The 57671-nt window shown below is 64.1% G+C and carries 42 protein-coding genes and 4 pseudogenes; 32 read left to right on the top strand and 14 right to left on the bottom strand.

All coding sequences use genetic code 11. The features are described 5' to 3' along the window. Positions 1 to 48: 48 nt before the first annotated feature. The 11 genes and pseudogenes from THIX_RS00485 to THIX_RS00435 all read left to right on the top strand — a co-directional run. Positions 49 to 743: pseudogene (locus THIX_RS00485) on the top strand (formate dehydrogenase subunit gamma); the annotation flags it as partial. 9 nt (positions 744 to 752) lie between these two features. After that, positions 753 to 1070: a hypothetical protein gene (locus THIX_RS00480; protein WP_112484388.1), complete on the top strand. Its 318-nt coding sequence runs from the start codon at positions 753 to 755 to the stop codon at positions 1068 to 1070. A gap of 219 nt (positions 1071 to 1289) precedes the next feature. Next, positions 1290 to 2141, top strand: coding sequence for a formate dehydrogenase accessory sulfurtransferase FdhD (locus THIX_RS00475; protein ID WP_112484387.1), 852 nt, complete (start codon positions 1290 to 1292; stop codon positions 2139 to 2141). Further along, on the top strand, positions 2138 to 2854 hold the full coding sequence (locus THIX_RS00470) for a DUF3305 domain-containing protein (protein WP_233224322.1): 717 nt from the start codon (positions 2138 to 2140) through the stop codon (positions 2852 to 2854). The genes THIX_RS00475 and THIX_RS00470 overlap by 4 nt, the downstream gene beginning before the upstream one ends. Before the next feature lie 10 nt (positions 2855 to 2864). Continuing rightward, complete coding sequence (locus THIX_RS00465) at positions 2865 to 3569, top strand: DUF3306 domain-containing protein (protein WP_112484386.1); 705 nt, start codon at positions 2865 to 2867, stop codon at positions 3567 to 3569. Further along, positions 3566 to 5835: pseudogene (locus THIX_RS00460) on the top strand (4Fe-4S dicluster domain-containing protein). The gene THIX_RS00465 and the pseudogene THIX_RS00460 overlap by 4 nt, the downstream one beginning before the upstream one ends. 66 nt (positions 5836 to 5901) lie before the next feature. Beyond that, a pseudogene (locus tag THIX_RS00455) lies at positions 5902 to 6553 on the top strand (molecular chaperone). Positions 6554 to 6769: 216 nt separating this feature from the next. After that, complete coding sequence (locus THIX_RS00450; RefSeq protein ID WP_112484385.1) at positions 6770 to 7657, top strand: LysR family transcriptional regulator; 888 nt, start codon at positions 6770 to 6772, stop codon at positions 7655 to 7657. A 232-nt stretch (positions 7658 to 7889) separates the two neighbouring features. Further along, complete coding sequence (locus THIX_RS00445) at positions 7890 to 9527, top strand: OFA family MFS transporter (RefSeq protein ID WP_112484384.1); 1638 nt, start codon at positions 7890 to 7892, stop codon at positions 9525 to 9527. A 129-nt stretch (positions 9528 to 9656) separates the two neighbouring features. Next, entirely contained in the window at positions 9657 to 11561 is a 1905-nt protein-coding gene (locus tag THIX_RS00440) for an NADH-ubiquinone oxidoreductase-F iron-sulfur binding region domain-containing protein (protein WP_112484383.1), read from the top strand. A 3-nt stretch (positions 11562 to 11564) separates the two neighbouring features. Further along, a complete protein-coding gene (locus tag THIX_RS00435; protein WP_112484382.1) occupies positions 11565 to 14402 on the top strand; it encodes a molybdopterin-dependent oxidoreductase in 2838 nt (945 codons plus the stop codon). Positions 14403 to 14414: 12 nt separating this feature from the next. Here THIX_RS00435 and THIX_RS00430 read toward each other — a convergent pair whose 3' ends face one another. Together THIX_RS00430 and THIX_RS00425 are read right to left on the bottom strand one after the other, a co-directional pair. Further along, entirely contained in the window at positions 14415 to 15053 is a 639-nt protein-coding gene (locus tag THIX_RS00430; RefSeq protein ID WP_112484381.1) for an AAA family ATPase, read from the bottom strand. Beyond that, a complete protein-coding gene (locus THIX_RS00425) occupies positions 15053 to 15403 on the bottom strand; it encodes a prevent-host-death protein (protein WP_112484380.1) in 351 nt (116 codons plus the stop codon). The genes THIX_RS00430 and THIX_RS00425 overlap by 1 nt, the downstream gene beginning before the upstream one ends. 234 nt (positions 15404 to 15637) lie before the next feature. On the opposite strand from THIX_RS00425, the gene THIX_RS00420 reads away from it, so the two are divergent. From THIX_RS00420 to THIX_RS00395, 7 genes are all read left to right on the top strand, one after another. Then, on the top strand, positions 15638 to 16186 hold the full coding sequence (locus THIX_RS00420; RefSeq protein WP_112484379.1) for a winged helix-turn-helix domain-containing protein: 549 nt from the start codon (positions 15638 to 15640) through the stop codon (positions 16184 to 16186). Between the two features lie 225 nt (positions 16187 to 16411). Beyond that, a complete protein-coding gene (locus tag THIX_RS22825; RefSeq protein WP_158540752.1) occupies positions 16412 to 16624 on the top strand; it encodes a hypothetical protein in 213 nt (70 codons plus the stop codon). Between the two features lie 168 nt (positions 16625 to 16792). Continuing rightward, a complete protein-coding gene (locus THIX_RS00415) occupies positions 16793 to 17728 on the top strand; it encodes an extracellular solute-binding protein (protein ID WP_112488022.1) in 936 nt (311 codons plus the stop codon). A gap of 102 nt (positions 17729 to 17830) precedes the next feature. Continuing rightward, positions 17831 to 18676 carry an ABC transporter permease gene (locus THIX_RS00410; RefSeq protein WP_199195210.1) on the top strand — a complete coding sequence of 282 codons (846 nt, stop codon included), beginning with the start codon at positions 17831 to 17833 and terminating at the stop codon, positions 18674 to 18676. Between the two features lie 4 nt (positions 18677 to 18680). Then, on the top strand, positions 18681 to 19739 hold the full coding sequence (locus THIX_RS00405; RefSeq protein ID WP_233224321.1) for an ABC transporter ATP-binding protein: 1059 nt from the start codon (positions 18681 to 18683) through the stop codon (positions 19737 to 19739). Between the two features lie 48 nt (positions 19740 to 19787). Further along, on the top strand, positions 19788 to 20117 hold the full coding sequence (locus tag THIX_RS00400) for a hypothetical protein (protein ID WP_112484378.1): 330 nt from the start codon (positions 19788 to 19790) through the stop codon (positions 20115 to 20117). A 91-nt stretch (positions 20118 to 20208) separates the two neighbouring features. After that, positions 20209 to 21564, top strand: coding sequence for an IS1182-like element ISThsp16 family transposase (locus THIX_RS00395; protein WP_112484377.1), 1356 nt, complete (start codon positions 20209 to 20211; stop codon positions 21562 to 21564). Between the two features lie 252 nt (positions 21565 to 21816). On the opposite strand, the gene THIX_RS24545 is transcribed toward THIX_RS00395, so the two are convergent. From THIX_RS24545 to THIX_RS00385, 3 genes are all read right to left on the bottom strand, one after another. Then, positions 21817 to 21939 (bottom strand): hypothetical protein, encoded by a 123-nt coding sequence (locus THIX_RS24545; protein WP_256359950.1) that lies wholly within the window; start codon positions 21937 to 21939, stop codon positions 21817 to 21819. 191 nt (positions 21940 to 22130) lie between these two features. Next, positions 22131 to 22808, bottom strand: a complete 678-nt coding sequence (locus THIX_RS00390) for an SOS response-associated peptidase (RefSeq protein ID WP_112484376.1) — start codon at positions 22806 to 22808, stop codon at positions 22131 to 22133. An 87-nt stretch (positions 22809 to 22895) separates the two neighbouring features. Then, entirely contained in the window at positions 22896 to 23864 is a 969-nt protein-coding gene (locus tag THIX_RS00385; RefSeq protein ID WP_112484375.1) for an IS1595 family transposase, read from the bottom strand. A gap of 117 nt (positions 23865 to 23981) precedes the next feature. On the opposite strand from THIX_RS00385, the gene imuA reads away from it, so the two are divergent. The 7 genes from imuA to THIX_RS00350 all read left to right on the top strand — a co-directional run bounded on the left by imuA (position 23982) and on the right by THIX_RS00350 (position 32538). After that, on the top strand, positions 23982 to 24743 hold the full coding sequence (imuA, locus tag THIX_RS00380; RefSeq protein WP_112484374.1) for a translesion DNA synthesis-associated protein ImuA: 762 nt from the start codon (positions 23982 to 23984) through the stop codon (positions 24741 to 24743). Continuing rightward, positions 24700 to 26022 carry a DNA polymerase Y family protein gene (locus THIX_RS00375; RefSeq protein WP_112484373.1) on the top strand — a complete coding sequence of 441 codons (1323 nt, stop codon included), beginning with the start codon at positions 24700 to 24702 and terminating at the stop codon, positions 26020 to 26022. The genes imuA and THIX_RS00375 overlap by 44 nt, the downstream gene beginning before the upstream one ends. Positions 26023 to 26029: 7 nt before the next feature. After that, positions 26030 to 29128, top strand: a complete 3099-nt coding sequence (locus THIX_RS00370; protein ID WP_112484372.1) for an error-prone DNA polymerase — start codon at positions 26030 to 26032, stop codon at positions 29126 to 29128. An 886-nt stretch (positions 29129 to 30014) separates the two neighbouring features. Further along, a complete protein-coding gene (locus THIX_RS00365; RefSeq protein ID WP_146748420.1) occupies positions 30015 to 30611 on the top strand; it encodes a hypothetical protein in 597 nt (198 codons plus the stop codon). A 3-nt stretch (positions 30612 to 30614) separates the two neighbouring features. Next, complete coding sequence (locus tag THIX_RS00360) at positions 30615 to 31211, top strand: hypothetical protein (protein WP_112484370.1); 597 nt, start codon at positions 30615 to 30617, stop codon at positions 31209 to 31211. Positions 31212 to 31427: 216 nt separating this feature from the next. Then, positions 31428 to 31853, top strand: a complete 426-nt coding sequence (locus THIX_RS00355; RefSeq protein ID WP_112484369.1) for a hypothetical protein — start codon at positions 31428 to 31430, stop codon at positions 31851 to 31853. A 136-nt stretch (positions 31854 to 31989) separates the two neighbouring features. Further along, positions 31990 to 32538, top strand: a complete 549-nt coding sequence (locus tag THIX_RS00350; protein WP_112484368.1) for a hypothetical protein — start codon at positions 31990 to 31992, stop codon at positions 32536 to 32538. A 1065-nt stretch (positions 32539 to 33603) separates the two neighbouring features. On the opposite strand, the gene THIX_RS00345 is transcribed toward THIX_RS00350, so the two are convergent. Both THIX_RS00345 and THIX_RS00340 read right to left on the bottom strand, forming a co-directional pair. Next, positions 33604 to 34872, bottom strand: a complete 1269-nt coding sequence (locus tag THIX_RS00345) for a phage/plasmid primase, P4 family (RefSeq protein WP_112484367.1) — start codon at positions 34870 to 34872, stop codon at positions 33604 to 33606. Further along, positions 34869 to 35093 carry an AlpA family transcriptional regulator gene (locus THIX_RS00340; RefSeq protein WP_233224320.1) on the bottom strand — a complete coding sequence of 75 codons (225 nt, stop codon included), beginning with the start codon at positions 35091 to 35093 and terminating at the stop codon, positions 34869 to 34871. Before THIX_RS00340 ends, THIX_RS00345 begins: the two co-directional genes overlap by 4 nt. Before the next feature lie 234 nt (positions 35094 to 35327). Here THIX_RS00340 and THIX_RS00335 point away from each other — a divergent pair, with 234 nt between their 5' ends. Next, positions 35328 to 35963 carry a DNA-binding protein gene (locus tag THIX_RS00335; protein WP_112484366.1) on the top strand — a complete coding sequence of 212 codons (636 nt, stop codon included), beginning with the start codon at positions 35328 to 35330 and terminating at the stop codon, positions 35961 to 35963. 254 nt (positions 35964 to 36217) lie between these two features. On the opposite strand, the gene THIX_RS00330 is transcribed toward THIX_RS00335, so the two are convergent. From THIX_RS00330 to THIX_RS00320, 3 genes are all read right to left on the bottom strand, one after another. After that, on the bottom strand, positions 36218 to 36565 hold the full coding sequence (locus tag THIX_RS00330; RefSeq protein ID WP_112484365.1) for a single-stranded DNA-binding protein: 348 nt from the start codon (positions 36563 to 36565) through the stop codon (positions 36218 to 36220). 322 nt (positions 36566 to 36887) lie between these two features. Further along, a complete protein-coding gene (locus tag THIX_RS00325) occupies positions 36888 to 38213 on the bottom strand; it encodes a type II toxin-antitoxin system HipA family toxin (RefSeq protein ID WP_112484364.1) in 1326 nt (441 codons plus the stop codon). Next, positions 38213 to 38593 (bottom strand): helix-turn-helix transcriptional regulator, encoded by a 381-nt coding sequence (locus tag THIX_RS00320; RefSeq protein WP_013123489.1) that lies wholly within the window; start codon positions 38591 to 38593, stop codon positions 38213 to 38215. The genes THIX_RS00325 and THIX_RS00320 overlap by 1 nt, the downstream gene beginning before the upstream one ends. Positions 38594 to 39589: 996 nt before the next feature. Here THIX_RS00320 and THIX_RS00315 point away from each other — a divergent pair. The 3 genes and pseudogenes from THIX_RS00315 to THIX_RS23885 all read left to right on the top strand — a co-directional run bounded on the left by THIX_RS00315 (position 39590) and on the right by THIX_RS23885 (position 43992). Then, positions 39590 to 40915 carry an IS110-like element ISCARN20 family transposase gene (locus tag THIX_RS00315; protein ID WP_086558138.1) on the top strand — a complete coding sequence of 442 codons (1326 nt, stop codon included), beginning with the start codon at positions 39590 to 39592 and terminating at the stop codon, positions 40913 to 40915. Positions 40916 to 40957: 42 nt separating this feature from the next. Beyond that, positions 40958 to 43101, top strand: a pseudogene (locus tag THIX_RS23890) (PAS domain-containing protein); the annotation flags it as partial. Positions 43102 to 43185: 84 nt separating this feature from the next. Further along, positions 43186 to 43992, top strand: a complete 807-nt coding sequence (locus tag THIX_RS23885) for an EAL domain-containing protein (protein ID WP_371412984.1) — start codon at positions 43186 to 43188, stop codon at positions 43990 to 43992. A 257-nt stretch (positions 43993 to 44249) separates the two neighbouring features. On the opposite strand, the gene THIX_RS00305 is transcribed toward THIX_RS23885, so the two are convergent. The 3 genes from THIX_RS00305 to THIX_RS00290 all read right to left on the bottom strand — a co-directional run bounded on the left by THIX_RS00305 (position 44250) and on the right by THIX_RS00290 (position 51195). Then, positions 44250 to 45539 carry a DNA-binding protein gene (locus THIX_RS00305; protein WP_112488018.1) on the bottom strand — a complete coding sequence of 430 codons (1290 nt, stop codon included), beginning with the start codon at positions 45537 to 45539 and terminating at the stop codon, positions 44250 to 44252. Positions 45540 to 46499: 960 nt separating this feature from the next. Next, positions 46500 to 50561, bottom strand: a complete 4062-nt coding sequence (locus THIX_RS00300; RefSeq protein ID WP_112484363.1) for a helix-turn-helix domain-containing protein — start codon at positions 50559 to 50561, stop codon at positions 46500 to 46502. 427 nt (positions 50562 to 50988) lie between these two features. Beyond that, entirely contained in the window at positions 50989 to 51195 is a 207-nt protein-coding gene (locus tag THIX_RS00290) for a hypothetical protein (protein ID WP_112488017.1), read from the bottom strand. A 350-nt stretch (positions 51196 to 51545) separates the two neighbouring features. Here THIX_RS00290 and THIX_RS00285 point away from each other — a divergent pair, with 350 nt between their 5' ends. From THIX_RS00285 to THIX_RS00275, 3 genes are read left to right on the top strand one after another with little or no spacing between them, the layout of a single operon-like run. Next, positions 51546 to 54161 carry a hypothetical protein gene (locus tag THIX_RS00285; RefSeq protein ID WP_146748419.1) on the top strand — a complete coding sequence of 872 codons (2616 nt, stop codon included), beginning with the start codon at positions 51546 to 51548 and terminating at the stop codon, positions 54159 to 54161. 45 nt (positions 54162 to 54206) lie between these two features. Continuing rightward, positions 54207 to 55430 carry an ISAzo13-like element ISCARN37 family transposase gene (locus THIX_RS00280; RefSeq protein WP_112484360.1) on the top strand — a complete coding sequence of 408 codons (1224 nt, stop codon included), beginning with the start codon at positions 54207 to 54209 and terminating at the stop codon, positions 55428 to 55430. 60 nt (positions 55431 to 55490) lie between these two features. Next, entirely contained in the window at positions 55491 to 56489 is a 999-nt protein-coding gene (locus THIX_RS00275) for a hypothetical protein (RefSeq protein WP_146748418.1), read from the top strand. 337 nt (positions 56490 to 56826) lie between these two features. Here THIX_RS00275 and THIX_RS00265 read toward each other — a convergent pair. After that, the coding region (locus THIX_RS00265; RefSeq protein ID WP_112484357.1) for an ImmA/IrrE family metallo-endopeptidase at positions 56827 to 57671 on the bottom strand (845 nt) is incomplete at its 5' end.

Raw genomic sequence — 57671 nt, 5'->3', positions numbered from 1 at the left:
TTGGAATAGGGCTGTTCGCGACAAGTTTTTCTGTTTGGAAGGCCCTCATCGGGCGCGTACATTGAGCGCTTCATCCCGTTCGAGCGCTTCATGCATTGGGCGCTTGCCTACAGCTTCATCACCCTGGCGGTGTCGGGCATCGTCATGATGTTCGGCAAGTTCTTCCTGCTCCCCGTGCTCGGCCTCAGCCTGTTCGGTTGGCTCAGCTACGCGCTCAAGACCCTGCACAACTTTGTCGGTCCCCTGTTCGGGATCGCCCTGGTCATCGTGCTGCTCATGTTCATTCGCGACAACCTGCCAAACCGGCAGGACCTGCCTGGCTGGCCAAGGGCGGCGGCATGTTCGGCGGCGCCGAGGTGCCGGCGGCGCGCTTCAACGCTGGCGAAAAAATCTGGTTCTGGCTCGGTGTCCTGGCCCTCGGCTTGATCGCGGTCGGCTCGGGGCTGGTGCTGGACAGGCTCGTGCCCGACTTTCCTTACACCCGTGGCGCGATGCAGGTGGCTGAAATCATCCACGCCAGCGCCACCATTTTGCTGATAGCCATGGCCTTTGGCCACATCTACATCGGCACCATCGGCACCGAAGGCGCGATCGATGGCATGCGCACCGGCTATGTCGACGAAGCCTGGGCCAAGCAACACCATGCGCTGTGGCTGGACGACATCAAGGCCGGCAAGATTCCCGCCCAGCGCAGCGGTGTCAAGGCGCAGGCGCCGATCGCCGTGGCCAAGCCGAAAGTTTGAGGAGCCCACATGAAACCCGCACATCTCGTCCTCGTTTGTTGTGCCCTGAGCCTCGGAGCCGCTGCCTGGGCCAAGCTGCCCCCACCCAGCCCCGAAGCCAAGGCCAAGGCGGAAGAGGCCGCGGCGAAGGGAAAATGGGGCGACAAGGTCGCCGCCTACCAGCTTTGCCAGGCTCAGAACAAGGTCGCTGCCGACTATTACGCGCATGCCAAGCAGCAGGGCGAGCCGACCCAACCGCCGGTGGCGACGCCAGCCTGCGTCGACCCCGGCCCTTTCGCCTATGCCCCTCCTGAAGCGGCGCCGGCGCCATCTGCCGACAAGAAGTAGCCGGCGCGCAGTCGCCAGCGGCGCTTGCCCGCGTCAACATTGGTCCGGCCCCGTGCGACCATGCTCGCACGGGGGTAGGCTGAGGGCTGATGCAAACGCGGCCAGTCCTGTATGCAGAAGCCCTTCCTGGCCCGATCCCTGTCCGGCCCATCCGCAACACCCATGCACACACACTCCGCCCAACCTACTTCCGCCCCGGCTTTGCCGGCGCGGGCTCGGGTGCCGCGCGCGCCCCTGCTCAGCGATGCCCGCGTCGATTTGACGCGCGCGGTCGACGTGCGCAACGAATATGGCGAGCCGCAGCAGGTGCATATTCCTGCCGAGCGCCCGCTCACGCTCTACCTCGACAAGCACGAACTGGTCACCCTCATGACCGTGGGCGCGGCGCCGGAGCTGCTGGCGCTGGGCTATTTGCGCAACCAGCGCCTGGTGCGCGCGATCGACGACATCGCCGCGGTGCAGGTGGACTGGGAGGTCGAAGCCTGTTCCATCACCAGCCGCGGCGGCATTGCCGACCTGGCACTGCGCAGTTCGGCCAAACGCGTCGTCACCACCGGCTGCGGCCAGGGCACGGTGTACGCCGATCTGATGCACGAGGTCGGCACCACCGAGATCGACACGCGCACCCGCATCCGCCAGAGCGAACTCTACGCCCTGCTCGACGCCATGCGCCGGCACGACAGCATCTACAAGACCGCCGGTTCGGTGCATGGCTGCGCCTTGTTCGCCGGCGACGAGCTGCTGATGTTCACCGAGGACGTGGGCCGCCACAACGCGGTGGACGCCATCTCCGGCTGGATGTGGCTGCACGGCGTGGAAGGCACCGGCAAGGTGTTCTACACCACCGGACGGCTCACGTCGGAGATGGTCATCAAATGCGCGCTGATGGGCGTGGCCATCCTGGTGTCGCGCTCGGGCGTGACGCAGATGGGCTACGACATTGCGCAGCAACGCGGCATCGCCCTGTTCGCGCGCTGCACCAATCGCCATTTCCTGCAATACACCGGGTTCGAGCGCTTCATCGCCGAGCCACTCTTGCGACCCGTCGTCAGCACGGCGGTGGGAGCATGAGCGCGCGTCCCATGGCCCCGCCCGCCGCCAAGCCCGTCGCTGATGCAGGCGCCATTCCGAGCGCCACGGCGATGCCAGCGGCCGCGCCCAAGGTGCCGCAGTTGCAGCTAGGCGTGTTGCTCCAGCGCCAGCGCCAGCACAACCGCTGGCAGCGCTGGCGCTGGAGCCTGCTGGATGTGCTGCCGGCTGAGGCAAGTCACAGCCCGGGTGATGCGCTTGGGGCCCAGGCGCCATCGCCCAGCCCACTCTGCCGGGCGTGGAGTGAGGCCGCATCGCAATGGCTCTACCCCGGCCACAGCGTGCAACTGCACCGCGACGAGGCCGAGGGTTACCACCTCAACCTCACCTCGCCCAGCCCATCGTGGTTCGTCTGGTGGAGCGCCCCGGCCGAGCCTGATTGCGACGATCCACGCCAGTTGTCCGCCGGCCTGCCGGTGGTGCAGGCGGTCACGCTCTCCTACAACGAGGCCGCACGCTGGATGGACGCTGGCGAGACGGTTGAAATCGCAGCGTTGCCGGGCGAAGTGGCCAACTGGCTGGCCGACTTCAATACCGTGCACTACAAGCCCGAGCCGCGCAAGCGCCGCCGCCCGCAAAGTTTCCTCACCCCGCAGGAGCGCGACGCCACGCGCGTCCATGCCGCATCCGCGACCGACCCTGGCGCGGCGCCGGCCCAATCCGCGCAGGACGAGCCCCCGGCGTCTTGTCCGTGAGCGCAGGGCCATGACCACGCCTGCCCCGAAAGACGACGCGCCGGCCAGCGGCTTTCTCGCGCGCTGGTCGCGTCGCAAGCTGCAATCGAAGGACGCCGTGCCGCAGCAAGGCGGGCAAGCCGCCGCCGCTTCGGCTTCGGCATCCGCTGCCACTGCGGCGCCCGGCGCGCTCGACCCTGCTGCAGCAAGGGCAGCGGAGCCGGTACCGCCGCCCCAACCCCAGCCTGGCGAACCCGCACCAATCCAACCCGCCGCGCCCGCGCCCACGCTGGACGAGTTGCGGGCGCTCGATCACAGCGCCGACCTGCGGCGCTTCGTCGCCGCCGGGGTGGACGAAGGCGTGCGCCGCGCGGCCTTGCGCAAAATGTTCCAAGCCCCCCAGTTCAATGTGATGGATGGGCTCAACACCTATACCGACGACTACAACGTCGCCAGCCCGATCCCGGCGGCCATGCTCGAGCGCCTGCGCCAGCGTGCCGCCGCCGGCCTGTTCGCCCAGCCTGATGCGCCGATGGCCGACGCCGTGGAGGCCGGCGGGCCGACGCAACCCACCGCGTCGGCGGCCGGCGATGCGGCCGAGCCTGCCGCATCCCAACCTGGCACCGTTGCCCTGGCCTCCCAAGCTCCGCAGCACAGCCCTCCGGCAGCTGCGATGACGCCGGCTGATCCGACGCCCATCCATCCGGCGCAACCCGATGCGCCCCCCGAGACATGAAAACCCTGGTCTGCGATTGCAACCACAGCATGCCGCTGGACTTTGCCGAGCTGTCCGCCGCGCTTGGCGAGAAGCTGACGCCGCACAGCCAGCTCTGCCGACGCGAGATGGCCCAGTTCCAGCGTGCCGCGCAGGACGATGCGCCGCTGCTGGTGGCCTGCACCCAGGAGTCGCGCCTGTTCGCCGAAGTCGCCGGCCAGACCGAAGGCGTGCCGCCGTCCGATGTGCGTCCGATCCGCTTCGTCAACATTCGCGAGACCGCCGGCTGGAGCCGGCAAGCCGCCGCTGCCGGTCCCAAAATGGCCGCGCTGCTGGCTGCCGCCGCATTGCCCGAGCCCGAGCCGGTGCCCACCGCCACGTACACCAGCCAGGGCCGCTGCCTGGTGCTGGGCGATGCCGCCTCGCTGCAGCTCGCCCGCGGCCTGCTGGCCGACAGCCTCACCCTCACCCTCACCCTCACCCTGCTCGACACCGGTGCCGCTGCGGGCAAGACTGCAGCGGCAGCCTTGCCCTTGCAGCGCGACCAGCTGGCGCATGCCGGCCGCGTCATCGCCGTGCGCGGCTGGCTCGGGGCTTTCGAGGTGGGCTGGGAGAGCGCCAACCCCATCGACCTCGACCTCTGCACCCGCTGCAATGCCTGCCTGCGGGCCTGCCCGGAAGACGCCATCGGGCTGGACTACCAGATCGACCTGTCGCGCTGCACCTCGCACCGCGACTGCGTGCGCGCCTGCGGCGGCATCGGCGCGATCGACTTCGACCGCGCGCCGCAGCGCCATGTCGAAACCTTCGACCTCGTCCTCGACCTGCAACCCGTCCCCGCCGTTCGCCTGCACCAGCCGCCGCAGGGCTACTACGCTCCGGGCGCCGACCCGCTGGCGCTGGTGCGCGCCGTGGCCGAACTGCGCGAGCGCCAGGGCAAGTTCGAAAAGCCGCGCTTCTTCCAGTACGACGCCAAGCTCTGCGCCCACAGCCGCAACAGCCTGCTCGGCTGCAACGCCTGTGTCGAGGTGTGCTCGGCCCAGGCCATCAGCAGCCGCGCGCGCCTGCGTGCCGAGCAGCCACAACCGCCGGCCCAATCCGTTCAGCCGGCGCAAGGCCTGGAGCCACCCCGCGCCCACGGCCAGCGCAGCCCTGGCGCCAAACCCTTCCTGAACCAGATCGAGGTCGAGCCGCATCTGTGCGTCGGCTGCGGCGCCTGCACCACGGTTTGCCCATCCGGCGCGCTCACCTATGCCTGGCCGCGCGCCACCGATCTGGGCGCCCGCCTGCGCGCCCTGCTGGGCACGGCGCAGCGCGCCGGGCTGAAGCGCCCGGCGCGCTGCTGCACAGCCAGGAGCAGGACGCGCAGCTGCTGGGCGAACTCGGCCGCCTGGCGGCAAGCCGGTGCGAGCTGCAAGGCTTGCCCGCACATGTCATGCCGGTGGCGTTGTGGCATATCGCCTCGGTCGGGCTTGAACTGTGGCTGGCGGCGGCAGCCTGGGGCGCGGCTGAAATCCTGGTGCTGTCCACCGGCGGCGAGGCGCCGGCCTACCTCGATGCCCTGCGCGCCCAACTCGCCCTGGGCCAAACCCTGCTGCATGGCATGGGCTACACCGGCACCCGGCTGGCGCTGGTGCAAACGGCCGATGCGACCGAACTCGACGCCCTGCTGGCCACACCGCGCCCGGCCGGCGCCGCGCCCACGGCTGCGGCCGGCTTTGCCGCGCTGGCGCAAAAGCGCGCCACGCTCGACCTCGCGCTCGACCACCTGCTGCGCCATGCGCCGCTGCAAACCGTGGCGCGGGGCGAGGCGGCCATCGCCCTGCCGCATGGCGCGGGCGCTGCGCTCGGCGCCATTCACGTCGACCCCGCGCGCTGCACCCTGTGTCTGAGCTGCGTTGGCGCCTGCCCCGCCGGCGCGCTGCTCGACAACCCGCAAACTCCGCAACTGCGCTTCGTCGAGAAAAACTGCGTGCAGTGCGGCCTGTGCGTCAAGACCTGCCCGGAGGACGCCATCCGCCTCGAACCGCGGCTGCAATGGGGGCCGCAGCGCAGCGAGCCGCGCACCCTGCGCCAGGCCCAGCCCTGGCGCTGCGTGCGCTGCGGCAAACCATTCGGCACGGTGCAGGCCATCGAGCAGATGCTGGTCAAGCTCGCCGGTCATCCGGCCTTTGCCGGCGCTGCCGCCGAGCGCTTGAAAATGTGTGGCGATTGCCGCGTCATCGACATGCACGGCGGCGCCGGCACCGCGCCGTCCTCGGTCCCCACATCCCACAACCCGCGCTGAATGGCGCAGGCCTCCCTGCTCACCGCACTGCCAACCTTTCCGCTGATTGCTTCGCTGCCCGCCGCCATGTCATCCCCTTCCACCGCCAGCCCGCAACCCCTGGCCGCCGCCCCGAGCGCCGAGGATGCCGACCGTGCCGATGTCTGGGGCTTGCTCGCGCTGCTCTACATCGCCCCGGCCGATGCCGAGCTGCTGCGGCATCTGGCCGAACAGCCCGCCGCTGCGGCTGCAGCGGCCGACGCGCGGCCCAGCCCGCTGCAGGCCGCCCGGGTGAGGCTGGCCGAGGCGGCGCGCCACACCAGCGCCGGCGCCGCGCGCGCGGCCTTCGAAACCCTGTTCGGCGGCATCGGCCAGCCGGCGGTGTATGTCTACGGTTCTTTCTTACTACCTGGCCGGCGCGTTGCACGAAAAGCCGCTCGCGCGCCTGCGCGGCGACTTGCAGGAACTCGGCCTGGCACGGCGCCAGGAGGTGGGCGAGAGCGAGGACCACTTCGCCATCCTGGCTGAAATCATGCGTTTTCTCATCGCCGGCGACGACCCCGAGCGGTGCCTGCTGACGTGCCAGCGCGCGCTGTTCCAGGCGCATGTCCAACCCTGGGGCACCCGCATGTGCGAGGCTATCGCCGCGCATCCGGCGGCTGGTTTCTACGGCGCCGTGGCTGATTTCACCCGCGAATTTCTTGCCGTCGAACAACTCGGTTTCGACTGGCTGGACTGAGGTTTCGCCGCGTTGCTGCCGTCGCGCTGCGCACGCCGGGAGCGTCAAGCGCGCAATCCACGGTGAGGGATGCCCGATGACCGTGAGGGCAGGGCGTCGTCAACCTGCGGCGTCGGCTGATCCTCAGGACTGCTGAACGCGGCCGTGCCCGCTGCGCTAGCCTTGCCCTGCATGTCGATTTCCGAGCCAGCCCCAGATCACCTCAGACCGCCGCAGATGCTTTCACGCAAATACCGCTACCTCATCGCCCTGGCGCAGGAGCGCCACTTCGGCCGGGCCGCCGCCAGCTGCCATGTTTCGCCATCCACCTTGTCGGCCGCCATTCGCGACCTCGAAGCCGAACTGGGCGTGGCCGTGGTCGAGCGCGGCCAGGCCTTTTCGGGCTTCACCAGCGAAGGCCTGGCGGTGCTCGACTATGCCCGACGCATGGCGGCCGTGGAGGCGGATTTCCGCTTGCACCTGACCCAGTTGGGCGCGGGCTTGAGCGGCCGGCTGCGGCTCGGGGTGATTCCCACCGCGCTCACCGTGGTGGCGGCGCTGTCGGCCGAGCTGGCGCGGCAGCATCCGCAACTCACCCTCGAAATTCTCTCGCTCAACACCGACGCCATCCTGCGCCGGGTGCAATCGTTCGAAGTCGACGGCGGCATCGTCTACACCGAGTCCAGCCACGCGGCGGAGCTGGAATTCGTGCCCATCTGGCATGAGCAGCATGTGCTCATCGCCGGCGCCCGCACCCCCGCATGGGGTCTCAAGACCATCACCTGGGCCGAGGCGGGGCAACTGCCGCTATGCCTGCTGACGCCGGACATGCAGAACCGCAAGACCATCAACCGCGTGTTCGATGGCCTGGGCCTGTGCCCGCAGCCGGGGGTGGAAACCAACTCCATCGTCAGCATGCTGGCGCATGTGGCCAGCGGCAGCTGGTGCAGCATCCTGCCGCGCAGCGTGCTCGACAACATCGGCACACCGCAGGGGGTGGATGTGGTGCTTCTGGAACAACCCCTGGTGTCGTGGCAGACCGGACTGGTGACGCTGGCGCGCAAGCCCAGGCCGGTGGCGGTGGAGGCGCTGATCGCCGCAGCGCTGCAGTTGGGCGCGGACTGAGGCCTTGGCAAGGCGCCGCCGCAGAACCGGACTTGGATCTCCACCGGGTATTCATGCCGATTGAGGCCATGGGCGCATGCTGGAAAACCGAACGCCTCTTCAGGAAATATCGATGGGCAAATTCCGCCTCGGCAAGTAACTTGCGGTCACAGGCTTGCGCTATAAACCTATTCCGCTACCCAAGTCGTAGCGGTAACGTTGTTCATGCCAACAACCCACAAGAGGAGACACCATGTCTGAATCGATGACGACAACCCTGCCGGCAGCAGGTCTGCTTGACCGCGAGCGTACCGTTGCGGGCACGCAGTTCAACCGCTGGCTGGTGCCGCCAGCAGCACTCGCCATCCACCTTTGCATCGGTATGGCCTACGGCTTTTCGGTGTTCTGGCTGCCCATGAGCAAGCTGCTCACCGGCACCGACGCCGCCCTGTGCAGCAGCATGGGTTTCTGGGGCCAGCTCACCACCACCAGTTGCAACTGGACCGTGCCATCGGTCACGCACATCTTCGAAGTCTTCATCGCCTTTCTCGGCATTTCAGCGGCCGTCTGGGGCGCGTGGCTGGAACACGCCGGCCCGCGCAAGGCCGGATTCATCGCCGCACTGTGCTGGGGCGGCGGCCTCGTGTTGGGCGGCATTGGCGTCTCCACCCACCAACTCTGGCTGGTGATCCTGGGCAGCGGGGTGCTGGGCGGCATCGGCCTGGGCCTGGGCTACATCACGCCTGTCTCGACACTCATCAAGTGGTTCCCCGACCGTCGCGGCCTGGCCACCGGTTTCGCCATCATGGGCTTTGGTGGGGGCGCCATGATCGGCGCGCCGCTGGCGGTGGCGCTGATGAAACATTTCAGTGCCACCAGTCCGCAAGGCGTGGCCCCCACGCTCATCCTCATGGGCATTCTCTATTTCGTGGTGATGTCGGCCGGGGCCTTCGGCTTTCGCGTGCCGCCCACGGGCTGGAAGCCGCTGGGCTGGACGCCCAAGGCGCAAGGCGGCAACGCCATGATCACCGACCATGAGGTGCATCTCAACAAGGCCTGGAAGACGCCGCAGTTCTGGCTGGTGTGGGGTGTGCTGTGCCTGAACGTCACGGCCGGTATCGGCGTGCTGTCCATGGCCAGCCCCATGCTGCAAGACGTGTTCGGTGGCCGCCTCATCGGGCTCGGCAGCGCCGCGGCGCTCGACGCCGCGCAGAAAGCCAGTGTGGTGGCGGCCGCTGCCGGCCTGCTCGGGCTCATCAGCCTGTTCAACAGTGGCGGGCGCCTGTTCTGGGCCGCGCTGTCGGACTACATCGGCCGCAAGACCACCTACGCCGTCTTTTTCGCCCTCGGCATCGTGCTGTACGCCAGCCTGCCCAGCCTGGGCCACAGCGGCGCGGCCGGCCTGTTCATCCTCGTGGTCTGCATCATCATGACCATGTACGGCGGCGGCTTCGCCACCGTGCCGGCGTATCTGGCCGACCTGTTCGGCACGCAGATGGTGGGCGCCATCCACGGCCGCCTGCTCACCGCCTGGTCGGTGGCCGGCGTGGCGGGCCCCTTCCTCATCGCCGCCATTCGCCAGACCCAGATCAACGCCGGCGTGGCGCACAACCTGGTCTACGACCGCACCCTGTACATCCTCACTGGCCTGCTGCTGCTGGGCTTCATCCTCAACATGCTGGTGCGCCCGGTCAACCCCAAGTACTACATGACCCCCGACGAGCTGGCTCGCGAGCGTGCCCTCAAGCATGAAGACCGCATCGGCGGCGACGCGGAACACGCCGCGCGCGGCAGCTTGGGGCTGGTCGGCGTGCTGGCCTGGGCCGCCGTGGGCATTCCCTTCCTCATCGGCGTGACCATCGCCCTGCAAAAAGCAGCAGTTCTGTTCTGAGCTAAGGTTTGCGGACAGCGGCTGGATTCAGTCGCTGTCCAGTCGGTAGAACATCCGAGGCCGGCTGCATGCCGGCCTCGTCGCTTCACGAGCACCCCATACACGTCACAACAATCGAGTCCCGCCGTCATGTCCACCACCGCGCCTACAAGGGTTCCCACCGCCGTCGAGCCGCAGCAAAGCGCCGCTCGCCCCCAGCCGCTGCGCTTCATGCGCAACACTCCGCGCGGCGGCCTGGTCAGTCCGCAGGCGCGGCAAGCCGTGCAAGCCGCTTGCGCCGATCTGGCCGCCCGGCCCGACCTGCTGATGGAGCACCTGCACCGCATCAACGACGCCGAAGGCGGCCTGCGCCCCTCGCGCCTCGCCGCGCTGGCCGAATGGCTGCGCCTGAGCACCAGCGAGGTGTTTGAAGTCGCCAGCTTCTACCACCACTTCCGCCTGCTGCGCGAAGACGAACCCGCGCCCACGGCCACCGTGCGCGTGTGCACCAATCTGAGCTGTGCCCTGGCCGGGGCCGATGCGCTGCTCACCGACCTGCAGCAACGCTGCGGCGATGGCGTCGCGGTGGAGGGCGCGTCCTGCATGGGCTTGTGCACCCGGGCCCCCGGCGTGCTGGTCGGGCGCCAGGCACTGGGCCATGCCACGGCTGAAGCGGTGCTCGCAGCCCTGCCGCAAGCCATTCCCCTCCCGGCCTTCCCCGCCGGCGGGGAAGGTGAGATCACTCCCTCCCAACCTGTGGGGAGGATTGGGGTGGGGAACGTAGCGCCGCCAGCGCCGAAGGATGCCGAAGACCTCGCCGCCTATCGCGCAGGTGGCGGCTACGCCCTGCTGGCCGATTGCCGTGCCGGGCGTATCACCCCTGAAGTGGCGATGCAGCGCATCGAGGACGCCGAGTTGCGCGGCCTGGGCGGTGCCGGGTTTCCCAGCGTGCGCAAATGGCGCACCGTGGCGCAGCAGCCGGGCCCGCGCCTGGTGGTGATCAACGCCGACGAAGGCGAGGTGGGCACCTGCAAGGACGGCCACCTGCTGCGCACCACGCCGCACCGCATGTTGGAGGGCATTCTGATCGCCGCCTGGGCCGTGGCCGCAGGCCGGGTGTGGATTTACCTGCGCGACGAATACGCCGCCGAGGGCGCGCTGTTGCATCGCGAACTGCAAGCCCTGCACGCCGCCGGGCTGCTGCGCTATGGCGGGGTGGATATTGGTGGCGCGGCGGATGATGAACCGGGCAGCGACGCCGAGGTGCGCAAGCGCCTGCCCCAAGTGGCGCTGCGCCGTGGTGCCGGGGCCTATATCTGCGGCGAGGAATCGGCGCTGATCGAATCGCTCGAAGGCAAACGCGGCATGCCCCGGCTCAAGCCGCCGATCGTCGCCATCAGCGGCCTGTTCGGCAGGCCCACGCTGGAGCACAACGTCGAAACCCTCTGGTGGGTGCGCGATATTCTGAATGACCCGCTCGCCTGGGCGAACCAAGGCCGGCGTGGCCGCAAGGGCCTGCGCCGCTTCACCGTCTCGGGCCGCGTCGCCAAGCCCGGCGTGGTTCTGGCACCGGCGGGCATCACCTCGCGCGAACTCATCGACGAATACTGCGGCGGCATGGCCACCGGCTGGACCCTGTACGGCGTGCTGCCCGGCGGCGCGTCGGGCGGCATACTCAACGAGAGCCAAGCCGACCTGCCGCTGGACTTCGGCACCCTGGACGCGCAAGGCTGCTTCATCGGCTCGATGGCCGTCATCGTCCTCGGCAGGAATCCGCATCACACCGACACCGCCACACACGCCGCGCGCAACCTCATGCAGTTCTTCGCCCACGAGAGCTGTGGCCAATGCACTCCTTGCCGCGAAGGCACGCACCAGATGCTCGCGGCGATGGCTCCCTCGCAATGGGACGGCGCGCACATCGGCGCTTTAAGCCAGCTCATGCGCGACGCGTCCATCTGCGGCCTCGGCCAGGCCGCCCCCAACCCCACCGACAGCGTGCTGCGCCACTTCCCTCAGGAAGTCGGAAGCGGCCGTGCGACAGCGGAGATCTGAATCATGGACATGACCCCACCCACCGTCGCCTTCAGTCTGGACGGCAAACCCCTCACCGCGCACGCGGGAGAAACCATCTGGGCCGCGGCGCAGCGCCACGGCGTGGAGATTCCGCATCTCTGCCATCAAGACCCTCTGCGACCGGTCGGCAACTGCCGCGCCTGCATGGTGGAAGTGGCTGGCGAGCGCGTGCTGGCGGCGTCGTGCTGCCGCACGGTTGCGCCCGACATGCAGGTGCAGGCGCAGAGCCTCCGCGCCCTGGCGGCGCAACGCGGCGTGCTCGAGTTGCTGGTTGCGCGCAAGCCGCAGCGGGTCGATCGCGTCAACGACGAACTCGACCGCTGGGCGCAGCGCCTGGGTGCCGACCGCAGCCGCTACGCGGCCGCATTCCGAGACGTACAGGCCGAAGCCGCCCATTGGCCGCAAGCTCCAGCGGTGGACAACTCCCATCCCGCCATCACCTTCAATGCCGACGCCTGCATCCAGTGCACCCGCTGCCTGCGCGCCTGCCGCGAGGAGCAGGGCAACGACGTCATCGGCCTGGCCGGGCGCGGGGCTGGGGCGCGCATCGTGTTCGACCAAGACGCACCCATGGGCGAGAGCACCTGCGTGGCCTGCGGCGAATGCGTGCAAGCCTGCCCCACCGGCGCGCTGGCCCCGGGCAACGGCTCCTGGGCCAAGCTCTCCAGCCGCGAGGTCGATTCGGTCTGCCCCTATTGCGGCGTCGGCTGTGCGCTCACCTATCACATCCAGCCGGATGCGCAAGGCCATGAACACATTGCCCGCGTCGAAGGCCGTGACGGCATCGCCAACCAAAGCCGGCTGTGCGTCAAGGGCCGTTTCGGCTTCGACTATGTCGCCAACCCGGCGCGCCTCACCAAGCCGCTGATTCGCCGCGACGATGCGCCGAAGAACCCCGAGCAGGTCCGGCTTGCCGACTGGCGCACGGTGTTCCGCGAAGCCACCTGGGACGAAGCGCTGGAGCGCGCCGCCAGCGGCCTCTTGCGCATCCGCGGGCAGCATGGCGGCGAAGCCCTGGCCGGTTTCGGCAGCGCCAAGGGCACCAACGAAGAGGCCTACCTGTTCCAGAAGCTGGTGCGCGTGGGCTTCGGTACGCATAACGTGGACCACTGCACCCGGCTGTGCCATGCCTCCAGCGTGGCCGCCTTGCTCGAAGGCCTGGGCTCGGGCGCGGTGAGCAACCCGGTGATGGATGTGCTGCAGGCCGACGTGGTGCTGATCATCGGCGCCAATCCCACGGTGAACCATCCGGTGGGGGCCACCTGGATGAAGAACGCCCTCAAGCGCGGCACCCGTCTCATCCTCGCCGACCCGCGCCGCACCGAGCTGGCGCGCAAGGCCTGGATGACCCTGCAGTTCAAACCCGGCGCCGACCTCGCCCTGCTCAACGCCATGCTGCATGTGGTGTTTGCCGAGAACTTGCTGGACCGGGCCAGTGTTGCCGCCCGCTGCCACCCGGACGAGGTCGAAACCATCCGCCAGCATGTCGCCGCGCTCAGCCCGGAGGCGATGGAGCCGATCTGCGGCGTCCCCGCTGCCGACATCCGCGCCTCCACCCGCGCTTTCGCCACCAGCAAGGGTTCGATGATCTTCTGGGGCATGGGCATCTCCCAGCATGTGCACGGCACCGACAATGTGCGTGCCCTCATCGCCCTGTGCCAGCTCACCGGCCAGATCGGCCGCCCCGGCACCGGACTGCACCCCTTGCGCGGTCAGAACAATGTGCAGGGCGCCAGCGACGCCGGCCTCATTCCGATGATGTTCCCCGACTACGTGCGCACGCAGGACGCCGGGGTGCTGGAGCATGTGGAGCGCTACTGGGCGCTGCCGCAAGGGCACTTGAGCCGCACGCCCGGCCTCACGGTGGTGGAGATCGTCCACGCCGCGCTCGCCGGCACCATCCGCGGCATGTACATCGAAGGCGAAAACCCGGCGATGAGCGACCCCGACGTGCACCACGCGCGACAAGCGCTCGCGGGGCTGGAGCATCTGGTGGTGCAAGACATTTTCCTCACCGAAACCGCAGCCCTGGCCGACGTGGTGCTGCCCGCTTCCGCCTGGCCGGAGAAGGCCGGCACCGTCACCAACACCGACCGTCTGGTGCAGCTCGGCCGCAAGGCGCTGGCCAGCCCCGGCGAAGCGCGGGCGGATTTGTGGATCATCCAGGAGATGAGCCGCCGCCTGGGCGTGGTGCCCATTGCCGAGGTGGACATGCACGGCGGCGAAGCCGGCGTGGGCGCGGTGTTCGAGGAAATGCGCGGCATGATGGCGTCGATCGCCGGCATCAGCTGGGCCAGGCTGCAGCGCGAAGGCTCCGTCACCTATCCCTGCACGGCGGAAGACGAGCCGGGGCAGCGCGTGGTGTTCATCGACCGCTTTCCCACCGCCGACGGCCGCGCCAAGCTGCGCCCCGCGCCGCTGGGCTTTGCCGACGAGCAGCCCGACAACGCCTATCCCTATGTGCTCATCACCGGGCGCGAGCTGGAGCATTGGCACACCGGCGCCATGACCCGCCACGCCAGCGTGCTCGACGCCCTGGAGCCCCTGCCCACGGTGAGCATCCACCCCACGCTGCTGGCCAAGCTGGGCCTGCGTGCGGGGCAGGCGCTGCAGGTGGAGTCGCGCCGCGGGGTCATCACCCTGGCCACGCGCGCCGACGAGGCCATGCCGGAAGACGCGGTGTTCATCCCCTTCGCCTACGCCGAGGCCGCAGCCAACCTGCTGACCAACGCCGCCCTCGACCCCTGGGGGAAGATTGCCGAGGTGAAATATTGCGCGGTGAAGCTGGGGAAGCCGCAGGCCGCGATGGCCCAGGCTTGAATCCGGGTTGCATCAAGCTTGCGTTTGCAGCGCCGCTTCCAGCAGCGGCTTGGCCCAGTCCGGCGTTCGCCGCAGGGCTTCGACGTCCTGCGCTGTAGGCCAGCGCAGGCGGCCTGCCTGCATGTCGAGCAGCAAAAGCGGGTCGGGAACGGTGCCGTCAGGGGCCGCCTCGGCGCTGTTGTCGTACACGCGCAATTGCGCCAAATGCGGCATGAGCTGCAGCAGGTTTTCCCGCGAACGCAGGAAGCGGGCGCGGATCATGGCTTCGGGTATGGCATGCCCGCCTGCCGCAACGCGCGCCTGCACGCGGGCGATGTGCAGTTCGGGCGAGGTCAGTCCGCAGTACCACATCAGCACATCGTGGGTGCGCGCGGCGCGTTGAATCGTCGCGGTCATGGTGTTGCCGCCCAGGGTGGTTTCAAACGCGTGGTTGCGCGCCTCGGCAAGGGCTGCCTCGATGCGGCGCATGCCTTCCTGCCAGGCCATGCCGTTAGCCGTCAACTGGTCGCAGCCGGTTTGTTCCACCCAATCGCGTGCAAAGGCGTCGGGGTTGAACCAGTTCAACCCCGCGCGCTGCAGCAAGTGGCCGCCCACTGAACTCTTGCCCGCGCCGTTCACGCCGGCAAGAACGTACAGGGCCGGGCGCGTCATCAACCACCGCGCGGGGCGACCTTGAGCTTGCCGCCCAAGGTCGCCGGGCCACCCAGCACGGCACGCAGGCGCTCAGCCGCATCGTCTGCCTGCAAGGCCGACAGGCGCGCATCGAAGCGCTGCCGCAGCGCGTCCAGCTTGGCTTCGGTTTTGGCCGCGCCCTGCTGCGCGCTGCGCTGCAAGGCGGTGTAAGCCTCGGTGGACAGGATGACGGCCTCGGGTGTGTCGTGGTTGGTCACCACCACGGCCCCCTCGCGCTGCAGGGTGCGCATCATGCCGCGCCAGCCGAGTTTTTTCACGTCAGACGCTGGCGCGTGCGGCAACTGCATCAACTCGCTCAAGGCGTGCATGGAGAATCTCCCAGGCTTTGGATGCAGGCAATTTTACCCTTTTGGTCCAAATTAGCCTTTTTCCATCATCAACGCAACGTCATCATCTCCGCCGCCGGGTCGCCCCAAGACCGGGGTCGCATCTCGGGGACGCATGAGGCTTGCGTGCAGCAAGGCGTATCGTTATGATTTTTTGGGAATATCGAACGGCCATCATGGCCCCATGCGCTTGCGCCATCCACCCGAGCTGCCACCATGCCTTCATCCGACCCATCCACCCCCATCCCCAAGGTTCGCCTGGAAATCAAGCAGGGCACGGCCATCGGGCCGGGCAAGGCGAAGTTGCTGGAGGCGCTGGCGCGCACCGGTTCCATCTCGGCGGCGGCGCGCGACATGGACATGAGCTACCGCCGTGCCTGGCTGCTGGCCAGCAGCTTGAACCGCGCGTTCAAGGAGCCGCTGGTGGAGGCGAGCAAGGGCGGCAGCGGTGGCGGCGGGGCGCTGCTCACGCCCCTGGGGTACGAGGTGCTGCGGCGTTACCGGCGCCTGGAGCAAAAGGCCATGCGCGCCATCGAGGCCGATATGCGGGTGTTCAACACCCTGTTGCGCGAAGGCGGCGAGGCGCCGACCGATGTGTTTGCCGACGACTCGGCCGGCGCACTCGACACCGGGCATCAGGGCGCGGCCTCGTCGCCAGCCGGCAACCCTGTTGAAGCCCGGGCCGGTACGATGGTCGACGCGCCCGTCACAACCACAGCGCGTCCCCGCGGCCGCCCGCGCAAGGCGGGTGGCACGGCGGGGTGAATCCGGCGGCGCCGTCTGGGCATAGTGCTGATGGAGTGCAGCCCGCATCAGCGGAACCGGCCAACCCATCCATGCCCCTTCCAACCCGCCGGGTTCCCCATGATCGCCGCCGCCCCGCGCCGTTCGCTCAAACATATCTTCCTGCTCTGCCTGACTCCGCTGGCCGCCGCCTGTTCGCCGGTGCGATGATCAACCGCCTCACCCCGACCGATACCTACGTCTTCCGTGGCGGCATTGCCTACGGCCCGGCACCACGTGAGCGGCTGGACGGCTACCAGCCCATCACCGGCGCCCGCAACCCGCTTCCGGCTGCCCGGTGGTGTGTTCTTCCACGGCGGCTCGTGGAACAGCAGCAACCGCGCGATGTACAAATTCGTCGGCGAGGCGCTGGCGGCGCGCGGCATCGTCGCCGTCATTGCCGAACCGGCGGCACGTTGAATCGGCCCTGTTACATTCTGCGCAACTTGCTTGCCGATTCCGCTTTCGATATATTCCGTCGCATACGTTGAATCGTAAGCTCTGGCCTCCAGCCGCTTCAGCTGCTTCGGGCGAGAGCTTGCCTTTCCTTGCCTTCCCCTCCCCTCACTGAAACCGATGGAGCCGACGATGCGCCGACACACCCTGATGTCCCTTTGCCTTGCTGCCGCCCTGGCTGCTGCAATGCCGATGACCATGCCCGCCGCGCGAGCGGCCGAGCCGGTACTGGCCGTGGCTTACGCCGGTTCCATGGGCGCGTTGATGGACAAGGGCCTGGGCCCGGCCATCGCCAAACAGGCGCAGGTGCAGTACCAGGGCCAGGGCGCGGGTGCTTTCGGCCTGGCGCACCTCATCGCGGCCAAACAGATCAACCCCGATGTATTCGTTTCCATCACGCCAGGCCCCATCGAAATCCTGCAAAAAGCCGGATTGATCGGCACGGCAGTGCCGGTGGCCAGCACCCAGATGGTGATTGCCTACAGCGACAAGAGCCGCTTCGCCAAAGACTTCGAGGCAGCTGCCGCGGGCAAAATGCCCTGGTACGCGGTGCTGGAAAAACCCGGTGTGAAGTTCGGCCGCACTGATCCGACAACCGACCCGCAAGGCCGCAACATCGTGTTCACCATGCTGCTGGCCGAGAGGTATTACAAGCAGCCGGGGCTGGCCGACAAAATCCTGGGCGGGGTGCAGAACCAGCAGCAGATCTTCACCGAACCCTCGCTGCTGTCGCGCCTGGAAGCGGGCCAGCTCGACGCCACCTCGGGTTATCTCAGCGCCGTGATCTCGCACAAACTTCCCTACATCAAGCTGCCGGAACAGATCAACCTCAGCGACCCGACGCAGATCGCTGACTGGTACAGCAAGGTGCATTTCAGCATCAAGCTGCCCAACGGCAAGACCGACGAGCTCTCCACCCAGCCGCTGGTGTTCTACGCCGCCGTGCTGAACAACGCGCCCAACCCCAAGGCGGGCGAGGCCTTCGTCAAGTTCATGACCAGCGCCGCAGGCCAGAAGATGTTCAAGGACTACGGCTACAGCGCGCCCAAGGGTGACGACTTGAAGTAAAGCGGCATGACAAGCTGCGGGTGCCCGCTGCGAGAACCCGCTTGCTGCGGGCGACAATGACGGCCTTGCGCTGCTGTTGTCGCCCGCCGCTTCGTTTGAACCATGCCGATCACCCCGCTGGATTCCGCCGCCACTGCCCATTTGCCGCCACACCTGCCGCTGCATCAGCCGTCGCAGGTGCAGGCGCAGCGTGCCTGGGTGGTGGCGGTGTTCGGCCTGGCCGGGCTGGCCTTCCTCAGCCTGCCGTTCGTCGGCCTGTTCATCAGCACGCCGTGGAGCGCCTTGCACTTGCAACAGGGCGATCTCGCCTCGCTGGGGGTGTCGGTGGTCTACACCCTGATCGCGCTGGCCATCGTCGTGGCGTTCGGCACGCCGGTGGCCTGGTGGCTGGCGCGGCACGAGTTTCGCGGCAAGTGGGTGATGGAACTGCTGGTGTTGCTGCCCCTGCTCACCCCGCCGCTGGCGATGGGCCTGCTGCTGTCGATGAGCTATGGGCCGTACAGCTGGATCGGCCAGCCGCTGGGCCATCTGGGCTTGAGCCTGACCAACACGCCACAGGCCTTCCTGCTGGCGCAGGTGTATGGCAGCGCACCGTATTTCATCGTCGCCGCGCGTTCGGCGTTCGAGGGCGTGCCGCGCGAGCTGGAGCAAATCTCGCTCACTCTCGGACAATCGCCTTGGCGCACGTTCTGGCGCATCACCGTGCCGCTGGCAGGTCTTGGCCTGGGGGCGGGCGTGGCGCTGGCCTGGGTGCGCGCCTTGGGCGAATTCGGCATCGTGCTCCTCGTCGCCTACTATCCGCAAGGCATTCCGGTGAAGCTGTGGGTGAACCTGCAAGACACCGGGCTGTCGGCCGTCTATCCGCTGCTGTGGTTGTTCTTTCTCATCGGCCTGCCGCTGCCGCTGCTGATGGGCGCGCTGTCGCGCCGGCCGTATGCGCGAGGGTGAGCCCATGCGTGCCGGCCAGGGGGCGATGCAGATACGCGCTTCGATTCGCCAGCCCATCGTGCTCGATGCCGACTTCACGGTGCGCGGCTTCACCGTCCTGCTGGGCGCCAGCGGCGAAGGCAAGAGCACCGTGCTCAAGGCCATCGCCGGGCTGGTACCGGCGCGCACCACGCCTTTCGACGGCTTGCCGCCGCAGCAACGCGCGGTGGGCTATCTGCCCCAAGGCCATGCCTTGTTCCCGCATTTGCGCGCCTGGGAAAATGTGGCCTATGCCCTGGGCGGCAGCCTTCCCGCGCAACACCATGCGGCGTGCGAGCTGCTGGCCGCCGTGGGCCTGACGGCGCAGGCCGATCTGCGCCCGGCCCAGCTCTCCGGCGGACAGCAGCAGCGCGTGGCGCTGGCGCGGGCCTTGGCGCGCAAGCCGCAAATCCTGCTGCTGGACGAGCCCACCTCGGCGCTCGACGCCAGCACCCGCGACGACGTCATGGCCGAGTTGGTGTCGCGCATGCACCACTTGTCCATCCCCGCGCTGGCCGCCACGCACGACGCCCATCTCGCCGCCATGGCCGACTGGATGGTGCTGCTCGCCGGTCGCCGCGTGGTGCAGCAAGGCACGCCGCGCGAGGTCTTCGCCCGGCCGCAAAGCATCCAGGCTGCGGCGCTGCTCGGCTACCGCAACCGCTTCAGCGCCACCGTGCTCCAGCACGAGCCGCAAGCCGCCTGCACCCTGCTGCGCTGGGACGAAGCAGCGCTCATCCTGCGGGTGCCGCAACGCACGCAACTTGCGCCCGGCAGCAAGGTGGACTGGGTGGTGTCGGCCGACGATGTGCGGCTGCCGCCCATCAAACAGCAGGAGCTGCGCCCCAGCGAGAACCCGGTGCTCGGCCGCGTCGAACACCTCATGGTGCGCGGCGCCGACACCACCGCCGCCTTGCGCTGCGGCGACGCCCTGCTGTGGCTGCACGCGCCCTACCGCCTCGCCGACCATCACGCCCTGAGCCTCGGGCAGGAACTCACGGTGGACATCCGCGCCGCCCATTTGCAAGCCTGGCCCCGCGACTGAGGCTGCCCCGTCCGCGAAAATTCCCCGGTCCAGAACCGGGAGCGCGGCATGGGCAAGAACCGACTCGAAGCCTTCAGCGACGGCGTCATCGCCATCATGGTGCTGGATCTGAAGGCGCCGCACGGCGTGGTGCTGCTGATGGCCGCGCTGGCCTACTGGCTGCTGCAGCGGGCCATCATCGCCGCCGGCTCCACCCACACTGGGCAACGCCATCGGGCGCGACTGGAAGGGCAAGCTCCCGCCGCTGCTGGACGTGCTCGGCATCGCCCTCTCGCCATGGTCGCCCGCGCTGCGCAGGCGGTGTATGTGGCCGTGGCGTTGATGTGGCTGGTGCCCGACTGGCGCATCGAAAAGGCGCTCGCAGGCGCGGTGGATTGAGCTGGCGCTAGGAGACTGTCGGACTTTGCGGTCTTCCGGATGAAGACGCTATCCGAGACAATTGCTGCTGCACAACCGAGAGCCCGAGCCGATGAGCCGCTTCGTCCCTGTTGACCGAGACACCGCATATCTGTTGCCACCGTCGGTGGACGAATGGCTGCCCACTGATCACTTGGCGCGCTTCGTGGTCGAAGTCATCGAGCAGCTTGATCTGGGCGATCTGGCCCGACAGTACGCAGGCCGGGGCTCGGCGGCGCACCATCCGGCGGTGCTGCTGGGCCTGCTGATCTACGGCTACGCCAACGGCGTGCACTCCAGCCGCAAGATCGAGCGGGCGACCTACGACTCGGTGGCGTTCCGCTTTGTTGCGGCCAATACCCACCCCGATCACGACACGCTGGCGACGTTCCGCCGCCGCTTCTTGAAGGAGGTGGAGGCACTGTTCGTGCAGGTGCTGGTTCTGGCGCGCGAGATGAAGCTGCTCAAGCTCGGACACATCGCGCTGGATGGCACCAAGATCGACGCCAACGCCAGCAAGCACAAGGCCTTGTCGTGGGCTCATGCCAACAAGATCGAGGCGCAGCTGCGCCAGGAAGTACAAACGCTGCTGGCGCTGGCAGAGAACAGCGACCGCGCGACGGTACCCGACGGCATGGATGTGCCGGCGGAGATCGCCCTGCGTGCAGATCGCTTGAGCGCAATCGCGCAGGCCAAGGCCAAGATCGAGCAGCGCGCCAGCGAACGCCATCAGGTCGAGCAGCAGGAGTACGAGGCCAAGACCGCCAAGCGCCAAGCCCAGCGCGAGGCGGGCAAGAAGCCGCGCGGCAAGGACCCTGAGCCGCCAGAGGCCGGCCCCCGGAGCAGCGATCAGGTCAACCTCACGGATGAAGAGTCGCGCATCATGCCCGTGTCGGGTGGGGGCTTCGAGCAAAGCTACAACGCACAAGCCGGCGTGGACATCGCGACGATGATGGTGATCACCCAGCATGTGAGCCAGGCATCCAACGACAAGCGCGAAGTTGTGCCTACGCTGCAGCAGATCCAAGCGTTACCCGCGGTGCTGGGCGAGGTGCACACGCTCATCACGGACAACGGCTTCTTCAGCCAAGCCAACGTGATCGCGTGCAACGACGCGGGTATCGAGCCGCTGCTGGCGCTCAAGCGGGAGTCGCATCACACGCCGGTGATGGGGCGCTTTGCACCCGATGTGCCCGAGCCCCAGACGACGGATCCGCTCGTGCAGATGGCACACCGCCTGGGCACGCAAGCAGGCCGAGCCCTGTACGGCCTGCGCAAGCAGACAGTGGAGCCGGTGTTCGGCATCATCAAGCAAGTGATGGGTTGGCGCCAGATGAGCATGCGCGGGCTGGCCAAGGCACAAGGCGAATGGAGCTTGGTGACCATGGCTTGGAACATCAAGCGCATGCACGTCCTGCGAGCCGCGTGAGGGCAATAGTGCGCCCCGACCACGCCAAAACCGAGTCCCCAGGCCGCCCCATGTGCCCTCACAGTGTCTCGCCAACCATCGAGAGCGTTCGATCAGCGCGCCGCTGTCAAAAAAAACGCGTCGCACTGATCAATCGGATTCGCTCGGGTTCAAGTCCGACAGCCTCCTAGCCATCCATCAGATATCGGTTCTCTCCTGGCCTCAAGAACAGTTTTTGTGTACCCAACACTCTTTCCCAATGCCTTAGCGAAGTCAGCGGCGGTAAAGGCGTTCGGAAATTTTTGGCTGCGCCTCTAAGCGCCATCTCCGTTTCAGCCAGTTCTGTTGCGTCGGCTGATGCGGCGTATTCTTGCCATGCTTCAAGGCATTGTTCATTGAGTTGTCCAGTTGCGGACATTTTTACCTCGTAGTGATTGAAAGATTGTGGATAAGGTGCCTAGGCGAGTTTATCGAGGCTGCGCTGCTCCGGAAAGATTCAAAGCTCAACCACATTCACATCGCGTCCAAAGACCTCACGAAACGTTCTTCACGGGCGCGAATGGTTTAAACCCCTGATGCCCCATGCTTCACCTCAGTTTTTCCACCACCTCCGGCCGGTCATTGCGCACATTGCCCACCGCCTTGGCCACCGGATAGGCCTCCAGCTCCCCATCCCCCAGCGGCCTGAGCATCCCGCGCAAGTCCTCAGCCTTGCGACCAGGGTCCAGCCACGGCGCAACCTGCTCGGCGCCCAGCATCACCGGCATCCTGTCGTGCAAAGTACGCATCCAGACATTGGCCTCGGTGGTCAGAATGGTGAAGGTCTGCACGCTGTCACCGTCGGGTGATGTCCAGTGCTCCCACAGCCCGGCCATCGCCAGCAGCGCATCGTCCTTGCGGTGGATGTAGAACGGTTGCTTGCCCGAGGGCTGCTGCTGCCATTCGAAGAACCCATCGGCCGGCACGATGCAGCGCCGTGTCTTGAACGCGGCACGGAAAGCCGGCTTCTCCGCCACCGTCTCGCTGCGCGCATTGATGAGCCGGTTGCCAATGGTCGGGTCTTTGGTCCAGCTCGGTACCAATCCCCAGCGCAGCAGGTCCAGATGACGCTGACCCTCGCGCATCCGCACCACCGGAGCGACCTGGCTGGGTGCAATGTTGTACCGAGGACGCCATTCCTCACTGTGCGCAGCATCCGGCCCCGCGATGCCGAACTGCTCGCGCAGGCGCTGCGGGGTGCTCTTGAGGACGTATCGGCCGCACATGGTGGCTCCCAGCGTGGTGGTCTAAAGCCCGAGCGTCGCCCATTCCCTGCTAAATTAAAAGACTGTTCTTTTATCGCTCTGTTCGCGTTATGTATTGATTAGCTGCCGGCCGAGCCCAGAAATCACAAAGTGCTCGGGCTTCAAGTCCCCTCGATACCACTCCGAGACGCGCATCCAGGCGAGGTAGTTGGGCAGGTATTTGGTAGCCACGCCGCGCAGGCCACGGGAGAGCCAGGACTGAAGCCGCTCGTGGTAGCTGTTGACGGTCTGGACGTGATAGACCCCCTCGACGACCCTCCCGCCGTAGCTCACGGCAATCGACTTCGAGGTCACCCCCAGCGCCTTGGCGGCGCCACGCATGGCGCCGCTGCCATCCGTGCACAGCAACGTGTCGGGCCCGACTGCTCCGCGAAGGGCCTCGGTGGCCTGCAGGATGTTCATCGACGTGAGCACCTGGTCGACGACGTGAGGCTGGCCGCGCAGGCGGCCGACCAGCACAGGGATGAGGTCGCGAGGCAGGCCCTTGGCCTTGACCGCCGTTCCGCCCCTGTGCCGCGCCGCCCGGGTCAGGTGCCGGCTGCCCTTCTGGGACTCCCGAACGTAGGTCTCGTCGGCCTCCAGCAGTCCGGCCACATGCCTGGGCTGATGGCTCACGACCTCCTGCAGAAAGCGGTGCCGCATCCGGAAGGCGGTGCTCACGGCAACCCCCATCTGCGCGGCCGCGGCCCGGATGGACAGGCCTTGGGCAAGGCACTCGCCATGCTGGAAAAAGCGTTCTTTACCCCGCAGCCGCGACAGCGGCGTGTTCGTGGCGGCGTTGAAGGTCCGCGAACAGGCGGCGCACAGGTATCGCTGAAGGCCTCTGCTGTGGCCGTTCTTGGTGAACTTGAAACTGCTGCAATGCGGACACCCAAGTCCCTCGCCGGCCGCCTCCAGGGCGCGCAGCGCCTGGGTCCGCTGGTGCTGCGCCTCAACCGCCTTACGCAGCTCGTCGAGCTGCCGGACGGTGAGGCGGGTGAGCCCGGCAAGTAGGCTCTTGAACTGGTCGCTACGCATTTCGCTTCCCCTCTCAAACTGGGGGAATCTTAGCCGAACCAATACGCAACGAGAACAGAGCCTCTTTTATCCAGTTGTTATGTAGGCTTGCCCTCCCGACTCGAAGGACTGCCTGCCATGCTGACGTCTGCGAATCCCTCGCCCTACCTTGACCTCCCGCCTTCCGTTGCCGCTGCTGTCTGGCGGGGCAACGACATCGCCGCTCCTGCGGGGTCGGTCGTGGCGAGTGGCTGGTCCGCGCTGGACGCCGAGCTTCCTGGCGGTGGCTGGCCCTGTGGCAGTCTCACGGAGGTGCTGAGCCCGCAGCCCTCCCTGCTGGAATGGCGCCTGCTCGGCGCGGCGCTCGGCCGGGTGGCCGCCAGCGGCGGCAGTGTGGTGCTGGTTGGACCCCCCAAGCCACCCTACATGCCAGGCCTGCAAACCCTCGGCCTCAGTGAACGGCAGCTCATCTGGGTGCAGGCCGACACCCCAGCGCAGCGGTTGTGGGTCACCGAGCAGTTGGTGCAGGCCGACATCACCGGGGCTGTGCTCGCCTGGCTGCCCCAGGTCAGGGCTGCGCAGCTGCGCCGACTGCAAAGCCGCCTGCAGGGTGGCCGTGCTCTGTGTATTGCCCTGCGCCCCGAAGGGGTGCGGGGTGAAGCCTCTCCAGCAACGCTGCGCGTTCTCGCCCGGCCCGGACCGGATTGGTCCCTGCGTGTCCAGGTGCTCAAGCGCCGGGGTCCTGCGCATGACACCACGCTGGTGCTGCCTGCCGTGCCGGTCTCGCTCGCTCCCATTCTGACCCGGCGCTCCCGTGTGCCGAGCCGTTTCGTTCCCCAACCGACCGGAGCCCGCCATGCTGTGGTGCGCGCTGCGACTGCCGAGTCCATCCGGCTCTGAGCTGACTGAGCCCACTGCCTCCGCCCTCCGCGGCCTGGCCACCTGGGCGCTCCAGTTCGCGCCCCGCGTGGCCTTGCTCGACGAAGCCGTGCTGATGGAGGTTCAGGCCAGCCTGCGGCTGTTCGGCGGAGCTATCGCACTGGCAGAGCGGGTACGGACGGATGCCACGGTCTTGGGCGCGGCATCCCTCGCCTGGGCGCCAACAGCGCTGGGGGCTCTTGCTTTGGCTAGAGCCGACATCGGCGGTGTCGATGCGGCTCCTTTGGACGAACGCCTTGACCCGTTGCCTGTTGCGGCGCTGACCGCCGCCGTGCCGCATGAAACAACCCTGGCGCAACTGGGCTGCCGCACCCTGGGCGAACTGCGCGCCCTGCCCCGCGGCGGCATCACCCGGCGCTTTGGCGCCGAACTCATCGACGCCCTGGACCGGGCCTACGGCCTGCGCGCCGAGCAGTTCGCCTGGGTCACCGTTCCCGAAACCTTCTCCGCCAAGGTGGAACTGATGGCGCGGGTGGAGACCGCCATGGCGCTGGTCTTTGCCGCCAAGCGGTTGCTCCTGCAGTTGCATGGCTGGCTGGTGGCGCGCAATGCCGGCGTGACCACCTTCACCCTGCGCTGGGTCCACGACACCATGCGACCGAAGGAGGTGGGGGTCAGTGATGCCCTCGTCATCCGCACGGCTGAGCCGATGCGCGACGTGGACCATCTATCCCACCTGCTCGCCGAGCAATGGGCACGGGTGCAACTCGCGGCACCGGTCGAGTGTCTGGAACTGGTCGTGGACGACGTGCGCGACTACGCCCCGCCCAACGCCTCCTTGCTGCCCGATGCCAGCGCCGACCGGGAGTCCCTGACCCTGGCGCTGGAGCGCATTGCGGCGCGCCTGGGACCAGAGCGGGTGTTGCGACCGGCCCTGGTCGAGGACGCCCGCCCCGAATGGGCGCAGCAATGGCGGCCGGCCTCCACGCCCCAGCGTCCCAAAGCCACGCGGCCGGACGGCATGCCGCAGCCCACCTTCCTGCTGCCCGAGCCCTTGCGCCTGGCCGTGCGCAGCAACCGCCCGCTCTATCAGGGCGAGTTGCAGCTCTTGCTCGGTCCCCACCGGGTCGAAGGCGGCTGGTGGCATCGGGTGGAGGTGGCGCACAGGGCGGTCGAGAGCCGCCAGGTTGCGCGCGACTACTGGGTGGCACTCAGTGCGCATGCGGGCGCGCTCTGGGTGTTCCAGACCCGGTTGGCCGGCGATGAAGCCGCCTGGTTCCTGCACGGCCTGTTCGCGTGAGGGAGGCATGGACACCCTGCCTGATTATGTCGAGCTGCACTGCTGCTCGAACTTCTCCTTCCTCACCGGGGCCAGCCATCCCGAGGAGCTGGTCGAGCGTGCGAAGCACCTGAACTACGCCGGGCTGGCGGTGACTGACGCGTGCTCGCTGGCGGGTATCGTGCGCGCCCATGTGGCGGCCAAGGCCGTGGGCCTGCCGCTGCTGGTGGGTGCGCAGTTCCTGGTGGAAGGTGCAATGCCCTTCGTTTTGGTGGTCTTGGCTTGCAACCTCAACGGCTACGGCAATCTCTGCGCGTTCATCACCCGGTTGCGACGGGCCGCGCCCAAGGGGACTTACCGGCTCGATGCGCAAAGCGTGACCGGCGACGCGCTTGCCGATTGCGTGGTGCTGGCGGTGCCGTCGCGGATGGCCACTGACAAGGATTTGCTGGACCTGGGCGCCTGGCTGCTGACTCGCTTCACGGGCCGGGTTTGGTTGGCGGTCGAGCTGCATCGGCGCATTGACGATGAACGCTGGCTGGAGCGTCTGCAGGAGCTGTCCGACGCCACGGCCATCCCGCTGGTCGCCAGCGGCGACGTGCACATGCATCGGCGCTCGCGCAAGCCCCTGCTGGACACTCTGACGGCCATCCGGGTGGGTCGTCCGATTGCCGCATGTGGCCACGCCCTGCAGCCCAATGCCGAGCGGCACCTGCGCAGCCGGCTGCGCCTGGCGCTCACCTACCCTGCGGAGCTTCTGGCCGAGACCCTAAGGGTCGCCGGGCGTTGCCGCTTCTCGCTCGATGAGCTGCGCTACTGCTATCCCAAGGAGGTCGTGCCGACCGGAGAGACCGCGGACAGCTACCTGCGCCGCCGGGTCTATGAAGGCGCAGGACGGCGCTGGCCTGACGGCATGCACGCCAAGGTGCAGGATTTGCTGGAACATGAGCTCGCCCTGATTGCCGAGTTGGGCTACGCCCACTATTTCCTGACGGTAGACGACATCGTGGCCTTCGCCCGCTCGCGCCACATCCTCTGCCAGGGCCGTGGGTCGGCGGCCAACAGCGCGGTCTGCTATGCCCTGGGGGTCACGGAGGTCGACCCCGCGCAGCAGCAGGTGCTGTTCGAGCGGTTCATCAGCAAGGAGCGCAATGAGCCGCCGGACATCGATGTGGACTTCGAGCACGAGCGGCGCGAGGAGGTCATTCAGTATCTCTATGCCAAGTACGGCCGCGACCGTGCGGCGCTGACCGCTGCGGTCATCACCTACCGCCCCAAGAGCGCCCTGCGCGACGTGGGCAAGGCGCTGGGCTTTGACTTGGAGACCGTCGACCGCCTGGCACAGAACGTCCAGTGGTGGGATGGACGAGAAATCGCTCGCGTGCGACTGGAGGAAGTGGGTCTGGAGCCGGACGCCTTGGGCGTGCAGCAATGGATGGCCTTGGTGCGACAGCTGCTGGGATTCCCGCGGCACTTGTCGCAGCACACGGGCGGCTTTGTCCTGACCGAGGGGCCGCTTTCGCGTCTCGTGCCCATCGAGAACGCGTCCATGCCGGAACGCACGGTCATCGAATGGGACAAGGATGACCTCGATGCAGCCGGGCTGCTCAAGGTGGACATCCTGGCGCTCGGCATGCTGACCGCCATCCGCAAGGCGCTGGACTCCATTGGGCAGACACGGGGGCAGGCGTTCGCGATGCAGGACATCCCGCGCGAAGACCCACAGACCTACGACATGCTGTGCAAGGCGGATTCCATCGGCGTGTTCCAAGTCGAGTCCCGCGCGCAGCAGGGCATGCTGCCCAGACTGCAGCCGCGCTGCTTCTATGACCTGGTCATCGAGACCGCCATCGTGCGCCCCGGACCGATTCAGGGCGGCATGGTGCACCCCTACCTCAATCGGCGTCAGGGCAAGGAGGTGGTGAGCTATCCCAGCAAGGACCTGGAGAACGTCCTGCAACGCACCCTGGGTGTGCCGGTGTTCCAGGAGCAGGTGATGCAGATTGCCATGGTCGCCGCAGGCTTCTCGGCCGGAGAGGCGGACGGGCTGCGACGGGCCATGGCCGCCTGGCGCCGTACGGGGTCGCTGGAGAAGTACCGCGACCGGCTCATTCGCGGCATGGCGGAACGGGGCTATAGCGCGGATTTCGCGCAACGCATCTATGAGCAGGTGCAGGGGTTCTCGGAGTATGGCTTCCCGGAGAGTCATGCGGCCTCCTTCGCCCTGCTGGTCTATGCCAGTGCCTGGATAAAGCGGCACCATCCGGCCGAGTTCCTCGCAGCCCTGCTCAACAGTCAGCCGATGGGGTTTTACACACCCTCGCAGCTGGTGCAAGATGCCAAGCGCCATGGAGTGACGGTCCGGCCCATCGATGTGATGCACAGTGCCTGGGACTGCACCTTGGAGGAGTCCGTGCCCGACCCCGCCGTGCGCCTCGGGTTGCGTCTGGTCAAGGGGCTGGGCACGGGACCCGGCTTGCGCATTGCCGAGGCACGGAGGAGCCGCCCGCCGCTCGATGCCGAGGACCTCGCCAAGCGGGCGCAACTGGACACCACGGCGATGCGGCAGCTTGCCGCTGCGGACGCCCTGCGGTCGCTGTCCGGGCATCGGCGCCAGCAGGTGTGGGAGGCGACGGCGGTGGAGCGCATGCCGGCGTTCCTGGATGACGCGGTGCCCAAGGAGGACTGGCTGGAGCTTCCCGCGCCACCGGAGGGCGAGGACATCATGTTTGACTACGCCACAACAGGCCTGACCTTGCGGCGGCACCCGCTGGCGCTGCTGCGGCCGCTGCTGACCAAGCGAAGGTTGCAGACGGCGGCGGAGCTCGCCCAAGCACCAGACGGTCGACTCGTGCGGACCTGCGGCATCGTCACCCTGCGGCAGCAACCGGAAACAGCCAAGGGCACGACCTTCGTGTCGCTGGAGGATGAGACCGGTGTCGTGCAGGTGATTTGCTGGAAGGCACTCAGGCAGCGGCAACGCACGGTGCTGTTGCGGTCGAGACTGTTGGCGGTGGCCGGCACGTGGCAGCGCGAGGGCAATACCGCCAGTCTCATCGCGGGTCACCTGGAGGACTTGACGCCTCTGCTGGGCAGGCTGGTCACGCGAGGGCGGGAGTTTCGGTGAAGCGTGAGCGCTCCTTGTCCCGGTGCGGCTGTGCCTGCTGGCCAACGACACATGCGCCCCAGGTGGCATCGTCGTTGGCATGGCGGTGAATGACACGGCTTGCTCGGCAGCCAATTGGCATGCACCCCATTCAGACTTGCGAACCATGTCGCGGAGCAGGCAATTCTGGATGGCTGAAAGGGTTCGGTGAAGAAAAGTGCAACAGCCCCGAACGCGCCCCTGGCTCCGCTCCCTGGCGCCCGCAGGACGCGAGAATTAACTGGCAGTTAATGATTATCTACATGCGTTTATTTGCCATAACAAAACCCCATCATGTCGCGCACGATAGTGAATTGTTGTTGACTCAGCACTCTGAATGACGTAGAATGTCTTCCTCGTTGGATGAGGTCAAAAAACAACCTACCGCTTGCAGCCGGACTGGCCAAGGTAAAGAGTTGCATTTGTAGTCCAACGCAGGTTCATCGAAGGTCTAGAGAGAGTTTCTAATTCTCGAGGGGTCCTTAGCCGGAGAGGCTAAAAACGCGCATCCGTAACGCAAGCCACGCTGCGCTCCTGGTACATAAAGCAATAGACGGAAACCGTCAAAGGAGTCATTTGATGCATACAGTTCCATCCTAGCCAAGACGCCCGGCCTCGAAGCGGGCGGCCTCGGGCATCGCCCATTCCATTTGCCACTTTGCGCAGACTAAATATCTGCTTCTGGCGGAGCTTTGCCGACGATTATCGCGGCGAATATAAGAAGCCCTCCAGTCGCACCTATTAGTTTCGCGAGGAGCATATCTAAAATTGATTTAGGCCGCCAGGGTCAATACCTTGACGGTCTCGGAGAAGTATTGTCATGACAATGAGTTCAAAACGCAGGAAGAGTCGCCTTAAGGCGAATGGCGTGAATAATAGAGAAGCTTCCTACAAAATGCGCGTCGAATGCCTAATGGATGCGGCGCTCATCCACGCCTTTTTTGCTCCGTGGAGGCGTAATTGGTCCCTGCAATCTGAGCAGGTCCGTGTGAATGACCTTGTGGTCAGTCTGCCAGGGTTCGTGGTGGAATTTCAGCTTTCTCCGGATGCGCCAACCGCGCCCACGTTGCGGTGGTTGTTGGAGAAACTGCCAAATGGGCATGTGGCCAGCGAAACCCTTGCGCCGTTGCACGCGTCCACCGGGGAGCGCTTTAAAGCCAAGCGTTTCGATACCACGACGGAGCCCCCAGAAGACAACCATGCGCAGGCGGTCATTGAGGCTGCCGACAACTATCTGCGTGTCCTGCAACTGGAGCACGAACGTATGGCGTTCGTCTGCGACACTCTTCAGAAGACGCCGGCTCATGACTCAAGCGCGGACGGCCATGGCTGGTTCAGCATGATGAAGGACGAGGAAAGTGGCTTGGTCACGGTGAGCCACGTCGAAGCGCTTGGGGGAAACTCCGAGCGGCTCATTTGCGGTATGTCGCAAGTTCACGCCCGTCAGTTGACGATGGGGGTCTGAGCCATGAGCGAGAGCAAGAAACGCCGCGCCCAGTCGCTGCAACCGCGCATCACGTGCACCAGATTGTTAGGGCCGAATTGGATTGCGCAAACCGACGACCCTGACTACGCGTGGGAGGTTCCGCGTCGGAGTGTCGAAATCAACGTCAACGACGCGGTGGCCCAAAAGCTCACCCAGGTCGGAGGCCTCGAAGACTATTCCCCAGCGTTCTATTGCGACCCCATGGGGCGCATGTATGCGGTCCTCGGGCTCGTTGCGGCGCGGCGGTTGATTGTCGTCGCGGTTCCGGCGCAGGACGAGCACGGCAAACGGTGGCTCGAGGAGAGCGCCCAGTATGGAGATTTCGCCATCAGCGTGCGGTATCCCAGTAATGGCGCGAGTACCACCGTGTACTTTGACAACAAGAAGAGCCGAGAAAACGATGCCCGGTACAACGAGCTCTTCGTGGAGGCTATCACCCGAGCGGTCGATGAGCGGACGCGGCCCGCAGGGGCGCTCGAGCACATGGCTGGGGTGCTGACCGACGCGCTCGCCCGCCCTCATCTCAGCAGGGGCCTGAAGGGGGTGCACTTCTTCTCACCGGACTGCTTCGTGCAGTGACCTCACATCATCCCTGGCGCTGCGGCGCCAGGGACCCTTTTGGAGTGGGTCTGGCTGCACGGACAGGCGAGCCACAAACCTGTTGACGACAGCTTTGACGACTTTGCACTGCAACTGGCTGACGAGGTCGACGAATAAATAACAGCACTAGACATCTGGCTCTCACACATAGAGCCATTTTTCTCAATTTTTATCCACCAATATCGAGAACTAGATATGAATGAATGGCTGGGTATTGTCAATCAGGGGCAGTCCATTGCCTCCACGAATTATTGGGGCAGCGAAATGGAACGCGCTGGCTACGTATATCTTTCATGGAACGCTGGCGCGGCCCGTCTCTTGCTTCCTGATTCGATGAAGCAAGATATTCGCGAAATGGAGGCGGCTGGTCTTGTCATTATTTCGCGCGGCCCATGGGTTGAACGCGGCGGCCAGGATGCCTTGGAGTTGCTGTTCGAAGATGAAACGGACACGCCCTACTGCATGAACATCTTGGCAAAACAAACCGATAGAAATCTGTCCGCAAGGGATAAGGGCGGCGAGTTCCCCGTGACGGTCTGGACGAGAGACGGCGAAATGCTGCGACGACAGGGTCGCCATCGCAGCGTACGCGCGATTCCATGCCTGGCACCCTGGAAATAAGAGAAGAGCATGTCCGGACTTCAGGCCAGTTGCGTGAACCATATCTCCGCAGCATACCGCCCATAAACATCATCGTTACACGCTAGGCCATCTCTGCGGAGTGGCCTTAGTAACACCACACAAATTGGAGTTTTCTATGAAATATCAACCCAGCTTGTCCAACTGGACAGCCACTCACGCATTATCTCTGCAAGAAGCGGAACGCTATGCATGCGAGCTCACCACCCGGTATGCGCAACACAATGTTTGGGAACATGTGCTCAGCGGCAACGAGCCGTGGCAGGAACACCCCGGCGACGTATTCGATGTGAAACTCTGCGCCGGCCGCGCCGAGCTCGCGGGACGATTCTCGTCCTTCGAGTTCGGGAAGATGTTGGAAGCCTTGGAAAATGTCTTCGACGTGCCGGCCGTCTCTCCTGAACTAATTCTGGAGCTTCACGAGGAACTGGCTAAGGCTCTTCGTGACCATAAATTCCGCAGCGCCCGGTCATTGATGCCCTCCCTCTTCCAGGACGTAGACGATGGCGTGTTAGTGTCTAAGGTTGCCGCTCTTTCAGTCGTGCAGAGGGCCGCGCTAATCCATACCCTTGTGCGCGTCGCATTCGACGAAAACCCCTTCAGGTCATGCCTCGAAGACTTCTGCCACCACGCCGGTCTTGTGTTGTCGGACAGCATCCGGACCTGAGGGTTTCAGCTTCGCTGCGGCGGTCGTTCTTCGGGTCCGACCGCCGCCATTTTTCCGGGGAGCGGCATCCTGCAACGGATGGGTTGCAAGCTTTCGACCTGGCAACCACGGCACCGACTGACGGCCCACTTTCTGCGCAATTCCTCAAACCGCAACCAACGCATGCTCATGCACGCCTAGCAATTTCGCCTCATCGGCCCGTTTGTCACGCAAATCGCCCAAAAATGCGGACGCGTCGGGATAGAGTTCGATGGAATGAATGCCACTTCACGTGAGTCGGAACAGTCCGTTCCGTCCCGGAGCAGGTTCGACTTCGGCCACAATGCCGTTGACCGAGACCATGGTCAACTTCGTTTTTCCTGGTTGAGTCAGTTAAGCGACCTCTGAACGGATTGCGCGACGATTGCATGGTCGAGTCGTAGCGAAAGAGTTGCTCGTCTGCTCAAAGAACCACCTGGATTTCCAAGGGCGTTTCGAGGCATGCGTACACCCGCGTATGTGCGCTCGAACAGGTGCTCCGGGCCAGGGCCTGGCGCCCGCATTGCTCAAGGGCTCCGGGGACGTGACCGGCATGGTTCGATTGGTCCATGGCCTGCGGGCGAAACTGACAGTCCCCTCCACGGCCGACTCGTAGACATTGGACAGCGGGTTTATGCCTTGGTGCCTGAGGCGCGGGCCAGCCTAAGGCGGTTGTGCGGGGGAGCACGGCAAACGGCTCGCAGCTGCGCGGCTCCAGGACTACCGTGGCGCAGCCAGTTGCGACAGACTTGGGCCGTGCCGCGTGATGCCGGGTCGCTGCCCGACCTGGCTCATCGCGTAAGTGGCTGTCAGGGTTGAAGAAGGTCCGTGGTGTGCCACGTGTGCCAAGTGAGATGAATAACTTTCGCGAAAGAGAAAGAAAAAGAATAGAAGGCCTCGGTTGAAACACCTCAAGTCTTTGGCTGACTCACCCAGCACACCCGGCACACCCGCACGAGCCAACGGTGACGATGCGTACCCCCGCGCCTCAGGCCATGCAGCAAGAGAGAGGGGACCCATCACGGGCGCCCTCTCTCCTCCTCCTATTCAGGCGATAGGCGCAGCGAGGACCACGTTGCAGACGCGACGCTGCTCGCCGTCCAGCCGTATCCGCGCCTCATCCAGTTGCGGGTAGTGCTCGTGCATGCGTTTCCAGAACTGCACCACACTCACCTCGCGCATCGCGTTGACGGCGCACCAGCGACGGTAGTCCTCGAACACCCGGTCTTTGACGGTGTCGCAAACCACCTGAAGCGCAATGCCACGGTCGTTGAGCCAGGCCACGACGGAATTCGTATCCGCCTTCGCCTCCTGCAGCATCGCCTGCATCGCGGGCGGCATGACGGGGTCGAATCCCCCGCGCCCCAGCAACCGGACCAGCCCGTCCAGGGCCCAGCGAAGTACCCCGGCCAGTTCATCGCGAACCACGTTTTGCGCCAGCAGTGGGTCGCGCTCGCGCTCGGGTATCGTTACCGAGAAAGGCACGACGTCCCACCGCCGCCAGAATCCGCTGCTGTGGTCGGTGATGGCCGGCAGATGGTTTCCGAGCACAAGCCATTTGCCGCGCACATGAATGCTCAGCGGCTCCCTGTATTTGCGGTCCACCGGGATGCGCTCGCCGGCAATCATCGATTTGAGCCGCTGCTCATCGATGGGCTTGCGTGGCACTTCATCGACATAGACGAGGCTCGCGCCGACCAGGACGGACAGATGGAAACCAGCAAGTTGGTCGAGTGCGATTGCGGCGATGCGCCCGTGGAGGGCTTGAACAATGTTCGCCAACACGCCCTTTCCATTGGCGCCCTCCCCGAGCCAGAACTGTGCACGCTGGTAACGGGCGTCCGCGAGAAGCGTGTACCCGATGTATTCCTGAACCCTAGACCGCACAGCATCGTCGGGTAGGACGCGCTGGAGGAACTGTTCAAACCGCGCCGGCGCCTCTCCCAGGGGCTCATAAGCGCAATCAAGACAGTGCGTCAAGCCAAGACCCGGGTCCGCGTCTTTGAGCACCAGCGCTGTGCCCTCGAGGTGGACATACCCTGACTTGGTCGGCACGACAACCTCCTGGGTGAGTTTGGGTAGGCGCGGCGAGAAAAGACATGCGGCCCGAACGGCCCTGCGGGCGTTTTCTGCGCTCGCCCAGGCCGGGTCCTGTGCGACGAGCCAGGCATAGGCATCGCGTTCAGCATCCTCTTCGTCGATGGGAGCCCAGTGTGAGCCGGTCCACCGGTAGAGCAAGCTGGAGTCCGAGGCGACCCCGCCCATGGTGACTGCGTGGGTGGCGTAGAGATGTGGCTGGAACGCACGGCGAGTCATCGTGGGGCGTCCTTGGGCGCGGTCGGTCGTACGTATTGCTCGAGCCAGGCTTCAACATCCACCGCCCGCCAGCGCAGCAGCCGGGTGCCGGGCAGCTGCAACCGGGGCGGCACCGCCAGCGGGTTTCGACGCAGGTCTTTTTTGATGGTTTCTGGACTTCTGCCGAGCACCTCAGCCAGTTCGGTCAGGTCCAACAACTTCTGCACTTCCATTTCGTTCATCTCCGGCCGGTGATTCGATGACACGAGAGCCAACCGACCGAGCCCTTCCATGCCGGCCAAGACCACGAATCGGCCTTAGCTGGCATGTGTAGCCCCCCACGTTTATGCAAATGCCCCTCTCCCCGTGGATGTCGACCTTCAGCTTCGACCGTGGAGCGCGGCTTCCTATACGAAGGAGGAATACGGACCGCCCGATGGGCGTACATGAACAACCAGGACACGGGAGAAAAAAAGATGGCAACCAAAACGAGCAAGACACCGGCAGCGTGCATGACCACGCCGGAAGAACCGAGCAACGCGATTCCGAGATTCGTGGACGCTTGGTCCGGGAGCTTCGACAAGACGCAAGCCCAACGCCCAGGCGGCTTGCTCATGGCAGCGCTGGTGCAATGCGCAAGCGAGCGTGGACAGTCGATGCACGACATGGCAGAGGCCATCGGCTACAGCTACCCGTATCTCAATCTGCTGATGGCAGGCACGCGGCGTGTCGACCAAATCAGCGACGACTTCGCGCAAGCGTGCGCGCTCTATCTGCGGGTTCCGCGGATGACGGTGCTGCAACTCGCGGGACGCATTCGGCCGGAGGACCTGTTCGAGCCCGACCTGTTTCATGCGAGAACGTTAGGGCCTGCGATGCGATTCGTCGCTGAGGACGTCACTTGGGGACCATTGCTCGCAGCCGAACTGCGCGCGAGTAGGGTTGAGACGCAGTACTGCATCGTCAAGCTCTACGAGGCTGCGACCGGCAAGTGCTTACTGCCCGAGGAACTTCAGGCCAGGACCTTGGCGCGTGAGGTGCACGCCATGAAGCTGCAATTGGTCAAGCGTCGTGCCGCGCTCAAGCGAACCCAGGACAGCACCGCGAATTGATAAAGCCCCCGGATGTTCTCCGGGGGCTGTTTTTTGGAATCAATAAGAGCATGACGCGGAGGCCGACGTGGCCTCAGACGTTCTTTAACGTCTATGACCTGGAACGATGCCTGCTGTCATGGCGCCTCGCGGTTCGACGCAGGTCTGCGACGCAGGCCACGAGTATTGCCGCCAGTGCGAGAAGACTGAGCACATCAAGCATCAATATCTCCTTTCATCAGCGACCACCAGAGTGGTCGCAAGCGGGGGTTGGACTAGACAGCCTGCGCGGGTTCTTCGGGCACCTCCACGCGCTGTTCAGCTGCGAGTGCACTGGCTGGTCGGGCGAGCTTGCTCGCTTCGAAGGCCAGGACGAGCAACGTGCCTGTTGGTTTGCCTTCACGTGACAGGTAGAAATCCGTCTTGAGCTTGCCCGTCACTTTGACGAACGACCCTTTGTCCAGCTTCGGGTTGACGTCTTTCATCATGCGCACCGTGTACCACGTCGGTTCGGTATCGACTCCGCGCTGGCTCTCACAGAGGCGAAATTCGTAGTACCCACGACCGGTACTCTTCGATACCTTGCGCTCGGGTTGCATCGCCACGTTTCCAAAAACTTGCATGTTGTGTCCTATTCGAATGCGATGGCAGATGCCATCCCTTCGTGTAGCGACCGTCTACCAGGGTACTGGGCTTGGTAAGGCGGCCCCATATAAAGTCTCTCCGCCCCTACCCCTAGGCGCTGGCTTAAAGTGTTGATGCCTACTACGGAGACGCCTGATTTGCCCTCTGAGACTTCGCGTTTCAGGGGGCAGTTTTCTGCCGGAGATTTTTTCGGCAGGATTCGAGACGGCCAGGCCCACTGACCGCTCTTTCTGCTGGCGGGCGGAATGAGGCTGCGCACGCGACCGGGGTGGACGTCAATAGCCGGTCCGATTGGCCGATTTATTGTTCCAGAAAGGTTGCCACCGTATCCCAGTTGTCGTTCTCAAAAGCAGGCGTGACCTTTTCGATTTCATCGTCACTCATCCCCACGGCCGGGGACCGGGCGATTCGTTTCCAGTCGGTCAGGGCAGCCGCCATCCGGGTCAGTATTGCATGGGCGTCGTCATCGGACACGCCAAAGTATGCCGCTGCCTCCAGCGCCTCCTGAATATCTCCGGTTTCACCGGACGCTTCGGTCACGGCGGTTTTCAGGATGGGTTCCTTGTCGGGAAACGGGTTCACGTCAAACAGCGGGGCGAGCCGCCACTGCCCCCCGCCGCTGTGCAGGAAGCCGTGGTTGTGCATGTGGTCATCCACGTTGGTGATGAGCATGTTGAAGCAGATGCGCGCCCAAAGCTCCTGCTTGTCTTCGAGGGGTCTCGGGGAGAACCGGTCAATGGCCTCCGCAATTTGCGTGTATGCGCCATCTTCCCTGGAATCCAGCTGCAGCAGCGAGGCCGCAGATAGGTAAGGGATGCGGCCACCAGCCCGAGGTCGGTCAAACCGCACGATAAGCGCGACAGCCTGGGTGCCAGCCATGACGACTTCGGCCTCGGACGCATTCAGGCCCGCCTCTTTCGCGAGCAACAGAGCCAGCACCTCACCGCGCGCCATGTCACGCGTATCGTTCACGCTCGGAAACTTGGCGATGGCTAGGGTGCCGTCGGGCTTCAGGACCGTTGCTTTGGGTCGCATGCCGCCGAGCGAGGTGCCGCGCCCTTTCAGATACGCGAGGTCCGTCGCCGTTTCCTTGCCGGATTCGACCGCTTTCGACGCCTGAATCAAGGTCTGCAGCGGGACCTCGTGAGTTCCTTCAGGCAAGTTGTCGTCATGCGGCACATCGAGGAAGGGGCTGTTGGCATTGTCCCTGAAGCGCAGTGCGCCAATGCGGCTGGAATCCAGCACCCCCAGCAAATAGTCCAGGTCTGACAGCTGTGCAGAACCAGCGTCTCGACCGGCGTCTTTTTCAGCCTTGCGCCGTTTGGCGTGGGCGCGGTTGATAACACGCCGTCCCCAGCCATCCGGCTCAGTATCGGCAATGGCACCTGCAAAGGTAGAAGTCTCCTTGCTTCCCGTACGGTATTGAAAGTCGGCGCTCAGGGGAAGGTCCGGAGACAGTGCGAAGCAATCTGGATTACTGAGCCAAGCAGGGGAGTACCGGAATGCCGAGACCTCCTTTTGCCCCTGTCTGGAAAATTGCAGTTCGCCCACTTCCAGTCCCGTGTCGCCCAGATAGACGAGCAGCGTCCGCGTTGTGCTGGTTTTTGCTTTTTTTGTCGTTGCCATTACAGGGCTCCACTGTCCGGGTTGGTTTTGCGTACCCGGATGCGTTTGGCTACCGCCTTGTTCATGAGCGCTAGGCCGAGCGCATCATTGGTGGTGTTCAGGGCCTTGTTGAGTTCGGGTAGAAGGTTCAGGATGTTCAGGACCCGAACCACAGCGCCCCACGACACCCCGGGGTCGCCCTTTTCCAGCCGGTAGAGAGTCTTTTTTGAGATGCCCGCCCGCTCCGCCATGGACGACGTAGAAAGCCCTCGGCGTCGGCGGGCCAGCGCAAGGTCCTCTCCGGCAGCAACCAGCGCACGCTCGACCGGCAAGGGCATCGGACTTTCGGGGATGCGGCCGGAAATCGTGGGTGTCGCCGCCGTTTTCATTTTATCGGTCATGTCTGAACCCTTAAAAAGTTAAAAGGCCATATTTGACCATTATACTGCATCCCTCAGATGAACGTCAGCGCTTTGTTAAAAACGGTCAGATAAGGGTTGTTATTTATATACGAGGTCATAACTGACTCTTTATTGCCGCGCCCTCTAGCTCAAAGCTCCCAGATGCTCGGACCAGTTGTCCTCTTCGGCTTGCTCCCGCTTAACCGCAGGCAGGGCTCTTGACCTAGGTAATGCCTGCTCTTCCTGGTCGAAAGAGCGACCTGCACCGTGTTGACTCCGCCGAAGATTTCTTCGGCAAAAAAAAGGGCTCTATCACCAAACTGTGTTGGTCCCCTCGGAGGGTGAGGACTGTGGCCGCTCGGCCAAAACTTCTTGCGTAGTGGCCTCTTAGGGCCACTTGTTCCAACGGCACCAACACAAGACTGTGACAGAGCCAAAAAAAGACCACAGCAGCTTGCGCTACCGTGGTCTTGAATGAAAGCTTCAACACTTTAAGCCAACGCCTAGCCCCTACCCTTGTTCGCCTAAAGTCGGGCCTTTGGGACGCATCATCCAACGGAATATGCAACCACGAACATGGCCTGCTCCAGAAACGACACAAACGGCATCTAGATGCCAACGCCCACAGCGTTCTGGAAGCGTCCAACCTCACCATCGGGCACCCACCCGTACCATACGTCTCCCGTCGCCTAATAATGGCGATGTTTTCGGGTTACCGGGTTACTCATGAGCATCCCAAGCCCCTGGGGGCGCCCGGCGTTCGCGAAGAAACGATCTTTGGGCTACAAGGTGAACGGCAGTGCCGAGATGACCGACAAGTCATTGGTGCGAGCCTGCGGCGTTGTAGGACGCCGTGAGGTGAGCCCGCTCGTGAGCATGGTCCGGGAATCGTCGGCGACAGTGGTGAGCACAGCGATGTGCATCCCGTTTGAGAGATCGAGTCGAATTCGACGACTCCCATGGCGCTGCCGTTCGTTGACAATCTTGGAGCAAACGATGGCGATGCGCAAGCGAGATGATGATCTGGTCTTCCCCAACGCGGCGGGTATCGACGTAGGAGGGTCGAGCCACTGGGTGGCGGTACCCCGGCAAGCCTGCGACGAACCGGTGCGCGAGTTCGGTGCGATGACCGACGATCTGCACGCCATGGCCGACTGGCTGCTCGCGTGTGGGGTCGACACCGTGGCGCTGGAGTCCACCGGGGTGTACTGGATCCCGGTGTTCGAGGTGCTGGAGCAACGCGGCTTGACGGTGTTTTTGGTCGATGCGCGGCAGATGAAGTATGTGCCTGGGCGCAAGAGCGATGTGCAGGACTGCCAGTGGTTGCAGAAGTTGATGAGCCTGGGGTTCTTGCGCGCGGCGTTCCGCCCGACCGATGAGGTCTGTGTGGTGCGTGCCGTGGCCCGTCAGCGCGACGTGCTCTTGGCCGAGCAGGCCAGTTGGGTGCAGCGCATGCAAAAGGCGCTGGTGCAGATGAACATCCAGCTCACCGAGGTTCTGACCGATGTCATGGGACTGACGGGACAAGCCATCATCCGCGCCATCGTCGCTGGCGAGCGCGACCCCAAGACGCTGGCCCGGTATCGCAACGCTCGTGTCAAGGCCAGTGAGACGGAGATTGCCAAGGCCTTGACGGGCAATTGGCGCGATGAGCACCTGTTCGTGCTGCGCCAGGCGCTGGCGATGTATGACGACATTGCCCGGCACCTGGGCGAATGCGACGCCAAGCTGCAAGGACTGCTGAGCCAGCTTGGCGCGGCCAAGGTCGATCTGGGCAAGACGCCTCGTGCAGGCAGCAAGCTGCGCGCGCAGTTCGACGCACGCCAGATTCTGGCCAACTGGGCCGGCGTCGATCTCACGCGCATCAACGGCCTGGGTCTGGCTGCGGTGATGAAGATCCTCTCGGAGGTCGGCCCCAACCTGAGTCGCTTTGCCAACGTCAAGCACTTCTGTTCTTGGTTGGGGCTGTGTCCGGGCACGAAGATCAGCGGCGGCAAGGTGCTGTCAGCCAAGACCCGGCGATCCGCCAATCGGGTCAGGCAGGCGCTGAAGATGGCCGCGATGAGCCTGTCGCACAGCGACTCGGCCCTCGGCGCGTTCTACCGCCGCTTGTCGGGCCGCATGGACAAGCCGCGTGCCAATACCGCCACCGCGCACAAGCTGGCGCGCATGGTGTATTTCATGCTGACGCGTGGCGAGGCGTTCGTCGATCAAGGCCAGCAGCGCTATGAAGATCAGCAGCGCGAGCGCTCAATCGTCGCCCTCAAGCGCCGCGCCGCTGCCCTTGGCTTCCAGATCCATCCAAACCCGGTGCCAGCATGAAACCGGCCTTCAACCCATTTTGTTTCTTGAGAGGGGTAGGTTATGGTTGCTGCATTGACGCCGCTGGAGGAGGTCGCGCGGCTCCGTGCGCTTGCTGGACTTGACGTCCTCGACTCGGGACCCGAGCCCGAGTTTGATGCGCTGGTCAAAGCTGCCGCCCTTGTCTGCGGTGTTCCCATATCGCTGGTGAGCCTGGTAGACGAGAATCGGCAGTGGTTCAAAGCCAACATCGGACTGCCGGGAGTGACCGAGACGCCACGTGACGTAGCCTTCTGCGCCCATGCCATTCACGCGGACGACCTATTCGAGGTTCCCGATGCCGCCGCGGACGAGCGGTTTGCCGATAACCCGCTGGTCACAGGACAGCCCGATATTCGCTTCTACGCTGGCGCCCCCATTCGGCTCAGCGACGGGATGCGTGTGGGGACGCTCTGCGTCATCGACCGCCAGCCACGTGTCTTAACCCACGCCCAGCGAGAAATCCTGCTGCACCTGTCTGTGGCAGCGGCTCGGGCCCTCGAGACGCGCGCGGCGCTGCGCAAGTTTGAACAAGCGACGCTGCTGAGGATGGAGCGCGAATATGACATGCGCATCATCGTTGACGCTGTGCCAGCCATGCTTGCTTACTGGAATCGTGACTTGCGCTGCCGGTTCGCGAATCGCGCCTACGAACTCTGGTTCGGTGTGCACCCCGATGCCCTCGTCGGACAGCATATTCAGGACTTGCTCGGACCGGAGCTGTTCGCGTTGAACAAGCCGTATTTGGACGCGGCGCTGAACGGGGATGCGCAAACATTCGAACGAGTCGTGCCCGGACCGGGGGGAGTCAAACGCCACAGCCTCACCAACTACACGCCGCACATTGTGAACGGCAAAGTGCTTGGAATTCTGGTCCACGTGAGCGATGTCTCGCCGCTGAAGACGGCGGAGAAAGCGCTTCGCAACGAAATTGTCCAGCGCGAGCGAGCGCATGAGCTCTTGCGTCTCCGCACCGCCTCATTGAGCGAAGCTCAACGCCTGGGACGTATTGGCAATTGGTCCTGGAGCGTCGCGGAGGACGTAACGACATGGTCCGACGAACTGTATCGCATCTTTCGGCTGGAGCCCGGCTCTTCGGCACCAAGCGGGGCCGAACACGCGCGGATATACGGTGCCGAGAGTTTCTCGCGCCTACAAGCTTCCGTAGAAGCCGCTCTGAGCTCGGGGCAACCGTACGCGCTGGAGTTGGAATGCGTTAGGGCAGACGGCTCTACGGGCTGGCTTGAGATGCGTGGCGAGGCCGAGCGAGACGCAGCCGGTGCGGTCGTCGGCCTGCGTGGCACGGTTCAGGACATCACCGAACGCCGTGCGTTGAGCGATGAACTGGCGAAACAGCACGAACTCCTTCGGGTCACCCTTCAGTCCATCGGCGACGCTGTCATCACGACGAACGAGTCCGCAAACGTGACATGGCTGAATCCGGCCGCCGAACGGATGACAGGTTGGCTCAACGACGAGGCGCGTGGACGGCCCATCTCGCAGGTCTTCCACATCGTTCACGAAACGACTCGCAAAATCAGTCCCAGCCCTGTTGACGCTTGTATCAGCGAAGGTGTGATGGCGGGTCTAGCCGACCGCACGGTCCTCATTTCGCGAACTGGCTCAGAGTTCGGCGTCGAAGACTCAGCTGCTCCCATCCGGAACGAACGTGGCGAGCTTCTCGGGGTCGTCTTGGTCTTTCACGATGTCACCGAACAGCGCCGCTTGAGCGGTGAGATGAGCTATCGCGCAACGCACGACGCACTCACGGGTTTGACCAATCGGGCCGAGTTCGAGTCGAGACTTGCACGGACCTTGAACAAGGCGCATGAAGAGAAGAGTGAACATGCGCTCATGTTCATCGACCTAGACCAGTTCAAGTTGGTCAATGACGCGTGTGGACACTCCGCCGGCGACCAGCTTTTGCAACATGTGGCCAAGTTACTGCGGGATACAGTACGCGCAAGAGACACGCTCGCAAGGCTCGGGGGGATGAGTTCGCTGTCATTCTTGAGCACTGCACGGGCGAACAGGCGCAGCGAGTCGCCCAGCAAATTTGCGACCGCATGGACGAATTCAGGTTTTTTCATGATGAGCGCCGGTTCAGGATTGGCACAAGCATCGGCCTCGTTCCGCTCGACAATCGCTGGTCGACTCCGGAGGCAGTTCTGCAGGCAGCCGATACGTCGTGCTACGCGGCGAAAGAGGCGGGCCGTAATCGCGTGCACACCTGGTTTGATGCAGATGCATCAATGCACGCCCGTAATGGAGAAACCCAATGGGCGTCGCGCCTGGAACACGCCATCGACGAGGACAGGTTCGTACTGCATGCGCAACGGATTATCCCTTTGGGCTCGGAGGGGGGAGGATTACATGCGGAGGTTCTCCTGAGAATGGTCGATGACGACGGCAGCTTGATTGCGCCCGGCACATTTCTGCCGGCCGCAGAGCTCTTCCATCTCACCTCTCGAATCGACCGATGGGTTCTACATCGCGTTGTTGGCATGCTCGCGGCCATCCAGGATTTGTCGACCATTGACGTGCTGTGCGTCAACCTGTCGGGGCAATCCATCGGGGACCGCGCGTTTCATCGCAACACAGTGGAAATCCTGTCCGCCGCCGGTTCCGATGTTTGCGCACGGCTCTGTTTTGAGATAACGGAGACCGCTGCCGTCACAAACATGGCGGACGCGGCGCTGTTCGTCGAAGAGGTGCGAACACTCGGTGTCCGCGTTGCCCTTGACGACTTTGGCGCAGGCGCTTCGTCATTCGGATATCTGAAGTCTCTCGCCGTTGACCTGTTGAAAATTGACGGGCAGTTCGTCCGCGATGTCATCGAAGACCCTCTCGACGATGCCGCCGTGCGCTGCTTCGTCGAAGTAGCACGGGTGGTTGGTGTCAAGACCGTGGCAGAGTTCATCGACAAGGCAGGTGTATTGGCGCGGATGAAGGAAATCGGCGTCGACTATGGCCAAGGATTCCTTCTCCACAAGCCCGAGGCAATCGAGGCCTTGCTTAACAGTCCGGCAGTAACGCAACGGTCCGAAGATAGTTTCTAGAAAACTCCATCCTCCCGCCGAGCCGCGGGGCAGCCGGATACGCGCTTGAAGGGGAAGCGTCTGGCGAACCCGCATAAATGCGGGGTTTTAAAGGTGCCCAAAGGTCTCCCATCAGCCACCTCGCTTAATGTGACCATCGATACGCCAAGTATTGGGAGTCAGAGTGCATCGGCTACGCCTATCAGGCGACGCGACCGAGGACCTGTCGATGACAGGTGGCGCGCTTATTGGTTCGCCAGGCTTCCACAGGTTGGCTTTCAATCGGACATCACAACCGCCTCTTCTGGCACTAACGGCGACACAGGCACCTCCCAACGCCCCGTTGAAGGCGGTCGCCTGTACGGCAGGTAGTTGTCGCCAAACCAGCCGTCCATGCTCCACCGATTGCTGGCATCAATCCGCACTTTCGGCAACCACGTCGGCAACATCTGCACGATGACGTGGCCGACCTCTTCATCGACCAAAGCCGTGCGGCCATCCTTCCGCTTCACCGGGTTTGCAGCAATGACCTCAAAAACGCCGTCGCTCTGGCGCCGAATGTGCCGACGGCCCTCGATAAGAACCTGCTCATTGCTCGCAGCCGCCAACTGCTCCACCACGCGGACCGCGTCACGCTCGATGCGCTGTGTCTTGCACATGACCACCACCCTGCGCAGGACATTGCTGTCAGCGAGCTTGCCCCCGATGGCACCCACCAACGCTGCAAGGTCGGCCTGCCGCTCAGAGCCACGCTTGCTGCGGTCAACCTCGAACCAAACCACGCCCTTACCCTCGGCCTCGTATGCGACGGCGTCAGGTCTGAGGTGCTTGCGAACAGAAGCCCCGCGGCGATGGACTGACACAGTGAGGTAGCCCTGGACGGTCTTGCTGCTCCCATTGCGCGTGCCGGTTTTGGCGTTGGCATTGAGGTCCTGCAGTAGCTCTGCCTCGGTTACAGCACGGAGGCCTCGCGCCCAGCTGCAAACTACGAGAAATTGGGCCCAGAGGCGGTGTTCTGGATTGGTCATGTCGCTGACCCTGCGCACTGAAGACGCGGCGTCGTGGCCGTGCTCGCCGAGCCAATCCACGCCTGGCTGCGTCAGGCCATAGACCGTCTGGAATCGGTCGGTCCTGTAACGACGCAGAAGGCCCCGCTTGACCATGCCGCGCACAGCACGCTGGGCTGCCGTGAGGGAAGCTTTGAATGGACGCTCCGGGAAACAGAGCGCGGCAACGTCGATAGTGCGGATGACGCGAAATCGGTCTGCTAGCAGCAGGGACTTCTCGTAAATAGCGTCGCGTAAATGGAAGCTCGATGCCCTGGCTGTGAGCCCGCGGGATGGGGCGAGCGGGCGTTGGTCGTCGTAACCGTGTAACGCTGTAACCGGCGTGTCGCCGACTTTGGCCTCGTTGGTTACGCCGTTACGCGTTACAGCCGTTACGCCGTTACGCGTGCTCGCTGTGATGTCGGCGCTGGCACCACGTGACGCTGGTGGTGGTGTGTCTGTGGGCACTGGCTCGGTGTCGCGTGGCGCCAGTGTGCGTACCTTCGGTTGTGTTGTTGACATGGCTGAGGCTCCGTCGATGAGGTTTTCGGGGCCGCTGTCCAGTGATTGGTCTCGTCCCGTCAGCGGCGGCATCAAACGTGTAGCCAGCGCCGCGCAATCGCATCCCAATAGCCAGCCCACCACGCCGCCGTCGTGCAGATGTTGGTTGGTCGAGGGTTCACGCACGGCCGCCTGCGGGCAGGGGCAATGGGTGCCATCCCCGCAGACTGCCTCGCGCGCTAGGGCGCGCGTCGCTCTCGTTTTCGTCGCGACGTCCCACAAAGCGACTGTGCTCCCGGCCCGGCTTCGCCGGTGCGAACCGCCGCCGTCCCAACTGTCCATCGAGGCCACTGTTCTTTCGACGTCGGCTCCAACTGTCCTACCAGCAGCAGTGCCTCCGCAGCTGGCCCGGTCTTTCAAGCAGCCGTGCCGTCGGAGGTGCTTTCTCGGGGGCGGAGTCTTTGAACGTGGGAAGTCGCGCCCACGCCCCAACCAAGTGAGCCATCCATGGTTCGGTCATTGAAAGCCCGGGGCCCAAGCTGCTTGCCGCCACGCGTCTGGCGGCACTCGCTCAGTCTCCTCGAGGCCTGCTGCGCGGGGACGGCGGCGGTTCGCACCGCCTTGCCGGCCCGGTCGCGAGCAACTCTGCCTTCGTTGGCATGCCATCGAGAGCACTGTGACCCTTGCACGCAGCAGATGTCCTCACAGCGCACGCTGCTGGACGCAGCGCCGTCCTCCCGCGGGGGCAACAAGGCGATGGCCTTTGGTGCCATCGGGCCGGGTGTGCGGAATGGCGTGCTGGTCGATGGTGAGGGTGCCATCGGTCACCAGGTTCCGTCATCACTCTGGTCGCTGATGTCGTGCACGCGTGTTACTCGCATCGTTGTCACCGGGGGCATCCCAGCGATGGGCTGGAGCAGCGCTAAGTCGACCCGCTTCATGTCGGGAGTCTCGGCTCGGAAGGATGGGCGCATCTCACTGCTACTCATCCTCGTCGCCCATCGCTTCCTTCATGTGGCGCTGTTGGGCAATGCTGTCGCGTGCCCTCTTTAGCAATTCATCGTAAAGCTCATATGCCGGCGCGGTGCGGCCCAGCGTATCGAGCCTGGCTTTGCAGTGTTCTTCAAGTCGGACGTCCTCGGCAAACGGCTCTCCGGGAATGCCACTTCGGACACCGGATTGCGTTGCAGATGCAAGTGAATATCGAATCGAAGCAAGAGCCTTATCTCCAATGAGGTCCGCCATTTCAAGGATATCGTCGACAAAGCCCGGGCTCTCATAGATGATGGTTTGTTGGGCATTTTCCAAAACCGCTGCAACCAAGCGTGCGTGCTCCTCCGTGCCACCGGACATCCAGTTGAGCAGTTCGTTGAGGAGCGACTGGTCATACGAGCCCCAGAGGGTCGACACTGTGTTGCCGAATGACCAGGTGGCCGACGGCTCGGTGCACTCAACAAGCGCCCAGTCGAGCAGGTCCTTCAGAAGGCGTGTCCCAAGCGACGTGATTTGCAGCCCGAGCCCTGTACTCTGATGCCCGCCGGTGAAGAAAATATGATTCCAGCGCCTGCCTTTGCCGCTCGTTCCTAGGCGAGCCTTCATGAGTTCCACCACTGCAACGGGGTCGCGTTCGGTGGATTTCTTCAGAAACTCCACAACCCAGTAATCGTCGATGCGTTCCAGGCGTTCAAGATTGCGGAGTAGGTCCCGGCGCCTAGTGTCGACATCTGACGGGGAAAGGTCCTTGGTGGACGCGAGCCACATGAGGACCTCATGTGTCGCAGGCGCGCAGACGTCAAACTGCATGGAGCACGCGAGCTCAAGCGCTAACCCCGCGTTCTGATGAGAGACCTGCCGCACAAGACGCGCCCCCATAACAAGCAGGTCTGGGACGTCGGATTTGCAAATGCGGCGGAAGAGTGCTACCTCGTCCGCGTTGTATGGTCGAGAAGGCGTAAAGCGGACGTACGCCTCTGCAACTCGCGCAAGTGCTGGGTCAGAGCCGTGTGAGCCCGCCAAGAATCTTTGAAGCAGACCTACTTCGTTCGAGGCAATGACGATGCTGAGGGCTTGTCCAACGTGTGGACGCAGGCGCTCGTTGAGACGTTTCTCAATGTCTTGCATCACGAGTTCCCGTGCCAGACCGGGGGCTGCTGCAAGCAGGTGGTTCATGAACATGAAGGGTGAGCCATAGCCGTCCCCCGCGATGGTGCCGATGTCCTCCAAACATGAGCCCAACTCGTCCAGCAATGCGGCCGGTTCCAGGAACGCGGAGAGCAGGTCAGAGGTCACTTGCTCTCGGTACTCTTCGACGCCCTCTCGCTCGTGTGACGCATTGAATTCCCACGTTTCGCTGCCCCAGCCATCGATGAGGACACGGATTGTCCTGGTTCTGAGGTCACGCTCGAGGTGCCACAGAATTGCGCGAGCTTCGTTGCGCGTTTCCGAACTCGAGAAGAACGCATGCCAGGAGACAGATTTGGCAAGTTCGACCAAGACAACGGGGTGTACCGTCACCCCTTTCAGTAGTGTCCTCACTTTGCTCAGCAGGTGAAGGTGCTCATCGCTCCAGGCGCCATCCGATTCATCGCCGTGCATCGGCGAGCGCAGTGCATGCGATAGCGTCCGCGCCGCGAGGAGCGCTCTCTTATGCGGCTCCGCCGTGATAAAGCGTAGAAGCGCGCTGGCAATTTGCTGCCGGACCTCCTTCGCCTGTTGCAGCGGAAGCCGGTAGCGCGTGATGGTGTACGCGTTGTGTGAGTAGCTCGTTGACTGCATTTCTGTTGCGAGAGCCCCCTCGAGGATAGAGAAGGGCGAATAGGTCCCTGAGAGCGAGGCGGGTCGCTCAAGTAGTCCGAGTGCGAAGTTGACGACACCTTCAACGTACGCGATGGGTTTGTTCACGCCAAACTCGGCCAGTTCCGTCAGGAGACGGATGCCATGCCCTGGGTTCTGATTTAGCGGGCGCTGGTCGTTGCGTCCGGCGCGCCACAGGAGGAGGCATGCCTCTTCGAGATGGTCGTAAGTGAATGCGGCGTTGCGCGCGATGTAGCAAACCTTGTCGCAGTCCCCATGGCCTTCTTTGATGAGCTTCGTAGCGAACGCAAGCGCGAAGCGTGGCTGGTAGTAGGCGACTGCCTCTACCGCTTCGACGTGTGGGTTGTCGTACTTGTCACCCCATTTCAGGAGAGGCTGGAGGCTGTCAAGGAGCTTGCTCTCATCAGTCTTTCCATCCCTGCGTCGCCAGTCAAGGCGCCCGAGGTTGACGAACATGTTCTTCAGTTGAGCGACAGTCGCTTGTTCAAAGAACTGGACTGCCCGCTCGTTGATAGAACCCTCGGGGCTGATGTAGTTGGACTTGAGGATGTCGTCCGCGAGAAGGTCTGGCGCGAGTCGCCAACGCAGGCCTCGCTTGAACAGCACGCCTGCGTCATTGAGCAGTCGTAACAGCTTGGTTGCGTCGACTTTGTCGATACCCTCGAGGATGCTCAGCGCAGCTAACAGGGCAGGGTCGTCCGGGAAGAAGGGTTGTACAAGTGCGACAACCCGCAAGACTGCCCGCAGCTTTTCAGCGTCTTGGCCGGTGACGAGGCTTCCCGTGATGACGTCTTGGAGGCGCGGCAAGACGTAGGCGCAAAGGTCATCGGCGTTGCTCAGAAGTGCAACTGGAATCTCGTCCCGTGCGACAAGCTGAGCCGCGAGGACGGTCACTAGCGGCGTTGGGTAGGTAGCGCTTGCAATTCCAGCCGCCGCCTCGACGGATGCGTGGCATTGCAGAAGAACCGACGAGGCAAGGTCTACCGCTGACTCGACAGTTGGCGGAGCTAGGGCGACGAATTGCACCGCGGGAGGAAGTAGCGACACGTTCGCAGCTTGGTGTCGAAGCGACTCCTGGCCGTAGGGGCGAAGGGACAAGAGCAAACGTGTGTTGTGGTCAGGGTCGGCTGCGTACCTCAAGAGGATGCCCAAATCATCGCGCTCATGGGCGTCATCGACGACCAAGAGAGTTTTGTCACCCCTCGAGCTACGGAGGGCATCAAGGTGGTGTGCTTTTACTTCTTCGGTGGATGAGACGAATCGGATACTGAGGCTCTTGTCGGCGCGCACCAAGTGGTTGACTACTTCCAGTAGCAGGCGGCTCTTGCCTGAGCCGGCAGCGCCCAGGAGGCAAGTGATGCGCGCTGATTCGTTCTTCACGCACGTAGTCAGCGCGTCAAGCTCCTTACGGCGTCCGACGAGCGCCCAGGAGTGATTGAAAAATCGACCCTCGACTAGAAATGGCTTGAAGTACTCTTCGATGCTTTGGAAGGGGCCGGCCTTAGCTATGCCCAGCAGGTCAAATCGTTGGCCACTGAAGTACCTATCAACCAAGTCTAGGCGGTCGGCAAGAGGTAGCTCATGGAGCTTGCGAGTGATGTCCTCCCGGTCCCACAACTGCCAGTCTTTGTGGGCGACGATTGCATCACGTGCCTTGGGGCTGGCCACGCAGGACAGCAGCAGTACCTTGAGGTTCGCCTCGTAGGTCTGCTCGCCAACCGCTTTATGCACTTTCTGGGCCCCGAACTCGTTAACGCGTTTGCATTGGAACGAATGAACTCCGAATGGGCCCCGCGCAGTGATGTCGATACCGTGTTGCTTGCTGCCCGCTCCGCCGTAGCGATGCACGTCGCCGTGTTGGACCCGATACAGACGGCTGAGCAGTGCAGTGCAGAAGCTCTCGAACGTTTCAGGCGAGAGCGCTGACAGGGGAAGGGCTCGGTCGAACGAAGTCGCGGCTTCCGGCCCTGTCGGCTTGATGGTCGGTAGCTGTGCGAACCCTGCTGCGGCTAGCAGTTCGTTCGGTTGCGCCTTGACCAACTTCTCGAGCGCGGGAATCTCGGTCGCGCGAGGTCGGCCCAAACCCTTTTCCCATCGGCTGACGGACTGCTGCCGTATGTCCAGGGCGACTGCGAGCTCCTGCTGCTTCGCAAAGCCAGCTTCAACCCGGCGTTGGGCAAGGAGTTCCCCGAATGCTGCGTACGGCGCGGGCGACATAGCTTTTTTCATGGAGCCCCTATTTTGGCACACATAAAAAAGTGTTCCATATACCCAAGCAGCTTGCGTTCGGAGGCCCCATGAGGCAAAAGCAAATCTCGCACCGGCCAAGGGCAGCGCCCAACCGCGCAGGCCCCGACGATGCCTACGGCGGATTCAAGAGCGACCGGGAACTCCGCAACGCTCTGATTTCGCGTGATATCCGCATTTTTGGTTGCCGTCTGCTGACGGCCATCGCTATCGTCATCGTCGCTTTGCACACCCCGACTGGCCATGCCGTCGGACTGGTCTTACGTCTTCTTGGCCACGGTTAACGGCCTCTGCAGCGCGTCTTAGAGCCGCGCGATAGCGCCATCCACGAGCGCGGCGCACGTTTGAGCGCTACTGGGCGCTGCTCGATGGCGGGCCTCGTGCCGTCGCGCCGTTAGCAGGACCTCGTCTATGCGGCTACGTACCGCATCCTCCCACTCACCCGACAGCTCGCCCTCACCACCTTGTGGGCAACGAGTTGCTGGAAGACCCCCGCCGGCAACGGGGCCGAATCACGACTGAGTCGGATGCGGTAGGCGAGCGGAGCGTCGGTGACCTGCTCGATGAAGGCGCCGGCGGCGAGGAGTTCGCGCGCGGCTTCGTACTGGTTTTGCATGATGACCTCAACTTTTTGCAGGCGCACGAACCCTGTGTCGTGCGCTTCAAGTTGAGGTCGGCGGGCGTGGCGCCCGCAGTGGGGTCAGGTCAAAGGGTGATTCTAGATGGACAGGTTGACTGTGCGAAGCCTTCTCTTGAACATTCAAGCCGTCTTCCGAGCTTAGTCGTGAACAGCGGGACTAGCGATTTGAGCTCCCCGATGACCACTACGCCTTGGCTGACGTAGGACCGTTTGTGGAAGAGAGCGGTTGTGCCAGCCGCGTGAACAGGTTGGCGCTGGTCCACTCACAGCGTGGCGACCGCAGTACCGCGTAGCATGCACGGCTGCGGTATCAGTGAGGGGATGTCGTGTCGGGATACGAGCAGGTGTGGCCGCTCGAAGGTATGGGGGCGCCGCTGAAAGTGCGTCACGAACTGAGGCAACTATTCGAGCGCTGGTTGTCGCGGTCGCGTCATCCACGGCTCATCGTGGGTTCGGATGGCATGGTCGACGAGCTGAGTCTCCTCGACCTGTGCAAACACTACCGATTAGAGTATCCGGGTGGCGCTGAGGACGTTGCCAAGACCTGGGACGAGTCGGAGCAACGCATTGCAGAAGGCGGTCCGACGTTCAACGACCTCGTCCGCATGGGATGGGTGTTTTTCGACGGCGGCCGCTGGATTATGCAGAGTGCGCCTCTAGGCACCTCCGCGCACATCACCTTTCCAAGCCCGAGCACGAAGACGTTTCTGGACGGGCTCAGCAAGGTACGTCTCGTGACGAAAGAGGAAACACCGCCACCCACCAGTACCCGGGCGCTTGCAGCCAGGATTGCGCCTGAAGAGTGGCTCAACGAGCACATTCCCACCCGGAACCCCGGGTATGTTGCGGGCCGACTATGGGAGCGGTTGTGCCCCCAACCTCTGGTAGGAGCCGACGACGACGGCAGCAACAGGACCGAGGTAGCAGCAGCAAAGGGTGGTGCCGAGGTCCTGCCGCAGGCATTTGAGGCTCATGAGCGAGAGGTCGACAGAGCCTTTCTCGAATGGTCTGCGTGGTGTAACGCCCTCGGCTGCGCTGGCAGGTGGGACATCGGCTGGGGCCCCACTCAAATGCAGTACTGCCGTGAGGCCGCCCATCGAGTCTTGAAACGCCAGGCATTGTGTGGTAACTGGGACAACGATGCCGCGAGCTACGCGGACGTGCTCGAAAAGACATTCGCAATTCCGCTGGACCGACTGCGGTTTGCCAGGACTCCAAGGACGGCGCCACCACGGACACTGGTTTCTCGGGTGGACTGGCTGGCAAGCCTTGAGGTCGAGCACCTCATGATGGAACGGCTCATTAGCCCGAGCACCGTGAGCTTTGCATTGAGTCTGCTTTGTGCTGAGCTCGATACGACGGGTATTGGTCTCGGTATCTCGGCCAAGGCAGGGACGGTTCTCTCGTTTGCAGCCGGTCATCCGATGGCATTGCAGCAGCTTCTGTTCCGGGTCAAAGCCGTGCCATCTCTTTTGGTCGACATGCTGCTGCACCCGCTCGTCGCCTGCCTGGCCGCTAGGTTGGTCATTGAGTGGCGCCAGGGAGGTGGGCCAGATAGTGACCGCAATTTGGCCCGTGAAGCTCAGACCAAGACGTTCGCAGTCCAAGACGCGCTATCGCTTCTGGCATACCACCTGGTCGGGCGCACGCTTGACCTCGATGAGTGCGCGTCGCTGGTGACTTGGTGCTACGCCGATGGCTCTGGTCGCGGGAGGGCGGTCGCCGATGCCAGGAGGCCCATCGGCCGTCAGCTTCTCGGGCTGGTCGCAAGGGAAAAGGAAGAAGTTCAGTCTGTGGTTCTGCAGCACCTCGTTGAGCAGGCGGCCTATGAGAACAACGTGCCCCGCGCGCACTTTGCAGGAGTGCTCGACGGACTGGGATGCCTTCCGAACGCGCGGGCTGCCGACGCTTCCGCTATCGTCGCTCTATATACCAAGTTTGCGCGCGACCTGAACTTGGACTGGACTGATGCAGGCAGTTTGTCCCCAGAACTGGCTGCACGACTTGTCGCAACGGCATTCGCGCAAGCCGCGCCCGAGCGAGACGCGCTGCTAGTCCCATTTGATAGCGCAAGGCTGCTGAGAGAAGTGCCGGACGAAGACAAGCTGTCTCAGCGCTCTACCATTGCCCGCACTCTGAGAGAGCACGTGCGGTTGCTCGCACGCGCCATGGCCGGTTGGCCCAACGGGGCCGTGCCTGCGGAACTCGCCGACGCATTGCAAGCGCTCGTTTCGCGCAGCGCTATTGAGCACGCTGAGAAGGGGCGCATCGGCGCTCTCACAGACAGGTACAGCCCAAGCCTCTTTCTTGCACGTGAGGAGGGCTCGCCGGCACAAGACCTAGCGGCCGCATGGCGCAGGCTAGATGGCACTCACCAGGAAGCGATGTTGCAGGCGGTTGCCCAGTCCGATGACCCGGTGCTACTTGCCGAGCTTTGCCAGCACTTGCCTGCTGCGGCGAAGACTGGCATCCAAGCGAGGTTGTGGCAGCTGAAGCCAGGAGAGGCTTCAACGCTTTGGACCTGGCCCGAGCTGCAGCACCGCATCGAGTGCTTGTTGGCCGCCGGCGAATACGGGCTTGCCCGCGAGCATTTGGATGAAACTGCGCAGGACTTGGGGCGCGCGCCGTCGCAGTTCCGACTTGGCCTTTTTAGCCTCGGGCTACGGCTGTTTCTGAAGGAGAAGAACTGGACTGCGGTCGATGGCGCGAACGTCCCAGCGGCCCTGGATGTGTCTACAACGGGACAAGCGCAGGACCAACTGGACTTCTACAAGGCCACCTCCCAACTGTTACGGCCGGACGGCGATTTGGCAGGGGCCCGGGTCGTGCTCCAAAGGCTTGCAGCGCGTCCCGGCGCGGCTTCTGCGTACAAGGAGAACCTCTTTGCGACTGCCATCCAACAGCTTCTAGGCCCCACCCTGCATCCGCTAAGGCGTCGTTAGGAAATAACTTGTTCAGTTTCCTCGAGTCGGTTAGGCTTGCGGTCCATGCAAGCCGATTCGCCGATTGGGCAGCGCTGGGCACTGATGCGAGATCGCCTCGACGAGCGGCAGCGCCGGGCGCTGGCCGCCGCCGAAGCCAAGGTGATTGGGCGCGGAGGCACTTCGCAGGTTGCGGCGGCCACCGGCCTGGCTCGCGGCACGATCGCCGCGGGCATGCTGGAGTTGGAGGGCACGGACAACGAGTTCATGGCTGGCGCGCAGTTGGCGCCCCCTTCGGCGACGCGGCGCCCCGGCGGCGGGCGCAAGCCGCTGACGCACAAGGATCCGACGCTCGTGGCGGACCTGCTCGCACTTGTCGAGCCGACCACGCGCGGCGATCCCGAGTCGCCATTGCGCTGGAGCTGCAAGAGCCTTCGCGTGTTGGCCGAGCAACTCCAGCAGCAGGGTCACGCTGTCAGTCATGTGGTGGTGGGCCAACTGCTGAAGGCCCAGGGCTTCAGCCTGCAGGGCAACGCCAAGGTGATCGAGGGCAACCAGAGCCCCGACCGCAATGCACAGTTCGAGCACATCAACGCGACTGTCAGCGCCGCGCTTGCGCGCGGGCAGCCCGTCATCTCGGTGGACACCAAGAAGAAGGAACTGGTCGGCCAGTTCAGGAACGGCGGCAAGGAGTGGAGCCCCGTGGGCGAGCCGGCGCAGGTGAAGGTGCACGACTTCGTGGACCCGGAACTCGGCCGAGCCAGCCCCTACGGGGTCTACGACATCGGAGCCGACCAAGGCTGGGTGAGCGTTGGAACGGATCACGACACCGCCACGTTTGCGGTGCAAACTATCCGGCGCTGGTGGTACGCGATGGGCAAGCCGCGCTACCCCAAGGCGCGCGAGCTCACGATCACCGCCGACGGCGGCGGCAGCAACGGCCACCGGGTGCGGCTGTGGAAACTCGAACTGGGCCGCTTCGCCCAAGAGGCTGGGCTGAACATCCGCGTGTGCCACTTCCCGCCTGGCACGAGCAAGTGGAACAAGATCGAGCACCGCATGTTCTCCTTCATCACGATGAACTGGCGGGCGCAGCCCTTGGTCAGCCACGAAGTGATCGTCAATCTCATTGCCGGCACCAAGACCAGAAGCGGGCTCACCGTGCATGCCGAACTGGACACCAACTCGTATCCGAAGGGTGTCGTCGTCACCGATGCAGCCTTGGCCACCATTCGCATCGAACCGAACAAGTTCCACGGCGATTGGAACTACTGCATCCGCTCAGGGTAGATCAATCAAGTTATTTCTGAACGACGCCTAACCGGTGAGGACAAGGTGACCGGCGAGGGTTTGCTTGCTGAAATTGATGCTGCGGTCGGCGCGAACGAGAAGGTAGCCATCAGTACTTTGCTCGCCAACCGCGCGCTGCTCTTGTTGGCACTGCAAAGACCAGTTGAAGCCTTGGAGAGTCTGGCTGCGCGCCGTCATGAAGCGCGAAGCCCGGACCTGGAACTCATCGCCGCGCTTGCTAGGAAGGAAATGGGGTCTCGCGGCGAGGCGATGGCGATACTGGACGCGGCCATCACAGAGTTCGGCCCTGACGACCAACTGGTTGCGGTCAAGAAAGACCTTCAAGCCGGTGTCGCGACGTCCAGCGTCGCTTCGGCATTGGTTGCTGTGGACGAGATTTCGTCCATCAGGGTTGCACTGCAGAAGTTGGCTGAGCTTCCGGTTTCCCAAGTTGGCGACGTGCTTGGCCCGTCCGGTCGTGGGGTACAAGGCTATCTCGTACGGCAGGTCTCGCGTGCCGTCGCTGCGCTCCAGCAGATGTCGGCAATGTTGCGGGACAGGAAAAATTCAGAGGATGAGGCGAGGTTCGAAGATGACCTCAACACCGCTGTGCGAAAAGTGTTGGGGGCTTCACTTGCCGTGGCTAAGTGGAACGTGGCTGACCAATCGCTTGGCGGAGCAACCTCTAACGGAAACCCAGGGAGACGGGATGCTGTCATTGAGGCTTTTGGTCAGGAGATATGCATCTACGAGGCGCTTGTCTGCTCGGGTCTCGAACGGACTAAAACGAAGGCGCATTTCGACAAGCTTTTCTCGTACGGCCACTGTGAAATCTATTTCCTCGTCACCTACTCCTACGCGAAGGCCCTTGAACCTCTCCTCGACAACGCCAGGAAAATGCTCGAACACGAGGTTCCGTCCGGCCTCACATACATCAGTTGCGCATCCCTTGGACCCGATTGCGAGACAAGCGGGTATGTCGCGACTTATCGCGCCGGGCACCGGGAGGTCTCGGTGGTGTTCTTGATTGCAGACCTTCGGGTTCGGGGCCGCGGGTGATTGCGATGGCTGCTCCAATGGCCGAGCCAGCTGCGCAGTCGGGTGGCGCTCAGGCGAGCTGACGATTACCTGGGTGCGTGGACCACCAAACAAGGTTGCAGTGTGAGCGTCGATGCAATTTTGACCCGCCGTGCCGACCCAATTGTGAACCGGGGTGGAGGCCGGCTTCTTGATGTGCATGTTGACCTCAACTTTTTGCGGACGCACGAACCCTGTGTCGTGCGCTTCAAGTTGAGGTCGGCGGGCGTGGCGCCCGCAGCTTGGGGTCAGGTCATGGCAGAAATTGTAGGGGGCCACGATGAGTTTGCGAAGGCGGCTGTGAAAGTTCCGTCATGCCTCATCGAAATGTCGGCGGGCTCCATTGCTCCACAGGCCTTTGTTCAAGTTCGTCGGCGAACGTATCCAGTGAGAGGACGGTCAACGTTCTGCCATATTCGCCGAGACCCTTAACCTCTTCGGTCACCTCAAGGTCATAGGGGCCGCCAAACCATTCCTTCAGCGAGCCCAGGCTGGTCTCTTTGCTAGCCGAGGCTACCCGCGCGCGGTCGATGTTGAAGCACGCAGTGGTGGAGCGAGGTGGGAGTGGCGTCCCACGGCGAATCCATGTCAGTCCGCGGAAGTTTCTCAGGGCTGGCGACATCTTGCAGTAGTCAATGTTGGCGCCTTGGCTAACCACGATAGCCGCCGGGATGGTTGCCAAATCGGCATACCGATTCGCGGTCGCCATCAGCGATGTCTTGCATTGAGACGAAAGCGCTTCGACGGCGGCTAATCCATCCTCCATATGGCACAGTGCCGACGCGAACAGCGGCTTGGGCATGAGAAGGCTGGCCGCAAAGGCATCAGCCTCGTCCTCATAGGGATTGTCGGTTGCCCCCATCGCCCGGGATTCATGGGAATCGCCGTCGTTGAGCACTGCCTCGATGTGCCCGGGCATGAAATAGTGCCCGAGCTCGTGCGCGACACTGAAGCGCTGAAAGCCTTCGCTGCTGATGTGTGTGCCGTAGAGGATGCCGAAGCTGTTGCCGCGCCTGACAAGCAGGCCAGAGACGCCATCGCGGGAGGATGGAGCCGCGTGCACGATGATTTCATTGCGCTCGGCGATGCCAAACGGGTCGATAGGGAACGCTTTCACCGCTTCCCGTTCCAGGACCGTCTGCACTTGGGCGTCAACTAGGAGAC

This window comes from Thiomonas sp. X19 (genome assembly GCF_900089495.1).
In the GTDB taxonomy this organism is placed as follows: Bacteria; Pseudomonadota; Gammaproteobacteria; order Burkholderiales; family Burkholderiaceae_C; genus Thiomonas_A.
The sequence above is the reverse complement of the archived record's forward strand: the minus strand, read 5'-3'. Positions and strand labels throughout refer to the sequence as shown.

Excerpts from the sequence above, each read along its gene's own strand:
- THIX_RS00305 (WP_112488018.1), bottom strand. The coding sequence starts at position 45,539 with ATGTCAACAACACAACCGAAGGTACGCACACTGGCGCCACGCGACACC.
- THIX_RS24545 (WP_256359950.1), bottom strand. The coding sequence starts at position 21,939 with ATGAACAATGCCTTGAAGCATGGCAAGAATACGCCGCATCAGCCGACG.
- THIX_RS00370 (WP_112484372.1), top strand. The coding sequence starts at position 26,030 with ATGGACACCCTGCCTGATTATGTCGAGCTGCACTGCTGCTCGAACTTC.
- THIX_RS00430 (WP_112484381.1), bottom strand. The coding sequence starts at position 15,053 with ATGACGCGCCCGGCCCTGTACGTTCTTGCCGGCGTGAACGGCGCGGGC.
- THIX_RS00450 (WP_112484385.1), top strand. The coding sequence starts at position 6,770 with ATGCTTTCACGCAAATACCGCTACCTCATCGCCCTGGCGCAGGAGCGC.
- THIX_RS00360 (WP_112484370.1), top strand. The coding sequence starts at position 30,615 with ATGAGCGAGAGCAAGAAACGCCGCGCCCAGTCGCTGCAACCGCGCATC.
- THIX_RS00335 (WP_112484366.1), top strand. The coding sequence starts at position 35,328 with ATGGCAACCAAAACGAGCAAGACACCGGCAGCGTGCATGACCACGCCG.
- THIX_RS00355 (WP_112484369.1), top strand. The coding sequence starts at position 31,428 with ATGAATGAATGGCTGGGTATTGTCAATCAGGGGCAGTCCATTGCCTCC.
- THIX_RS00350 (WP_112484368.1), top strand. The coding sequence starts at position 31,990 with ATGAAATATCAACCCAGCTTGTCCAACTGGACAGCCACTCACGCATTA.
- THIX_RS00420 (WP_112484379.1), top strand. The coding sequence starts at position 15,638 with ATGCCTTCATCCGACCCATCCACCCCCATCCCCAAGGTTCGCCTGGAA.
- THIX_RS00390 (WP_112484376.1), bottom strand. The coding sequence starts at position 22,808 with ATGTGCGGCCGATACGTCCTCAAGAGCACCCCGCAGCGCCTGCGCGAG.
- THIX_RS00435 (WP_112484382.1), top strand. The coding sequence starts at position 11,565 with ATGGACATGACCCCACCCACCGTCGCCTTCAGTCTGGACGGCAAACCC.
- THIX_RS00345 (WP_112484367.1), bottom strand. The coding sequence starts at position 34,872 with ATGACTCGCCGTGCGTTCCAGCCACATCTCTACGCCACCCACGCAGTC.
- THIX_RS00425 (WP_112484380.1), bottom strand. The coding sequence starts at position 15,403 with ATGCACGCCTTGAGCGAGTTGATGCAGTTGCCGCACGCGCCAGCGTCT.
- THIX_RS00440 (WP_112484383.1), top strand. The coding sequence starts at position 9,657 with ATGTCCACCACCGCGCCTACAAGGGTTCCCACCGCCGTCGAGCCGCAG.
- THIX_RS00480 (WP_112484388.1), top strand. The coding sequence starts at position 753 with ATGAAACCCGCACATCTCGTCCTCGTTTGTTGTGCCCTGAGCCTCGGA.
- imuA (WP_112484374.1), top strand. The coding sequence starts at position 23,982 with ATGCTGACGTCTGCGAATCCCTCGCCCTACCTTGACCTCCCGCCTTCC.
- THIX_RS00330 (WP_112484365.1), bottom strand. The coding sequence starts at position 36,565 with ATGCAAGTTTTTGGAAACGTGGCGATGCAACCCGAGCGCAAGGTATCG.
- THIX_RS00410 (WP_199195210.1), top strand. The coding sequence starts at position 17,831 with ATGCCGATCACCCCGCTGGATTCCGCCGCCACTGCCCATTTGCCGCCA.
- THIX_RS00445 (WP_112484384.1), top strand. The coding sequence starts at position 7,890 with ATGTCTGAATCGATGACGACAACCCTGCCGGCAGCAGGTCTGCTTGAC.
- THIX_RS00280 (WP_112484360.1), top strand. The coding sequence starts at position 54,207 with ATGCAAGCCGATTCGCCGATTGGGCAGCGCTGGGCACTGATGCGAGAT.
- THIX_RS00320 (WP_013123489.1), bottom strand. The coding sequence starts at position 38,593 with ATGACCGATAAAATGAAAACGGCGGCGACACCCACGATTTCCGGCCGC.
- THIX_RS00400 (WP_112484378.1), top strand. The coding sequence starts at position 19,788 with ATGGGCAAGAACCGACTCGAAGCCTTCAGCGACGGCGTCATCGCCATC.
- THIX_RS00300 (WP_112484363.1), bottom strand. The coding sequence starts at position 50,561 with ATGAAAAAAGCTATGTCGCCCGCGCCGTACGCAGCATTCGGGGAACTC.
- THIX_RS00375 (WP_112484373.1), top strand. The coding sequence starts at position 24,700 with ATGCTGTGGTGCGCGCTGCGACTGCCGAGTCCATCCGGCTCTGAGCTG.
- THIX_RS00470 (WP_233224322.1), top strand. The coding sequence starts at position 2,138 with ATGAGCGCGCGTCCCATGGCCCCGCCCGCCGCCAAGCCCGTCGCTGAT.
- THIX_RS00290 (WP_112488017.1), bottom strand. The coding sequence starts at position 51,195 with ATGCAAAACCAGTACGAAGCCGCGCGCGAACTCCTCGCCGCCGGCGCC.
- THIX_RS00325 (WP_112484364.1), bottom strand. The coding sequence starts at position 38,213 with ATGGCAACGACAAAAAAAGCAAAAACCAGCACAACGCGGACGCTGCTC.
- THIX_RS00405 (WP_233224321.1), top strand. The coding sequence starts at position 18,681 with ATGCGTGCCGGCCAGGGGGCGATGCAGATACGCGCTTCGATTCGCCAG.
- THIX_RS00395 (WP_112484377.1), top strand. The coding sequence starts at position 20,209 with ATGAGCCGCTTCGTCCCTGTTGACCGAGACACCGCATATCTGTTGCCA.
- THIX_RS00465 (WP_112484386.1), top strand. The coding sequence starts at position 2,865 with ATGACCACGCCTGCCCCGAAAGACGACGCGCCGGCCAGCGGCTTTCTC.
- THIX_RS00415 (WP_112488022.1), top strand. The coding sequence starts at position 16,793 with ATGCGCCGACACACCCTGATGTCCCTTTGCCTTGCTGCCGCCCTGGCT.
- THIX_RS23885 (WP_371412984.1), top strand. The coding sequence starts at position 43,186 with ATGCACGCCCGTAATGGAGAAACCCAATGGGCGTCGCGCCTGGAACAC.
- THIX_RS00340 (WP_233224320.1), bottom strand. The coding sequence starts at position 35,093 with ATGAACGAAATGGAAGTGCAGAAGTTGTTGGACCTGACCGAACTGGCT.
- THIX_RS00315 (WP_086558138.1), top strand. The coding sequence starts at position 39,590 with ATGGCGATGCGCAAGCGAGATGATGATCTGGTCTTCCCCAACGCGGCG.
- THIX_RS00385 (WP_112484375.1), bottom strand. The coding sequence starts at position 23,864 with ATGCGTAGCGACCAGTTCAAGAGCCTACTTGCCGGGCTCACCCGCCTC.